This window comes from Hungatella sp. SB206 (genome assembly GCF_051132295.1).
In the GTDB taxonomy this organism is placed as follows: domain Bacteria; phylum Bacillota; class Clostridia; order Lachnospirales; family Lachnospiraceae; genus Hungatella; species Hungatella effluvii.
Genome location: NZ_CP096603.1, coordinates 1869556 through 1927005, shown reverse-complemented (window position 1 = coordinate 1927005; position 57450 = coordinate 1869556). Strand labels below are relative to the sequence as shown.

General features: G+C 46.9%; 55 protein-coding genes, 1 tRNA gene and 2 pseudogenes (2 of these 58 cut by a window edge). 19 read left to right on the top strand and 39 right to left on the bottom strand.

The annotated features are described in order from the left end of the window. The 6 genes from M1L66_RS08405 to M1L66_RS08380 form a co-directional block, all read left to right on the top strand. Positions 1–146 carry the 3' portion of a TMEM164 family acyltransferase gene (locus M1L66_RS08405; protein WP_434692185.1) on the top strand. It extends 625 nt beyond the left edge of the window, so the window shows 146 of its 771 coding nt (coding positions 626–771); its start codon lies beyond the left edge, outside the window; the stop codon is at positions 144–146. A 101-nt stretch (positions 147–247) separates the two neighbouring features. Beyond that, positions 248–679 (top strand): C-GCAxxG-C-C family protein, encoded by a 432-nt coding sequence (locus M1L66_RS08400; protein ID WP_187022843.1) that lies wholly within the window; start codon positions 248–250, stop codon positions 677–679. Positions 680–951: 272 nt separating this feature from the next. Beyond that, positions 952–2283 (top strand): MATE family efflux transporter, encoded by a 1332-nt coding sequence (locus M1L66_RS08395; RefSeq protein ID WP_187022844.1) that lies wholly within the window; start codon positions 952–954, stop codon positions 2281–2283. Positions 2284–2513: 230 nt separating this feature from the next. Continuing rightward, on the top strand, positions 2514–3566 hold the full coding sequence (locus M1L66_RS08390) for a cobalamin B12-binding domain-containing protein (protein ID WP_187022845.1): 1053 nt from the start codon (positions 2514–2516) through the stop codon (positions 3564–3566). Further along, positions 3545–5281 carry a putative bifunctional diguanylate cyclase/phosphodiesterase gene (locus M1L66_RS08385; RefSeq protein WP_434692181.1) on the top strand — a complete coding sequence of 579 codons (1737 nt, stop codon included), beginning with the start codon at positions 3545–3547 and terminating at the stop codon, positions 5279–5281. The genes M1L66_RS08390 and M1L66_RS08385 overlap by 22 nt, the downstream gene beginning before the upstream one ends. After that, the gene (locus M1L66_RS08380; protein WP_434692179.1) at positions 5223–6011 is read left to right on the top strand and encodes a sensor histidine kinase; all 789 of its coding nucleotides are present in this window, start codon (positions 5223–5225) and stop codon (positions 6009–6011) included. Before M1L66_RS08385 ends, M1L66_RS08380 begins: the two co-directional genes overlap by 59 nt. Before the next feature lie 54 nt (positions 6012–6065). Here M1L66_RS08380 and M1L66_RS08375 read toward each other — a convergent pair whose 3' ends face one another. Further along, entirely contained in the window at positions 6066–6713 is a 648-nt protein-coding gene (locus M1L66_RS08375) for a DUF6783 domain-containing protein (RefSeq protein WP_434694226.1), read from the bottom strand. On the opposite strand from M1L66_RS08375, the gene M1L66_RS08370 reads away from it, so the two are divergent. Beyond that, the gene (locus M1L66_RS08370) at positions 6612–6917 is read left to right on the top strand and encodes a DUF6783 domain-containing protein (RefSeq protein ID WP_434694224.1); all 306 of its coding nucleotides are present in this window, start codon (positions 6612–6614) and stop codon (positions 6915–6917) included. The two genes, M1L66_RS08375 and M1L66_RS08370, sit on opposite strands and share 102 nt — an antisense overlap. A 62-nt stretch (positions 6918–6979) precedes the next feature. On the opposite strand, the pseudogene M1L66_RS08365 reads toward M1L66_RS08370, so the two are convergent. The 7 genes and pseudogenes from M1L66_RS08365 to M1L66_RS08335 form a co-directional block, all read right to left on the bottom strand. Next, positions 6980–7297 (bottom strand): annotated as a pseudogene (locus M1L66_RS08365) (N-acetylmuramoyl-L-alanine amidase); the annotation flags it as partial. 653 nt (positions 7298–7950) lie between these two features. After that, positions 7951–9633, bottom strand: a complete 1683-nt coding sequence (locus M1L66_RS08360; RefSeq protein WP_434692177.1) for a recombinase family protein — start codon at positions 9631–9633, stop codon at positions 7951–7953. Between the two features lie 120 nt (positions 9634–9753). After that, the gene (locus M1L66_RS08355) at positions 9754–10017 is read right to left on the bottom strand and encodes a DUF6870 family protein (protein ID WP_434692174.1); all 264 of its coding nucleotides are present in this window, start codon (positions 10015–10017) and stop codon (positions 9754–9756) included. A gap of 84 nt (positions 10018–10101) precedes the next feature. Then, a pseudogene (locus M1L66_RS08350) lies at positions 10102–10320 on the bottom strand (sigma-70 family RNA polymerase sigma factor); the annotation flags it as partial. A gap of 484 nt (positions 10321–10804) precedes the next feature. Then, the gene (locus M1L66_RS08345) at positions 10805–12568 is read right to left on the bottom strand and encodes a M56 family metallopeptidase (RefSeq protein WP_434692172.1); all 1764 of its coding nucleotides are present in this window, start codon (positions 12566–12568) and stop codon (positions 10805–10807) included. Continuing rightward, the gene (locus M1L66_RS08340) at positions 12565–12945 is read right to left on the bottom strand and encodes a BlaI/MecI/CopY family transcriptional regulator (RefSeq protein WP_434692170.1); all 381 of its coding nucleotides are present in this window, start codon (positions 12943–12945) and stop codon (positions 12565–12567) included. The genes M1L66_RS08345 and M1L66_RS08340 overlap by 4 nt, the downstream gene beginning before the upstream one ends. Before the next feature lie 411 nt (positions 12946–13356). Further along, complete coding sequence (locus M1L66_RS08335; RefSeq protein ID WP_434692167.1) at positions 13357–13947, bottom strand: PBECR4 domain-containing protein; 591 nt, start codon at positions 13945–13947, stop codon at positions 13357–13359. 401 nt (positions 13948–14348) lie between these two features. On the opposite strand from M1L66_RS08335, the gene M1L66_RS08330 reads away from it, so the two are divergent. Beyond that, positions 14349–15881: a collagen-like protein gene (locus M1L66_RS08330; protein WP_434692165.1), complete on the top strand. Its 1533-nt coding sequence runs from the start codon at positions 14349–14351 to the stop codon at positions 15879–15881. A 205-nt stretch (positions 15882–16086) separates the two neighbouring features. On the opposite strand, the gene M1L66_RS08325 is transcribed toward M1L66_RS08330, so the two are convergent. The 6 genes from M1L66_RS08325 to M1L66_RS08300 all read right to left on the bottom strand — a co-directional run bounded on the left by M1L66_RS08325 (position 16087) and on the right by M1L66_RS08300 (position 23344). Continuing rightward, entirely contained in the window at positions 16087–17310 is a 1224-nt protein-coding gene (locus tag M1L66_RS08325; RefSeq protein ID WP_434692163.1) for an MFS transporter, read from the bottom strand. Positions 17311–17415: 105 nt separating this feature from the next. Continuing rightward, on the bottom strand, positions 17416–19452 hold the full coding sequence (locus tag M1L66_RS08320) for a BglG family transcription antiterminator (protein WP_187022851.1): 2037 nt from the start codon (positions 19450–19452) through the stop codon (positions 17416–17418). Positions 19453–19655: 203 nt separating this feature from the next. Beyond that, complete coding sequence (locus M1L66_RS08315; protein ID WP_002600942.1) at positions 19656–19964, bottom strand: PTS fructose-like transporter subunit IIB; 309 nt, start codon at positions 19962–19964, stop codon at positions 19656–19658. Between the two features lie 27 nt (positions 19965–19991). Next, positions 19992–21059 (bottom strand): PTS fructose transporter subunit EIIC, encoded by a 1068-nt coding sequence (locus M1L66_RS08310; protein WP_055656364.1) that lies wholly within the window; start codon positions 21057–21059, stop codon positions 19992–19994. A 4-nt stretch (positions 21060–21063) separates the two neighbouring features. Further along, complete coding sequence (locus tag M1L66_RS08305; RefSeq protein WP_187022852.1) at positions 21064–21516, bottom strand: PTS sugar transporter subunit IIA; 453 nt, start codon at positions 21514–21516, stop codon at positions 21064–21066. A gap of 256 nt (positions 21517–21772) precedes the next feature. After that, positions 21773–23344: a ClC family H(+)/Cl(-) exchange transporter gene (locus M1L66_RS08300; protein ID WP_434692159.1), complete on the bottom strand. Its 1572-nt coding sequence runs from the start codon at positions 23342–23344 to the stop codon at positions 21773–21775. A gap of 192 nt (positions 23345–23536) precedes the next feature. On the opposite strand from M1L66_RS08300, the gene M1L66_RS08295 reads away from it, so the two are divergent. Next, complete coding sequence (locus tag M1L66_RS08295; RefSeq protein WP_434692156.1) at positions 23537–24556, top strand: lysozyme; 1020 nt, start codon at positions 23537–23539, stop codon at positions 24554–24556. Between the two features lie 128 nt (positions 24557–24684). On the opposite strand, the gene M1L66_RS08290 is transcribed toward M1L66_RS08295, so the two are convergent. Further along, the gene (locus tag M1L66_RS08290) at positions 24685–24906 is read right to left on the bottom strand and encodes an HPr family phosphocarrier protein (protein WP_187022855.1); all 222 of its coding nucleotides are present in this window, start codon (positions 24904–24906) and stop codon (positions 24685–24687) included. A 258-nt stretch (positions 24907–25164) separates the two neighbouring features. Between M1L66_RS08290 and M1L66_RS08285 the strand changes: the two genes are divergently transcribed. Then, positions 25165–25252 (top strand) — tRNA-Ser (locus tag M1L66_RS08285). 147 nt (positions 25253–25399) lie between these two features. Here the strand turns inward: M1L66_RS08285 and M1L66_RS08280 are convergent. The 8 genes from M1L66_RS08280 to M1L66_RS08245 form a co-directional block, all read right to left on the bottom strand. Further along, complete coding sequence (locus tag M1L66_RS08280; protein ID WP_187022856.1) at positions 25400–26134, bottom strand: LytR/AlgR family response regulator transcription factor; 735 nt, start codon at positions 26132–26134, stop codon at positions 25400–25402. A gap of 17 nt (positions 26135–26151) precedes the next feature. Further along, positions 26152–27810 carry a histidine kinase gene (locus tag M1L66_RS08275; RefSeq protein WP_187022857.1) on the bottom strand — a complete coding sequence of 553 codons (1659 nt, stop codon included), beginning with the start codon at positions 27808–27810 and terminating at the stop codon, positions 26152–26154. A 958-nt stretch (positions 27811–28768) separates the two neighbouring features. Next, the gene (locus M1L66_RS08270) at positions 28769–30100 is read right to left on the bottom strand and encodes an ABC transporter substrate-binding protein (protein ID WP_187022858.1); all 1332 of its coding nucleotides are present in this window, start codon (positions 30098–30100) and stop codon (positions 28769–28771) included. A 50-nt stretch (positions 30101–30150) separates the two neighbouring features. After that, complete coding sequence (locus M1L66_RS08265; protein WP_434692151.1) at positions 30151–30942, bottom strand: carbohydrate ABC transporter permease; 792 nt, start codon at positions 30940–30942, stop codon at positions 30151–30153. A gap of 59 nt (positions 30943–31001) precedes the next feature. Beyond that, complete coding sequence (locus tag M1L66_RS08260; RefSeq protein WP_434692148.1) at positions 31002–31850, bottom strand: carbohydrate ABC transporter permease; 849 nt, start codon at positions 31848–31850, stop codon at positions 31002–31004. Between the two features lie 8 nt (positions 31851–31858). Next, entirely contained in the window at positions 31859–33451 is a 1593-nt protein-coding gene (locus M1L66_RS08255; RefSeq protein WP_434694223.1) for a DUF5597 domain-containing protein, read from the bottom strand. A 632-nt stretch (positions 33452–34083) separates the two neighbouring features. After that, positions 34084–35001, bottom strand: a complete 918-nt coding sequence (gene trxB, locus M1L66_RS08250; protein ID WP_434692145.1) for a thioredoxin-disulfide reductase — start codon at positions 34999–35001, stop codon at positions 34084–34086. 37 nt (positions 35002–35038) lie between these two features. Then, positions 35039–35365 (bottom strand): thioredoxin family protein, encoded by a 327-nt coding sequence (locus M1L66_RS08245; protein WP_025530155.1) that lies wholly within the window; start codon positions 35363–35365, stop codon positions 35039–35041. 305 nt (positions 35366–35670) lie between these two features. Between M1L66_RS08245 and M1L66_RS08240 the strand changes: the two genes are divergently transcribed. The 4 genes from M1L66_RS08240 to M1L66_RS08225 are packed head-to-tail and all read left to right on the top strand — an operon-like array spanning position 35671 to position 38445. Beyond that, a complete protein-coding gene (locus M1L66_RS08240; RefSeq protein WP_434692142.1) occupies positions 35671–36498 on the top strand; it encodes a hypothetical protein in 828 nt (275 codons plus the stop codon). Positions 36499–36532: 34 nt separating this feature from the next. Further along, on the top strand, positions 36533–37306 hold the full coding sequence (locus M1L66_RS08235; RefSeq protein WP_434692139.1) for a nitroreductase family protein: 774 nt from the start codon (positions 36533–36535) through the stop codon (positions 37304–37306). Positions 37307–37317: 11 nt separating this feature from the next. Then, complete coding sequence (locus M1L66_RS08230) at positions 37318–37668, top strand: ArsR/SmtB family transcription factor (protein ID WP_187022871.1); 351 nt, start codon at positions 37318–37320, stop codon at positions 37666–37668. A gap of 24 nt (positions 37669–37692) precedes the next feature. After that, positions 37693–38445: an EFR1 family ferrodoxin gene (locus M1L66_RS08225; RefSeq protein WP_434692136.1), complete on the top strand. Its 753-nt coding sequence runs from the start codon at positions 37693–37695 to the stop codon at positions 38443–38445. Positions 38446–38463: 18 nt separating this feature from the next. Here the strand turns inward: M1L66_RS08225 and M1L66_RS08220 are convergent, their stop codons facing one another. The 3 genes from M1L66_RS08220 to M1L66_RS08210 all read right to left on the bottom strand — a co-directional run bounded on the left by M1L66_RS08220 (position 38464) and on the right by M1L66_RS08210 (position 40709). Next, positions 38464–38793 (bottom strand): TIGR04076 family protein, encoded by a 330-nt coding sequence (locus M1L66_RS08220; protein ID WP_187022873.1) that lies wholly within the window; start codon positions 38791–38793, stop codon positions 38464–38466. Then, on the bottom strand, positions 38790–39290 hold the full coding sequence (locus M1L66_RS08215) for a hypothetical protein (protein WP_187022874.1): 501 nt from the start codon (positions 39288–39290) through the stop codon (positions 38790–38792). The genes M1L66_RS08220 and M1L66_RS08215 overlap by 4 nt, the downstream gene beginning before the upstream one ends. A gap of 174 nt (positions 39291–39464) precedes the next feature. After that, positions 39465–40709 (bottom strand): cation:proton antiporter, encoded by a 1245-nt coding sequence (locus M1L66_RS08210; RefSeq protein ID WP_434692133.1) that lies wholly within the window; start codon positions 40707–40709, stop codon positions 39465–39467. A gap of 143 nt (positions 40710–40852) precedes the next feature. On the opposite strand from M1L66_RS08210, the gene M1L66_RS08205 reads away from it, so the two are divergent. Next, complete coding sequence (locus tag M1L66_RS08205; RefSeq protein ID WP_025530148.1) at positions 40853–41755, top strand: LysR family transcriptional regulator; 903 nt, start codon at positions 40853–40855, stop codon at positions 41753–41755. Positions 41756–41856: 101 nt separating this feature from the next. On the opposite strand, the gene M1L66_RS08200 is transcribed toward M1L66_RS08205, so the two are convergent. From M1L66_RS08200 to M1L66_RS08190, 3 genes are read right to left on the bottom strand one after another with little or no spacing between them, the layout of a single operon-like run. Further along, positions 41857–42783 (bottom strand): DMT family transporter, encoded by a 927-nt coding sequence (locus M1L66_RS08200; RefSeq protein WP_434692130.1) that lies wholly within the window; start codon positions 42781–42783, stop codon positions 41857–41859. A 1-nt stretch (position 42784) separates the two neighbouring features. Continuing rightward, the gene (locus M1L66_RS08195) at positions 42785–43432 is read right to left on the bottom strand and encodes an AAA family ATPase (protein ID WP_187022877.1); all 648 of its coding nucleotides are present in this window, start codon (positions 43430–43432) and stop codon (positions 42785–42787) included. Between the two features lie 13 nt (positions 43433–43445). Continuing rightward, a complete protein-coding gene (locus tag M1L66_RS08190) occupies positions 43446–44744 on the bottom strand; it encodes a galactokinase (protein WP_187022878.1) in 1299 nt (432 codons plus the stop codon). 210 nt (positions 44745–44954) lie between these two features. Between M1L66_RS08190 and M1L66_RS08185 the strand changes: the two genes are divergently transcribed. Then, positions 44955–45938 (top strand): TIGR01212 family radical SAM protein, encoded by a 984-nt coding sequence (locus M1L66_RS08185; RefSeq protein ID WP_434692127.1) that lies wholly within the window; start codon positions 44955–44957, stop codon positions 45936–45938. Between the two features lie 45 nt (positions 45939–45983). Here the strand turns inward: M1L66_RS08185 and M1L66_RS08180 are convergent, their stop codons facing one another. From M1L66_RS08180 to M1L66_RS08170, 3 genes are read right to left on the bottom strand one after another with little or no spacing between them, the layout of a single operon-like run. Then, entirely contained in the window at positions 45984–46499 is a 516-nt protein-coding gene (locus M1L66_RS08180) for a GNAT family N-acetyltransferase (RefSeq protein WP_187022880.1), read from the bottom strand. Position 46500: 1 nt separating this feature from the next. After that, a complete protein-coding gene (locus M1L66_RS08175; RefSeq protein ID WP_187022881.1) occupies positions 46501–47718 on the bottom strand; it encodes a CapA family protein in 1218 nt (405 codons plus the stop codon). Positions 47719–47728: 10 nt separating this feature from the next. After that, positions 47729–48154, bottom strand: coding sequence for a flavodoxin family protein (locus M1L66_RS08170; RefSeq protein ID WP_187022882.1), 426 nt, complete (start codon positions 48152–48154; stop codon positions 47729–47731). Positions 48155–48601: 447 nt separating this feature from the next. Between M1L66_RS08170 and M1L66_RS08165 the strand changes: the two genes are divergently transcribed. After that, on the top strand, positions 48602–49621 hold the full coding sequence (locus M1L66_RS08165; RefSeq protein ID WP_434692123.1) for a hypothetical protein: 1020 nt from the start codon (positions 48602–48604) through the stop codon (positions 49619–49621). A 189-nt stretch (positions 49622–49810) separates the two neighbouring features. Here the strand turns inward: M1L66_RS08165 and M1L66_RS08160 are convergent, their stop codons facing one another. The 7 genes from M1L66_RS08160 to M1L66_RS08130 form a co-directional block, all read right to left on the bottom strand. Continuing rightward, the gene (locus M1L66_RS08160) at positions 49811–50653 is read right to left on the bottom strand and encodes a DegV family protein (RefSeq protein ID WP_187022884.1); all 843 of its coding nucleotides are present in this window, start codon (positions 50651–50653) and stop codon (positions 49811–49813) included. An 87-nt stretch (positions 50654–50740) separates the two neighbouring features. Then, positions 50741–51334, bottom strand: a complete 594-nt coding sequence (locus M1L66_RS08155; protein ID WP_434692121.1) for a flavodoxin domain-containing protein — start codon at positions 51332–51334, stop codon at positions 50741–50743. Between the two features lie 36 nt (positions 51335–51370). Next, positions 51371–51868 carry a MarR family winged helix-turn-helix transcriptional regulator gene (locus tag M1L66_RS08150; RefSeq protein WP_434692120.1) on the bottom strand — a complete coding sequence of 166 codons (498 nt, stop codon included), beginning with the start codon at positions 51866–51868 and terminating at the stop codon, positions 51371–51373. A gap of 130 nt (positions 51869–51998) precedes the next feature. Continuing rightward, on the bottom strand, positions 51999–52295 hold the full coding sequence (locus tag M1L66_RS08145; protein WP_117620958.1) for a sulfate transporter: 297 nt from the start codon (positions 52293–52295) through the stop codon (positions 51999–52001). A 251-nt stretch (positions 52296–52546) separates the two neighbouring features. Continuing rightward, entirely contained in the window at positions 52547–54565 is a 2019-nt protein-coding gene (gene htpG, locus M1L66_RS08140) for a molecular chaperone HtpG (protein WP_055656408.1), read from the bottom strand. A 147-nt stretch (positions 54566–54712) separates the two neighbouring features. Continuing rightward, positions 54713–55210, bottom strand: coding sequence for a DUF5721 family protein (locus tag M1L66_RS08135; protein WP_002600978.1), 498 nt, complete (start codon positions 55208–55210; stop codon positions 54713–54715). A 1-nt stretch (position 55211) separates the two neighbouring features. Beyond that, the gene (locus tag M1L66_RS08130) at positions 55212–55997 is read right to left on the bottom strand and encodes a DUF6882 domain-containing protein (protein ID WP_434692115.1); all 786 of its coding nucleotides are present in this window, start codon (positions 55995–55997) and stop codon (positions 55212–55214) included. Positions 55998–56217: 220 nt separating this feature from the next. On the opposite strand from M1L66_RS08130, the gene M1L66_RS08125 reads away from it, so the two are divergent. Continuing rightward, positions 56218–56475, top strand: a complete 258-nt coding sequence (locus tag M1L66_RS08125; RefSeq protein WP_434692112.1) for a hypothetical protein — start codon at positions 56218–56220, stop codon at positions 56473–56475. A 78-nt stretch (positions 56476–56553) separates the two neighbouring features. Further along, positions 56554–57450: the 5' portion of a M18 family aminopeptidase gene (locus M1L66_RS08120; protein ID WP_187022889.1), read on the top strand. It continues 390 nt past the right edge of the window; 897 of the gene's 1287 nt are visible here — the first part of the coding sequence; its start codon is at positions 56554–56556; its stop codon lies beyond the right edge, outside the window.

The following is a 57450-nucleotide window of genomic DNA, read 5'->3' as shown; positions in this document are numbered from 1 at the left end:
CCAACAATCAGGCTGTATTTTACAACATTTCACAAAAGCTGGGGGTGCTGCCGGGAAACATCATTTATCTCCTTTCCATCTGCGCAGGCGGCCTCTTATTTCATATGATATTTGCCCGGCTTTTCAGGCATGCAGCCAGGAGTTGAATCACGATATTTGACATTTTCATTTGCAATTGACATTTTCTTTCGTAAGTGTTATCATATTGGTTACAGTTTAATTATTGCTGATTACAGGAGGAACTATTATGTCAGATAAAATAGAAAAAAAAGTACAGGAAGCGCTGGGCAGACATGACCGCGGTTATAACTGCTCTCAGTCTGTTGCATGTACATTCTGTGACGAGCTGGGATTTGATGAGGAAACCATGTTCCGCATAACAGAAGGTATGGGGCTGGGTATGGGCAGCATGGATGGAACCTGCGGGGCAATCGGTGCCGCAGCCGTTCTGGCCGGTATGAAAAACAGTACGGTCCATCTCGATCATCCGGATTCCAAGGCGGTCTCCTACAAAGCCGCCAGACAGTGTTTAAATGAGTTTAAGGATCAGAACGGAAGTGTTATCTGCCGTGAATTAAAGGGCGTGGATACCGGCCGCGTACTCCGCTCCTGCAATGACTGTATTGCCGATGCAGTTCGAATCATTGAGACGGAGCTCTACGGAGAAGATGCCGAATAAATCTGTGAAAAAATGGCGAATAAATCTTTAAATAAATGATTGACACCTGATTTTTCATGTGTTATTATGCCTTCAGAAGATAAAATTAAATAAGATGTCAAGGCTATGCTGGGTTTGGATTATGGACTTATGGACTCAGAGCATAGATTGTCATCCCCATTTTAATGAACCATATGGTTTACTGTTTCTGGAACTAAACAGCCCACCATATGGTTTTTTTGTTGCCATTTTTCAGCAGTATTCAATCATTGATGATTCAGGGAGGTTATTTTATGCAGAACAAACAGGATTTTATGAAGACAAAGCCGGTATTTCCGCTTTTACTTTCCATGGCGGCGCCTATGGTGCTGTCCATGTTAATCCAGTCACTTTACAATATCGTAGACAGTATTTTCGTGGCCCGTCTGGGAACGGAGGCCCTGACCGCGGTCTCTCTCGTATACCCGCTCCAGAATATTGTCCTGTCTCTTTCCGTAGGCGTCGGCGTGGGAATTAACTCCGTCATCGCCAGAAAACTGGGGGAACAGAAGCCGGAGGAAGCCAATAAAGCCGCCTCCATTGGAATGGGGCTTACCTTTATTCACTGTATCCTGATTATTATCTTCGGTTTACTGGTGACGAAGCCATTCCTTTCCATATTCACCTCCGATCCGCAGACGCTTGCATGGGCATGCCGCTACTCTTATATCGTCCTATGTTTCTCTGCGGGAAGCCTGATTCATATTTGCTTTGAGAAGATCTTCCAGTCTGTGGGAGCCATGTTCCTGACCATGATTTCACTGCTGGTGGGATGCATCACCAATATTATTCTCGATCCGATCCTGATTTTCGGGCTGTTCGGTCTCCCTGCAATGGGAGTCACGGGCGCCGCGGTGGCAACCGTGACCGGGCAGTTCTGTTCTCTGTTTGTTTATCTGATCATCTACGGCAGAAAGGATATCGGGATTAAGATCAGCCCAAAATACTTTTCTTTTGACAAGAGTACGATTTTACAGATATACAGCGTTGGAGTACCATCTTCCTTAATGCTGGCCGCGCCTTCCCTCATGTCGGGAATCTTAAATTTCATGTTGGCGGGATTTTCTGATATTTATGTGGCCATCCTCGGTATTTACTTAAAGCTGCAGACATTCTTATACACGCCTGCTTCCGGCATCGTGCAGGCGCTCAGGCCTATCGCGGGCTATAATTACGGAGCCGGGGAAAAGGAAAGGCTTCATAAAATTATCCGATGCAGTATGCTGCTGGTTGTCGCCATTATGACAGCCGGAACTCTGGCAGCCCTTGTCTTCCCCCAGCAGATCTTCGCTGTCTTTATAGATGATCCGGCACTCATTGGCCCGGGAAGCATGGCTCTGCGTATCATCAGCCTCGGCTTCATTGTATCGACGGTCAGCGTCGTCTACGCCGGGCTGTTTGAAGCGTTGGGATGCGGGAAGAAATCCCTGCTCATCTCATTGATACGGCAAATTGTCATCATTATACCTTTGGGATTTATCTTGTCACGTATCTGGGGGCCGGTCGGTATCTGGGTATGTTTCCCGATCGCCGAATTCCTGGCAGCAGGGCTGGCCCGATATATGGTCAAAAAGCAGAATCTGTAGATCGAGCTGTCAACATATGTGTCATTATAAATGACACATATACTCTCATAATGTTTTAATAAAAATCTTGAAATATATCAAAATTTAATGTATTCTTAAATCAGTCAATGTTTTTCATATTATTGCTTTATATTTTGGCAACAAAAATGACATTAATTTGTCATTAGTAATGACTTGTATCTGCAAACTATCGGACCAGATATAATGGCCGGCTTAAAGGGTGGTGAAATATGAGCTTATTAATGATGGATCAATCTCCTGAATTTCAGCGGCTGACAAACGAAGTTTATACACGGCAATTGGAGCGTGATCCCCGCTTGAGTGAAGTTCTCGACAACAGAGCCAGACAAAGAATGTATCAGGATGTTCAGTATAATATAGATTTTCTTTATACTGCCATGCAGTTAGAGGATGACGGGATTTTTGAGAAATACGCAAAATGGGTATACCAGCTTCTCTGCCCGTTGATGGCGTACTGCACCCGTGAACGTGTAAAGGACATAATGGTGGATCATTATGAAATGATCCGCTCCTGTATGGCAACTGCCATCCCTGTGGAAAAACTCCCGAAGCTGCACAGGCTTTTGGACAGCGCTGTACAGGCTACGAAGGAAGAATATGAGCAAAACAGTCCTGCTGAATCCTTCTCTCTAAAATATGAAAAAGAAATCTCAAAGTACCTGGACTGTCTGCTGAGATCCGATACCAAAGGCGCTATCAATCTGGTGGGAGAATTCATTAAGACCGGAATTCCTGTGGGCGATATCTGCGTAGATATTATTACAGAAACAATGCGCAGGGTAGGTGATCTTTGGCACAGTCATCAAATTTCTGTGGATATGGAGCATTATTGTACCTCGATCACCCAGATGGCGCTCTCCCAGCTCTACCCTGTTATCTTTGATCAGGAACGGAACGGAAAGACAGTGGTAGTCGCCTGCGTCGGCAGCGAACTTCATGAAATGGGAGCGCGTATGGTGGCTGATCTTTTTGAGTATGCAGGTTGGGACAGTATCTATCTCGGAGCTGCAGTTCCTGCTGAGGCAATTGAATCATCAGTCATGGAACATCAACCCAGAGTGGTTGCACTGTCAGTCACCATGCCCCAACACCTGCCGCTTTGCAAAGAGGTAGTGGACCGGCTTCGCTGCGTATCTCCGGAGACCAGAATAGCCGTAGGTGGTAATGCATTTTTAAATACGGAGATTTGGAAAAACTGGGGGGTCGATCAACATACAAAAGATGCCAGGGCACTGGTAGAGTGGGCAGATGGTATATTATGATCGGTTATATTGCTTTATGCAAAAAAAATGGAACTGTTAACCGGGTGATCCGCAGTGTTCCTGTCGGGTTGATTAATGAAGGCAAAAATATACGCGAGCTATTCACAGATCCGTTTGAGTTGGACCATATCCTGACGCAAGATCTGGCCTGCCCCTCTTCTCTACGCCTCCGGATGAAGCTTGAAGGTGATCCGCTGGTTTATGTTACACTTAAAGCATACGGGGATCAGCTTCTACTCCTGGTATTCGGCCTCGATGAGCCTTACCAGTTTTCACAGCTGATTGAAATGACACTTTCAGCCCTGGAGGTTCCTGAAGTTATGGGACAGGACCCCTACGGCGCCGGTTATTATGAAATTCAAAAGCTGAACAGCCAGCTTATTAATTATCAGCGGACAATGGCCAAGACAAATGTACGCCTGCAGACGCTGCTGAAGGAAATGCAGACAGCCAGATCAGCTATTGAAATTCTGGAACGTGATCCTCTTACTGGACTATTCACAGAAAAAGTCTTTTACGACAGGGCTGCAAATGTTCTGGAAAAAAGCGCTGATGAAGCATTCGATATTGCTGCAGTGGATATCGAACAATTTAAAATTGTAAATGATACGTTTGGGGCAGTGGCCGGTGACCGGCTTCTGATGGATCTGGCTATGTGTCTTATGAATCTGCCGGTTGACCCCCCGCCCCTGTACACACGGGCGCGTGCAGATACCTTTTTTATCCTTCTTCACCGACAGAAAACTTTATATGACATTCTCGATGAGCATGTCAGCCTGTTTCTGGAACGGTATCCGCTTCCCATGCGTCTGCAAATCAGAATTGGTATATACCACATAGAAGACAGGGCTTTAGAAGTAGCCAGAATGTGTGACCGCGCTCTTCTGGCCGCTGACAGTATTAAAGGCAGTTACGGCCGACGGATTGCCCAATACAACCATACTATGCATGAGAAACTGATGCTGGAGCAAAAAATCGTCAACACTATGGTGGAATCCCTGCAGCGCGAGGATTTTCAGGTTTATTTGCAGCCCAAAGCTGAGATCAATACCGGCAGACTGATCGGTGCTGAAGCACTGGTACGCTGGAAGCATCCGGAATTCGGTATGATATCCCCCGGGGACTTTATACCAGTTTTTGAAAAGAATGGATTTATCTATTCTCTTGACCTGTTTGTATGGCGGACGGCGTGCAGAATGCTGCGGGACTGGAAAAAAGCCAACCGGAGTATCCCCATTTCCGTAAATGTATCCCGCACGGATCTTTATCATAAAGATCTTCCTGAAACTCTGTCCGGTATGTGCCGCGACTATGATCTGGCTCCCGATGAACTGCATCTGGAAATTACAGAATCTTCCTATGTCAGAGATTCCGTGCAGCTTCTTACTGTTATCAGGCGTCTGAGACAGGCCGGATTTATTATTGAAATGGATGACTTTGGAAGCGGATACTCCTCTTTGAATACTTTATCCGATCTTCCTATCGACATAATAAAGCTGGATATGATATTTTTAAGACAATCAGAAAATAATTTACGCCGCCAGAAAGTAATGCAGCTCATTATAGATTTGGCCAGAGAACTGGATCTGCCGGTCATCGCAGAAGGTGTAGAAACAGAAGAACAGGCGATACTCCTGAAAGCAATGGGATGCCCTTATGCACAGGGATATCTGTATGGACGTCCTATGCCGGAAACGGAGTTTTTCAAATTTTGAGATCGAACCGCTCTGCAACGGTACGGATGAAATCGGTGTTCTGACTGACAGCTTCAATGACATGGTCCGGCAGATCTCCGGTCTCCTGAAGGAACAGTATAAGCTGGGTTACGAAATCAAGGATCTGGAATTTCAGGTTCTCCAGTCACAGATTAATCCCCATTTTCTCTACAACACGCTGGACATGATCTACTGGCTGGGAATCGATAATGAGGCGCCCGATGTGGCGGAGGCAGCAAAAGAACTGGGACGTTTCTACATGCTGAGCCTTGGACATGGTGAGACTATCGTCTCCCTGAAAAATGAGCTGGACCACGTGGCCGCCTACGTCAACGTCCAGAATATGCGGTTTGAAGATCATTTTAAGCTGACCATCGATGTGCCGGAAGAGCTATACGACTATAAGATTATCAAAATTATTCTCCAGCCGCTGGTTGAAAATGCAATCCTTCATGGAATCCGCGAAAAAAGTTCGGAATCTGGAGAAATTACCATCAAAGCATGGCTGGAAGACGGCGTGATTACCATTTCTATTGAAGACGACGGGATCGGAATGCCAGAGGAAAAGCTGGGAACACTCCTTACCCGCAGGGAAAAGAATTCCGGCTATGGTGTATGGAATATTCATGAAAGAATCCAGCTTTCTTACGGAACGCAGTACGGCCTTCGCTACACGAGCCGGCTGTATATCGGCACTACGGTATCTATTACATTTCCGGCGCTGCTGTAAATGAGAGACACTGTTATTTAAAGAAGGAAAAAGGAGTGCGGTAAAAATAATCAGCTATAATATCCGGTAGCAGGCAAAGAATCCCAACAGCACCAAAACCACCAGCCCGCTCCAAATCATGGGGATTGCCGTCTGGGGGATATGAGAGGAGGGAACTGCAAGGTTTTTCACGACAGCCCATACCAGCCCTCTTACATTTCCAATCAGATACAGCAGTTCCAGAACCAGTGAAACAGTTCCCAGGATTTTGCCGGAGTTTGCTGCCTTGTTCAGCCGGCATGCCTTCAGCCCCAAAAGACCGGTTACCAATTTAGGCAGAGCCAGAATTGCCATGACCAGCATCGTAATCATGGAAATCCCCCTGTCCACAAACATTACCCTCATCCAGCACTTGCTTCCCATCAGTGTGGCGGCTATAAACCATGTGCTTGCGATGATATCTATCGCTCCAAGTATGATTAAAACACTGCTTGCGATTTTCAATAATATCAGATTATTTTTCATATGCACACCCTTTGTTTTATATAATGCCAAGCGCCCGTCCCCAATCAGCTTCTCTCTTCCCACACCAGGGCGTTTTTGAAAATTGCTTTCTGTCAGATGCACGTCACATTTTGTGGGAAATTTGTTCCGAATGAGCGCGGCGTAGTGGGCTACGTTAAGCGAATTCGGGGCAAATCTCCCGCAAAATGGGGCGTGCAGATGACAGGAATGAATTTTCAAACAGGCTCTAATATACCCAAAGTTCAGAAAGAACCTTTATTCTTACTGTTATCCGAATTATCACGTTTGGAATTTTCAGTTCCGGTCTTTTGGCTGTCGGGCCTGCCATTCTTATTCAGTTCCTTTAACGCCGCCTTTACATCTTTTAAAAATGCGTTCCACTCGTCTTCGTGGGCCACATAATAGCGCGGGCAGTCTTTTCCGGTGGCATCGTAATGGCGGATCACATCTTTTTCTGTCAGATCCAGTTCCCAGCAAAGCCAGGAAGTCAGCTTCACCAGAGAAACATATGTATCATCGGTAAACTTTCCATCCTCGCCGGGATGGCAGTTCTCAATCGAAACTGATTCCAGATTCTTTTCCTTCGATGTGGAATAAGCGATTTCATCCAGTGGAATTCCCTGAAGAATCTCCCCGTCAAGCCCTATGATAAAATGGCTGCTGGCCGAGGTCCCCTTATCTCCCTTCTGATCTTTTAAATTATCGAAATAATTCCAGTTCTGCTTAGCAGTCGTTCCCGGATTCGCCACGTAATGAATAATGATCTCATTAACCCGGTTCATCTTTGTTCCCGGCCTGGAATACGGATTTACTTCGAAGAAATCCTGCGTAATCCAGTCAGGAGCGACAAGGGCGCTCAGATCGATAGTTCTGCGTTCTATCCGGCCTTCCATATACAGACTAAGTGCTCCCAGAACGGCTCCGGTCAAAAGAGCCAAAAATGCGGAAAAGAGGCCAAATAAAATTCTCGCTCTCCGGCACTGCCGTTTCATTCTTTTCTGTCTTCGTATCCTGGAACGTCTCCGCATCTCAAGATCTTCGTATCTTTCATTATCCTGATTCATTTGTACCGGCTCACCTCGCCCCCGTTTTCTTTTACATAAGTGTAAGGCGTGAAGGCCCAAAATGTCAACAATCATACTATTAAACTTTTATTACAAATTTCTCCGGAATTTCTTATTGCTTTGTAACATATAAAAACAACATTCCCTTCCTGTGTATATAATGATAGTGTAACTGTATTTAATTTGAAAGGATAATGATCATGAATTCATATAATAAACAATATCAATGCCGATGCCCAGGCTGTTGTCCCCCCTGCCCTGGCTGCTGCCCCGGCCCCGCTCCGGAGCCATGCCCATGCAGGGTCGGACCGACAGGGGCTACCGGGCCACTTTTATTAGGAAAGTGTACCACCTATTAAAATGCGGTTCTTCTAAACCGCTTCACTCGGATTGTTGACCTCGATAAATTCTTGTATTCTGCGAAGCTCGTCAGCGAACCGAAACACGATACTGATATTCCCGCCCTCGTACACCTTTATATGGTCAACCAATTCAATCAGAACATCTCTTGTCAGCTTCTCAATGTTGCCGTATTGCCTGAACGCCTTCAAAAATGGGTTTTCGGTATCAATACCATTTTCAAGCTCTGCCTGTTCTGCCCAGAGCTTTTCAATGACTTCATTTAGTGCCTCGGCCTGTTCCTCGTAGTCCTCTTTCATGTGGCGGTAGTCGAAATGGGTAATCTCCCCATCTTTCCAATCCTGATAGATTGCTTGTTTATACCGGGCAATTTTGGCAAGCTCCCGCCCCTTTTGCTCAATAGCATCCGCCAGCTTCTTTGACTGGCTCTTGACGAGCGGAGCCCGGTTTATCCGTTCTATGGTCTTTGTGTAGTCAACCGCTAAATAAACCTGTTGCTGTATTGCATAGAAAACGGCCACCTCTAAGCGGCTATGTTTGATTGTGTGTTTCGTGCAGGCTCTTTTTGATTGGTCTTTGTAGGTACGGCAATAATAGTAAACCGTTCCGCCTACCTTGCTTCGGGTCATAGCCTTACCGCAATCAGCGCACCTAAGAAAACCGCTGAACAGGTAAATCTGCTTTTTTTGTGGGGCTGTGCGGGTATCTAGGAGCAATAACCGCTGAACCTTATCGAAGGTATCACGGTCAATAATGGCTTCGTGGGTATTCTCCACGATATACCATTCGTCCTCGGGTACGACCTCCTGAACGTGTATCTTGTAGCTTTTCACACGGTAACGGCCCTGTACCATATCCCCGCAATACATACGGTTTTTCAAAATTCCTGTGATTGTCACAGCGCACCACAAAGGCCGCTTTGCCGGGTCAATGCTCGGATTTTGGTATTTAAGCCCTAACCGCTCCCGCTTATAGGCGGCGGGGGAAAGTACGCCGTGTTCATTGAGATAATGAACAATCGCGTTTTTACTCATTCCGTCCAGAAACTTTGTGAAAATCTCCCGGACTACTTCGGCGGCTTCTTCATCAACCACTAAGGCGTTTTTATCGTTGGGGTCTTTTATGTAGCCGTAAGCGGCAAAAGAACCAATATGTTCCCCGTTGCGCCGCTTCATATCAAATACTTCCCGGATTTTATCGGAAGTCTCGGCACAATGGTTTTCATTCAAAACACCCTGAATGGGAACCGCGATACTCCGCATATTTTGCGGCTCTTTGTAGCTGTCTAATGGCTGATGATAGAGGGAGATAAAACGGACGTTAAATCTCGGGAACCAATCATCTAAATAATAGCCCTGATCGCTGTAATTTCGGAAAGAACGGGCAAGGTCTTTTACAATCACACAGTTAATACGGCCTTTTTTAATGTCACCCAACATTCTTTGGAAATCGTCCCGCTCGTCATCGGTTGTACCGGAAATTCCATCGTCTACATACTCGTCAACAATAATATATTCGTCTCCGTCATTAAAGCTGGCAATATGTTCTTCAATGATAGCCCGCTGATTTGAAACACTTTCGCTCTCGTCATTGTTTCGGGCATCCTCTTTAGAAAGCCGGATATAGATTGCGATTCTCCATACCCTGAATTTTGGTTTTATTGTATCTGTGATAGTACGGCTTCTGCGTGCCATGTGAACCTCCCTCCCCTATCACGTTACACCTATATTATACCCCTTATAGGTGCGGTGAACAATGTTGTCGAGCCCTTGCAAATCTCGTCCAGAGGACGACACAAGCGGCCTTAACGTTGGTTACAGGCCGCTTTTTTTACGTTGCAGGAAGTCAGTGAAACAATCTTGGAGGGGCGGGGCGCTATCCAGAAATTCCAGTTTTACGCCCATATCGCCCACCCGAAAGCAGTACGGATTTTTTACTTTGCGGAGCACCTGCGCCGCTCGCTGTTCTCTCGGAACCGTGTTATCGAAGGCCAGCTCAGACACGTCAACTAAGTCCTCTTTGTTGACTGCCGTTATATCAACGCCCGCGAGCTCCGCTAAATGAATTTGTTGTTGCATGGATATTCGCCCCCTTTCTTCCATGTGTATGTCATTCCCTGATTGTCCTATGAGGAAATGGCAAAAAGCGGCCCATTCTCACGCGTACAACTCACAGGGAGACAGGGCAACAAAAAGCGCCTCATGCTCAATACCGTCTCCGGCGTCCAATGAAAAGTATGCTTTGTTCCAGTACACGCGGCGGATATAGTTCCGTTCCAGCCGTTCAGCTTCGGCCAGTGCCTCCGCCACCTCGTCGGGAACTTCCGCAAACAGATTGTTATGATAGAACAGGTAAAACTCCCGTAAATTGATTTTTGACATAGTAAACCTCCATTTCGGTTGTGGGTGGACAGAGAAACCGAAATGGAGAAGGGCGTGGAACGGCACCGGGGCCGTCCTGCTTGTAACAGGACTTCGGGCCAAGTTGGCCCGAATCTGTTCCGCTGAAAAAGAAAAAGCGCCCGAATGGCACAAGGCCAGACGAGCGCAGAAATGGCAAGAATCGACTACGTAATACGCATAATTATCCCGTTGTTTGGTACGGCTTTTTTCGCAAGCCGATATTTATGGAATTATGTCGTAGATAAAGAAACACGGTGGCAACCGCCGTGTCCTTAAAGAAGCGCAACTTTACCACGCCCCCCGCTATCCTATTTTTCAAAAGACAGCGGCGGTCTTGAATGTTATTTCAAAACCGCCGCTTCATTCAAAGAGACAACACGAAACACTCCCGAAGCAATATTTTGTTATGAGACTTTATCAAGAATTACTTTGTTTTTATATAGAATTCATGCATTAAGGAATGTCAATCGTAGTAGTCTTCTAATATGCCGGTAGATACGGACTTTCCTTGATATTCATTTACCCACATACCGTATGCCGGGTTTACCCAGACATCGCCGTCATCATAGGTCACTTGTTTGATGAATGCCACAAGATACGTGACATCGTGTGTCCCCATTGATTGATTCCAGCCGTCAAACAGTGGCCATGAAATCTGTTGGGACTGCCCGGGCGCCACTGAGTTTTCACGTGTAAGTTCTTTTTCGCTTTTCTTCCATTCCTGGAGCCAGTTTTCCACCCAAGCCTTACCATTCGCTTTTTCCAAAGAGCGAATCAAATCTTCCGGAGGCAGCTGCCGCATTTTCCTGTAAATATGGGAATATGCCTTTGGGGAAACGGGGGATATACCTGTTACGATTCCGTAATCCACACCGTCCGTACCAAAGCCTACACTCCCGATTTCTCCATCTGTGGCGACATTCTGAGCGTCCCAATACAGTTCAAGCGGATTTCCATCTTTATCATATGCCAGGCAAACAATTTCATAGTCAATAATTGCCTTGTCGCTTGTATTGGTTAAACGGATTACATTGTATGGCCAATGATATTGATTATCCTCAAATGCGATTTTGCTATTGTCTATATGAAGAGGAGCGGCCTCCTGCTTGGTGTTGGCCGTTTTTGTGGGAACCATGACATTTGGGGGGTCTGGAGTTACTTCTTCTCCCTTCAGGGAAGCGGATGGATCTGCAGCATAAGCTCCGATTGCAGTTGCTCCACATGCCAAGGTGATTGTCAGTACAAGTGAAATTGCGAATATCAGTTTTGTTTTTTTACGATAAACCATAATTGCCCCCAACCTTTCTTTTAATAACTGTTTGTTTTCATTCAGCGTTATAGACGCAAGGGTATCTTTGTAATTTCCCCCGGCCCCTATTGCATTCAGTAGGGTATCACCATATGCCCGCCGCCCTTGTGGGTCAAGCGCCATAATAACAGCTTCATCGCAGGCAAGTTCACAGGCCCGGCCCACTTCTCGGCCCATCAGATATACAAACGGATTGAACCAGTGCAGGCAGATAACAAGCTGAACCAACCATTTATAAAACATATCCCGGTGCTTGTAGTGCGTCAGTTCGTGCAGAAGGGTATTTTCCAAGTCAATAGGCGTTAGATCGGTGGAGGGTAGCACAATACAGGGCCGGAAAAAGCCAAGCAACAGCGGCGAGGAAATGAGGCTGTTTGTATATAGTTCCACTGGTCTTTTAATTCCTGCTTGCTCTCCACTCAGAGCCAATCGGTCTAAAATTGCTGTGTCTGAAACCTCCGCGCGTCCGGCTCTGATATATTTCACAAAACCTTGATAGATTGTGATTTTCCGTATTATCAAAATTAACGCCACCATCAGCCAAGCAAGCCAGAGATTTTGTATTACGCCTGAAAAAAATCTTTGTGGTATCGGTGCGGCATCCGTTTCCCCACTTTTTGGAGCAGTCTCATTCTTAATCACTGTATTATCTCCCAAGATGAGCGCCATATTTTGTCTGGGAATAGGCGTGGTGTCTGCCTGCACAATTACACGGTCTATCTGCTGAAACAGAGTGCTAACGGGGCTTGTTTCCGGCGTAAACGGCAATAGCAGACGGGCAATTACCACCAGCCAGATATAATACTGCCAACGCTTGCTAATCCGGTTTCTGAATAGGGGCTTGCAGAGAAGAAGGACAAGGATTAACAGCGACCCGGAAAGGGAGAGCGACAAGACAATTTTAAGTATCTCATTCATCTGTCCCCACTTCCACCTTCCCAAAACTTTTTCAAATCCTCGTAGTCCGTGGAGGTGAGCATTTCCCTTTGTATCAGCGTAGATACAAGCCCCTTTGCGTCGCCTTCATAGAGCTTATCGAGTAAGGTTTTTGTTTGTGTCGCCTGATAGTCCGCTTCTGTAACGATAGCCGTATATTCGTTACGTCGGCCTATCTTATTGGTTTTCAGCAGTCCTTTTTCTACCAGACGTGATAGCAAAGTAATCACCGTGTTTTTCTGCCAGTGGTTGCCCGTTTCCTCCAGCGCGTCCATTATCCGGGCATACAGGGCCTTGCCGCCCTCGGCCCAGATAATTTTCATCAATTCCAATTCGGAATCCGATACCTGTCCTATCATTTTCTCTCTTATCCTCCTTTAATAACATCTTGTAGTCCATTTTTATAATAACACTTTGTAGTCCAGCTGTCAACGCCCTTGTGGCAGATGTTGTTTTTGGGGATACGCTAAACGGCAAGTGTCTATACACTTGCGAATTTTCCACGTTCCGGCTCCGCCGAAACCTGAAAAATCCCGCTTGTTGGGGCCAGCCCCAAACTCTGCCAAACCTCGGGCCAACTTGGCCCGAAGCTCCGGCGCTCCGCTTGACTGGTTTACGGCGAAAATCGCGGTAAAAAAACACAAAAATCGAACATAGGTAAGCAGAACTCCCACGCTGTTCAAGCTGGCGTGGGAGTTCGTTTTTACCTCTTTGGCGTAAGGCGGTCGTATTGAATTTGTTTTTCTACTGTGGAGAGGCATATTTTTTCTTTATAAAGCATGGTATAAATGGCCTGGCCTTTTGTGTAATCTGTCCGCTCCTTTGGAAAAAAAAGAACGGCAATAATAGGTTCCACTGTCCTCGTTCTTTGCGATGAAAATATAAATATCTTTCCCTTCATGCGGGGTAGAAAGTAAATAATCAGCCTCTATCAGCGAAAATTGATTTAGTTTCGTATTATAACGAAACACTAATCTATTATCATCAAGGAGCTGCTCCATGCTCATAAGCGGTTCAAATCTGTTCTGGATCAATCCCAGGTAGCGGCTTTCGGTGATTCCTTCATAAGTAATGATATCCCTGAGGATTTCATTAAAAACCGTTTCACGGTTCTGTTTAGCAATCCGCAAATCCTTCAGTTTTCCCAATCCCATCAGATGGTGGAAATCCAGTCTTGAAAATCCTATGATTATCTCAACCGTTTTCCCCTTCCTCCCAATAATAATCCGGTATTGTGTATCTAATAGTTTTTCAAATGCCCTTGTACATTCCAACAACTTATCCATATAAGAATTCTTCCCGTGATAAAAGGAAAGCCGCCCTGTATAAACAAGGCGGCTTTGAGCATTTTCCTTCGGCATCTGCCTACTCCGGTTTGAGGTTACTGCACACCCCCTACTGAAAGCTCCGCATAACAAGGCTTTCCGGTACGCTATTATGCTTCAACGCTTGACAGACACACGCCGTTGCCTGTCTTGTACTATTATTATATCCAAAGTCAAAAATATGTCAATGTATTTCAGATAATCCAATTCTAAATTCTTATCCGCTAAATTTTAATCCATCGTCCTCCCACAATCTCTACTTGGGCGGCGCTTGTCCGGTAACGTGATAAGCTCGTATTTTATTTTTTTCTCTTATTTACGGGGTATATATCCACTTTCCTTTTAACAACGGCCCAACCGGGCCTACCGGAGCAACTGGCCCTACTGGGGCGACCGGAGTTACTGGGTCTGCTGGTCCGACAGGACCGACAGGAGGAATGGGGAATACTGGACCTGCTGGACCAATGGGGCCCACTGGGGTGACAGGCCCTCAGGGAATTACTGGGGCGACCGGAGCCACTGGACCGACCGGAGTTACTGGACCGACCGGAGTTACCGGACCGACCGGAGTTACCGGAGCTACGGGGCTGACTGGAGCTACCGGGCCGACCGGAGCCACTGGACCGACCGGAGTTACCGGACCGACCGGAGTTACCGGACCGACCGGAGTTACCGGACCGACCGGAGTTACCGGACCGACCGGAGTTACCGGACCGACCGGAGTTACCGGACCGACCGGAGTTACCGGACCGACCGGAGTTACCGGACCGACCGGAGTTACCGGACCGACCGGAGTTACCGGAGCTATGGGGCTGACTGGAGCTACCGGGCCTACCGGAGTTACCGGACCGACCGGAGTTACCGGACCGACCGGAGTTACCGGAGCTATGGGGCTGACTGGAGCTACCGGGCCTACCGGAGCCACCGGACCGACCGGAGTTACTGGGGTTACGGGGCCTACCGGGCCTATTGGTGTTACTGGCCCGACCGGCGCTGCCGGACTTACTGGCGCTACCGGTCCTACTGGCCCTACTGGACTTACTGGTGATCCCGGGCCTACTGGCCCTACCGGACTTACTGGTGACCCCGGGCCTACTGGCCCTACCGGACTTACTGGTAATCCCGGACCTACCGGGCCTATTGGTGCTACTGGCCCGACCGGCGCTGCCGGACTTACTGGCGCTACTGGACCGACTGGCCCTACTGGACCGACTGGACCGACTGGTCCTACTGGACTTACTGGTGATCCCGGGCCTACCGGCGCTACTGGTCTTACTGGCGCTACTGGGCCGACTGGTAATCCCGGTCCTACTGGGCCTATTGGTGTTACTGGCCCTACTGGCGCTACTGGCCTTGCTGGTCCTACTGGGCCGACTGGAGTTACTGGGCCTACCGGTCTTACCGGCCCTACTGGTGCTACAGGCCTTATTGGTCCTACCGGTCCTACCGGTCCTACCGGTCCTACTGGCCTTATGGGTCCTACTGGTGCTACTGGCCTTATTGGTCCTACCGGTCCTACTGGCCCGACTGGAAACACTGGCCCGACTGGCGCTACTGGTCCCGTCCCCGATGATATATTTGCATCTTTTATCAATTTTGCCGCAGTATTCACTAATGCCTCACTGATTCCCATGGGTATCGGCGTTGCCGATACAACAGGCAATATAGTACTGTCAGATCCAACTCATGTAACTCTGGCACCCGGAATATATACCATTTTTTATGAGGTATCCGCGCTGCTTTCAGATTCAGGCTATATGCAAATTACACCATTCTACAACGGCGCTCCTCACATTGAATACGGAATCTACTTTATGACGAACTCCGGGCGCTCTAGTGCCTTCGGTTCCGTATCGTTTATCATTGAGGTTCCTGCCGAGACTGCATTCAGCTTAACATTTAACAGTCCGGTAACCGCCTCCGAAGGGACGCTCACCATGGTAATATATAAAATGCGAAGAGCTTCATAACACAAGCCAGATGAACTCACGGTCCGCTAAAATTAATAATTTGTTTCTGATATACCGATGAATCTCTGTAAAACAACCATTTCGTAAAACAGAATCAGAGCCGGTCAGCGCATTGGCATTAATACCTCCATACGCAGTCCGGCTCTGTTATAGTTTACACTCTCTATCAGAGTTCTTATACTCATTCCTTTTTCAATCTGACCCCTCAGCCAATCTCTGAAACCGCATTTTCCTTATTCGTCCCTTCTCTCGTCTTTCCAGACGCAATAACTCCCAGGATCAGCAGTACAGGGAAGACCAGCGCCGCGAGAATGCCGGTACGCAGATCGTCTCCGAACATGCCGGAGATACGGCCTACCAGCAGTGGTCCGCCTGCGCAGCCAATATCGCCGGCCAGCGCAAACAGCGCGAACATGGCGGTTCCGCCGCCCGGAATCTTCTTCATTGCAAGGCTGAAGGTTGAGGGCCAGAGCGCTCCTACCGCGAATCCGCACAGGGCGCAGCCGGCCAGGCTTAAAACAGGCCACGGCGACAGGGAAATCATCAGATAACTCACTGCACAGAGTCCCGCGCTTCCCAGCATGATCTTCTCCAGCGAAAGCTTCTCGCTGAATTTAGCAGAAACCACACGGGAGGTTCCCATGAAAAAAGCGAACGCACACGGTCCCGCCAGGTCACCGATACTCTTCGACACGTGCAGAGCCGACTCGGCAAACGCGGACGCCCACTGGCTCACCGCCTGCTCACTGGCCCCCGCACAGATCATCAACACCATGAGAATCCAGAATACCGTTCTCCCGGAGAGCGTCCGGATCGATAGGCCTTCCTCCTCTTCCGCCAGCGTACGAATCGGCACAACCATAAAATACAGCGCATTTGCCAGCGGCACGGCAGCCCAGATCACAGCCAGCATCTGCCATTTGTCGATGCCAAATACGAAAAAGAACGCAGTCGAGAGAATCACTACCCCCATATGTCCCCAACAATAGAAGGAGTGCAGCAGACTCATGGCCGCTTCCTTCTTCTCCGTCGGGCACGCCTCCACGATCGGGCTCACCAAAACCTCAAGCAGACCGCCTCCGATGGCATAGAGGATAATCGACGCCATCAGCCCGGGATAACTGTCCGACATGAGCCTGGGCAGGAATGCCATTCCGATCAGCCCCGCCGCGGCCAGCAAATGGGCTCCCACCATACAGACCCGGTACCCGATGCGGTCCACAAAATGGGCAGCCAGAAAATCCACAAGCAGCTGAACGCCAAAATTTACAGTAACCAGGAACGATATCTTTGCCAGAGATATCCCAAAGCTTCTCTGAAATGTCAAAAACAGCAGCGGTGCGAAATTGTTTACAATGGCCTGGGTAATATAACCGATATAGCAGGCGTTTAAGGTATGTTTGTAGTTTTGTCTGATCCTGGTCGTCATGATTCCTGCCTTTCTCTGTTACTGTTCACGGTCCGCTGACCACTTCCGCCGTCCGGTCTGCCCGGTTGGCGGAAGTGGTCGCGAACCGTGAACAGTAACCTTTCTCTACAGTACTTCGAATTCACAATTCAATATTGTCTGATAAATCTCTTCCTCATTGGAGCACTGCTCCAGATCATGGATAAGCGGCGTGGTCTTCACCATACGCATCAGCGTCACGACCGCCGGAATATGCTCTTTCGAGTCCCGGCTTGCCAGGCACAGGATGACCTTCGCCTTCTTGTCCCCAAAGTGAACCGGCTGCTGGCTGACCAGCAGGCTTAAGCCGGTCTGATGGATCCCCTCCACCCCTTTTCCATGCAAAAGTGCGAAGGAATCGTCCGATACCGCGTAAAATCCCTGTTCTTCTATGAATTCTATCATATTATCTGTATAAGTGCTATCTATAAATCCTCTTTTTTCCAACAATGCCGCACTCGCCCGCACCGCGGCCCTCCATTCGTATTCCTCCGTCACCAGCCGGATACAGTCAAACTTTAAGAAACTGCTGAAGCTCTTGGGATTGTGCACCGCTTTTACTGTCTGGTATCCAAGCTCCCGCTCGATGACCTCCATCACTCTCGCCCTGGTGGCCGCGTCGAGGAAGCCCAGCTTTTCCTCAATGGAATAGTATCCGGAAAGTATGGTTTTCCTGGGAATATCCAGCTGCTCGATGGCCGTTTTATCCTCCGGACGCAGGATAGGATTTACCACAATGCACGGTCTCGGGAGGCTGTTGTTCAGCCTGATGGTCGAAAGTACATAGTCGATGCCGGCCCAGTCTGGGTAGGAAGACAGTTTATAGATGGGAATCGTATCCATAATATGAATCTGGTACTCGCTGAGCAGAGACTCCTTAAGCATGGTAGTGGTGCCGTAGCCATGGCCGCAGACCAGGAGCACTCTCTTATAGGGCGCGCTCTTCATCCGTTTAATGCTGGCCATGAAACAGACCGTCAAATAGACAATCTCGTCCTCATTTGTAATATCTTCCAGCGTATCGATCTCCCTGCAGACGGAAGTCATCACCGCGTACAGCTTCCGCTCCTCCGGCCCCAACAGGGAAATCATATTGTCACCCATTTCCACGTGGTTTCTGACGCGCTGAATCAAAGGAATCATATGGTTTAAAAGCCCTTCCGCCAGCGTCTTATCCTTATCAAACGGCATATCGAGACGCTTTGACATGGCGGAGATCAGGGAAAATGTCACCGACTGCGCGTGAACCGGGTCTACATCCGCACTGCCTCCCGCCATTTTATTGGTAAAGTCATACATCTTCGCCATCATGCACACGTGATTCTCCGACACGGGCCTCCCGATGATTTCCTCCAGCTTTTTCGCAAACTGGCCGTAGACTTCCGGGTCAAACTCCGGCATCACCGTGATGTCGAGAGGATATTCCTTGTCGTGGAGAATGAACCATACCAGGACCACGATATTGGACATATACCAGAGATAGGAACTGCTGGTCAGCGTACAGCCCAGTTCCTCCAAAAGCCCGTCGACCACCATCACCACATTGGCGATCGACACGCCCTCAAACGCCTTGTGTATGATATGGATACAGTAAAACTCATAGGAATTATAGTTAGTAAATGGATTGATCAGATAATCGATATACTTCCTGAACTCCTGGTTCATCAGAGTGGTTCTCTTAAGCTTTGGTCCGGCCAGATAGAAATGACCAGAATAGCCAATTCCCATCTCGTCTTTCTTCAGCTCCTCATCCAGTGCAGCCATATCATTTTTCACAGTAGATCTGGAGACGCCAAACTGTTCGCTCAGCTGGTTGATCTTTAAATCCTCATTTCGTATCATCAGAATCAGCAGCAGGATGGACATGCGCTCCCTGCTCGTGTAGACGACCTCGTTGCCATCCTCTAATCCCTTTAAATCCAGATTTGCCGGATATTTCAGCACTCCCTTAGAATGTTTTTCGATTTCAGGCAGGTGCTCCAGCGATAAAATGTCGTTGATCCGGTCCACATCGTAGCGCACGCTCCGCTCCGACACCCCCAGCTCCTTCGCCATCTCCTTATAGGTGGATTCGCCCTGCGTTTTCAAATGACGGATGATATTCAGCATTCTTCCGTTAAACATAGTCTTTTCCCCTGCGCGGCCCCGCCGCTCTTCTTCTCTCTAAACACAGATAACAGAACCAGGGCGTGTTTAAAAATTCATTTCTGCCAGATATGCGTCACATCTGACAGAAATGAATTTTCGAACACGCCCTGAGGAGATACTCCCCATCTCCTCTTTGTCCTGTCTCTCACGTTATATATAATCATGCTCCCCTGTATGCATTACTGAAATGTATCCTGAATCTTTTTCATAACGGCGTCTGATTTCTTAATTAAATCGGACACTCCCATCTTCAGAACTTTTTTTCCTTTAAAACGGTCCAGCCCTTCCAGAGCCACGTCATTGACCAGAATCACGCAGGCCGCCTCGTCGATATCCTTCTGCTTTAACTGATTCTCCACACCGGCTCCGCCCTGTGTCTCGATGATTACGTCAATTCCCAGTTTCTGTCCGGAAAGCTTTAACGCTTCCGCTGCCATATATGTATGTGCCACGCCTGATGGGCAAGATGTAATTCCTACTACCTTCATTGTAATATCCTCCTTGAAATTTTCCTATTATAATTCATCAAATGTGATCTCATCGAGTCCGTCGTCTTCTGCCGCTGCTTTGACCGCGGAATCGTCAGTATTGTTTTTCTTTAATAAGTTTACCATAATTGCAGTTACAAATCCACCGGCTAATACGGAAATGATATACCAGATTCGTCCCTCAACAACCGGAAGTACGATGAGTCCGCCCCATGGCGCATGGTTTAACACACCGGTTAAGAAAGGAATGATGTTGCCGACGACTGCACCCACAATCAGGGACGGAATAACACGTAACGGGTCATTGGCTGCAAATGGAATCGCACCTTCTGTGATTCCCACGCATCCCATCAGTATAGCTGCCTTGCCTGCTTCTTTTTCTTCTGCATTGTACTTCTTCGGAGCCAGCAGGGTTGCGATACCCATGCCGATCGGAGGCGTACAGATCGCCACACCGACACCGCCCATCAGATATGGAAGCGTATCAACCTGTGTCTGTGCAAATAAGGTTGCCACTTTATTGATCGGGCCGCCCATGTCAAATGCGGTCATGGCGCCGAGAATCGTTGCTAACGGAACTCTGCCCACATCGCCGAGACCGGAAAGCCAGGAGGTTAAGGACTGCATGATAAATGCGATCGGTGTACCGATCCCCCATACGATGATACCGCCTGTGATAAAGGTTCCAAGCAGCGGGTAAATGAAAATGGAGCCCAGTGTCTTTAAAGAAATCGGAAGCTTAATCTTCTTCAACTGTTTTACCACAACACCGGCAATCAGACCGGCCGCCATACCGCCGAGGAAGCCGGCGCCCATGGAATTGGCAAGATAGGCTCCGATCATACCAGGGGCCAGACCGGGTTTATCCGCGATCGAGTACGCGATATAGCCGCCCAGAACCGGAACGAACAGTGTCAGGCCGCCGAGGCCGATCTGCGCAAGACCTGCCAGCCAGCCCTCGGTAGGAGTTGCCGCTCCCGCCGGATTTAACATAACTGAGATGGAAAACAGAATACCGCCGGCTACGATAAACGGAATCATGTGAGACGTACCAGTCAGAATGTGCTTCTTTAAAATCTTGATTTGCTCTTTCATGTTCTTACCCCTCCAATACTTCCGTTAAGATGTCAAATACCTGATCCTTCGTGCTGCTTCTCAAGGATTCTCTGAATTCCTCATGCATCAGCTGTCTTGATAAATTCGCCAGGATCTTCATATGTGTATCTCCCGCCTCAGAAAGCGGCACTGCGATGAGAATGATCAGATCCGCCGTCTCCCCGGTCTCTTCGTTCCAGACCACCGGCCTTGCTGTTCTCGCAAATGCCACGCTCGCTTCCAGAACGTGATCCGTCTTACCGTGCGGAAGCCCCATGTCGAAGCCCACGTAGGTCGGTGCGATGGCTTCCCTCGCCAGCACGTCCTCGAAAAACTCTTCCTGATTCGTGATCTTTCCGGCTTCGTCCAGTTCCTTCACCAGAACGCTTATTACGTCCTTTTTTTCCGCCGCGTCAATGTCAAATACGATGCAGTTCTTATTAATTAATTTACTCATTGCAAACCTCCTGCCGGCTTCTGCCGGTTATTAAAAATTCCTTTGTTCCAGGCCTGGAAGAATTTGTTTGTTCCTTACATGCCTTATAATAATCCAGTTTACGGGAAATGAAAAGATAGAACATTTGCAAAAAAAATTTACAAAAATTTGCGCTGCTGTATGCCCGTTCGTCCGATGGCATACAAAAAGCGGCGGATTCCGGAATCTTAAATACTCCGGAATCCACCGCATGTTTTGCAAATGGATTTCATTTCACTTACTGCATTTTCACCGTCTCGCAGAACTCCTGCAGCGTCCGGTGCAGCTGGCCCTCCGCAGTCTCGTCACAGAGCACGACAATTTTATCGCCGGCAAGCAGCTTCGTATCGCCTCTAGGCACAAATTCCGCCTCGCCCCTCATCAGGGAGACGACGAGACACGTCTTCGGCCACGCAATCTCCGATACCTTCATGCTCTCCGCCGCGCTTCCATGGAAGATCATGCCTTCCACCAGCACCTTTTCTCCGGTCAGAACCGTCTTCTTATCCGGATTCTGCTTCGCCAGCAGACGGTGAAGCAGCTGGTCGTAAACCGGCGCACACCGCATGATATCCGGCACCAGATACGCAGCCAGGGACACCATGGACAGCGTAAGCAGATGGGAGAAGGACCCCGTCATCTCACTGATTAAGATAATTCCCGTAATCGGCGCGCGGACAATGGCGGAGAAGTAACCGGCCATACCCAGGATGATGAAGTTGCCTAAAAGCCCGTCTAAAGAACCGCTCACCATTCCCACCGCGTTGAAGTAGATGCCTCCGATCACGGCTCCCATGACGAGAAGGGGCAGGAAGATACCTCCCGGCGCTCCGGAACCGAAGCTCACCATGGAAAATACGAATTTCAGCACAAACAGCAGACACAGGGAGCCCATCACCATTTCTCCGGAGGAGAGCACCTCCACCAGGGAATGACCGCCGCCCAGAACGGACGGATAAAGGAATCCGAACACCCCGGCCAGCATAAATGGGATCAGCAGCCGCATCGTCTGTCCCGGAACCTTCTGATACATGTCCTGGGATTTGGACAGGCAGGTGTTATAGACCACGCCCATCAGCCCGATGATGGCTCCCAGAATAAGCACATGGCCGTATGTACCTAACGGCATCATATGAGTAATATGAAAAGTAAAGACCGGTTTCAAGCCGAATACATTTCTGGAAACAAAGTCTGACGTAATCGATGCCGCCATGGATGACAGAAGGATCTCCGGTGAAAAATGTTTATGTATCTCCTCTAAGGAGAACAGCACGCCCGCAATCGGCGCGTTAAACGCGGCAGATAAACCGGCGCTCGCACCACATGTCATAAGAAGCTTTTCCTCCGTCTTCACCCGCTTCGTAATCCTGGAAAATCCCTTGGCCGCCATAGCGCCCAGCTGGATGCTGGGGCCCTCGCGTCCGAGAGACAGGCCGCATCCCAGACCGATTAAGCCGCCTGCCAGCTTAGCCAGCAGGACCCGCCACCAGCATTCATCGATCTCGCCCATGATCTCGCCTTCCACCTGAGGAATACCGCTGCCCGATATGAGCGAATCCCATTTCAGAAGCATCGCCACGATAATGGCCGCCACAGCAAGCACCACAAACCACACCGGCACAAACCAGGTATGAGTTCTTCCATAATTCAAAACGGAATTCAGGAGTATTTCCGCGTATCCCAGCAGGTAACGGAATGCCACCACCACAACTCCTGAAATGGCGCCCACGGCAACCCCTTCCAGTATCAGTGCATAACGAAAACTCCGGTAACGGTTAATCGTATTGGTAACCGTATTCTCCGACCGCATCTTACGTTCCCCCTCTTTACTCTCTTTTAACATTCCAATCCTTTCGTTAAAAACGTGTTAATTTATCTATTGACAGTATTTGATTATAACGCGGTGATCTTCAGATAGCAAGGAAATTGTTCACAATTTGGCCACATATTCCCTCAAAAAAAGTATTATGATATGGATATGAAAAAGAAAGTGGTGAGATTTATGAAGCAATACACACATCGATGGACCGGGCTGCTCCTTGCCGCATGCCTCCTCTCCATCCTTCTCTCTCTTCCGGCCTTTGCCAAAGAGAAAGAAAAGATCGATAAGATTCCCCTCAGTTTTTCCTCCTCCATAACAGCGGGGAAAACGGGCGGAGAAGTATACGTCACGGTCAATGATCCCTACTACGCATCACACTGCCGGATCGTCAACACGAAGATTGTCAATCAGCCGGATTCGGCGTGGACAGCTGGAGTATCGCCGGAAATCATGATTTCCCTCCGCGCGGAAAGCGGGTATTATTTTTCTTCCGCACAGGGAGAGGCGTTCCGTTTAACCGGAGCCGGCGCCGTATTCGACCGGGCGAAATTTCTCGAATCCCAGTCTGTTCTGCATGTGACGGTCCGTTTAAATGCGCTCTCCGACCCGGAAGCGGCGGTCGTTCTAACCGGACTTTCCTGGGATAAAGGGGCCTTCACCGCACTCTGGAACGACGACAGCAACGCCCGCTATTATCAGGTTCAGCTGTTAAATGACGGTCAGCCTGTGGGCGCCATGGTGACCACCTACACCAATTACTGCCGTTTATCCGATAAGATAGCGGGAAAAGGCAGCTACAGCTTCAGCGTCCGTTTCGTTGACGACTCATTAAACCGAAGTGAATGGATGACTTCCGAGACCTGGGAGATCAGCGCTTCCGAGGCAGCCGTGCTGGAGAACGGGACGAAAAGCACGTACGGTCCCGGTACCGTCTCCTCCCCCGGCCGAGCCGTGGGAGAATGGAATTCCGACGACACGGGATGGTGGTTTGAGCACCCGGACGGAACGTGGACCACGGACGGCTGGGAATCCATCGGCGGGGAGTGGTACTATTTCGATCACTCCGGATACCGGAAGAACGGATGGATTCCATGGCAGGGTACCTGGTATTACTGCGGCGAAGACGGGATCATGCTGAAGAACGCGGAGACCCCCGACGGATATGAAGTCGGCAGCACCGGCGCGTTAAAAGACAAATAAAAACCCCGGTTTTATCTTCTTTTCCCAGGAGACTCTTCTCAGGAATTCAGGAGATAAAACCGGGGCTTGTCATTTGCACACCAGTCATGTTTTTACTGCAATATCCGGGTTCTTTCCCGCAATTGGGCTTACGCCACTTTTCCGATTAACGATTCCGGGGAAAATGCCGTGCTGTGGCATACGATTTCCACCGATTTTCCAAGGCCCACGTTCATAACGCCCATCAGTGATTTTCCATCGATTACAAGATGATTGTAACAGATGTCAACATCGAAATCACAGGCTTCCGCTTTGTTTACGAACGCAACCATTTCTTCTACGGTTGAAAATGTATAAAACATGTTTTTCATTTGGAGCACCTCCCTCTCTGTTTGATGATCTTATTTTACTCCTTATTTCGACAGAATAAAATAAAATATTTTTACGAAATGTTGTAATATTTTATGTTCTTTTCTAATCTTTCCCGGTTTTGGACTTTCCATACATAAAAAAATGAGAAATTCTTTCATTTTTTTACGAGAAAGGACTACACAAAAAATGATTTATCGTGTATAATGTAGAAGTTCGGGTTTCGGCGGGCACATATGGCCGGACGATCTGAATGCTCTGGAGACGTATCGAAGTGGTTGTAACGAGCCGCACTCGAAATGCGGTTGTCGGGTAACCGGCACGTGGGTTCGAATCCCACCGTCTCCGTTCTCTAAAAGAACACCAGTTTTTTCAAGGACTTGTAACACTTATACCTTCTTGTATTTATCAAAGCTGATATCTTAGCATAGAATATGCAAAATTATAAATCGTTTGTTATTTAAAAGACAGCATCCGTAGTTTCTTCTCCCTCCACTATAATGAAAACAATCTTTTAAATTCCGGAATATAGGACCGGCTGACGATTACCTCTTCTTTCGATCCCTGCATCTGCACCCCATATGTTTGATTAAACAATGGGTATGTGGAAACAACCTTATCCAGATTAATTAAATAACCTCTATGGCATCTGAACCAGTGATGTCTCTTCAAAAGTTCCTCCCAGTACGTCATTGGATTCTTAAGTAAATATTCTCCTTTTGCAGAAACCAGTACAATTCGTCTCGGCTCTGCCTTAATAAAAATTCCTTCCCGGCTGCTGATAATATAGCACTTATCTTCCACATATCCCTGAATTTTAGGAGTAAGCTTTTGGCTTTCTGATTTTCTGATAATATCGCTTCCATAATCGCCCATATAGTTTTCCAATTTTTTTATAGTCTTGGTCAGTTTTGGCAGCGTAATTGGTTTCAGCAAGTAATCTACAGTATTTGCCCGAAATGCTTCCAGCGCATAATTATCATATGCTGTTATAAAAACAATCTTCAACTTAGGGCGGATACCAGATGCATACTCTGCCAAATCAATTCCGTTAATGTCAGGCATGGATATATCAATAAACAGCACATCCGCCTCATTCTCTTTGATCCAGCTGACTACTTCTGCAGCACTTGTAGACTCATATATAATCTCTATCTGCGGAAAATTTTTCAGTAAAAACTTCAAATTATTCAAAACTAGAATTTCATCATCCAACAACAACGCCTTCATGTGTTCCTCCCCCCCCATTATCTGACACTATCACTGGGTATGGTAAAACTGATTTTCGTGCCTTCTCCCTCACTGCTTTCAATTCTAAGAACTGACTGGTAATAAATCTGAAGTCTTTTTCTCAAATTCATCAGACCAATTGAATATGAGCCATTCGATATTTCCTCACTGTTATCCTGTAAAACCGCTTGAACCTTTTCCTCACTCATGCCTTTTCCATTATCTTCAATTATAAAACGGATTCCATTTCCTTCCCTTCGTATTTCCATACGAATCAGCAGCTCTTTACCTGTAATTCTTCCGTGCTTCACACTATTCTCCACAATAGGTTCCACAATTAATGGTAAAATCTTTACTGTCTCATCCACCTCATTTACCAGTATATAGCGAATCATATGGCTAAACCGGACTTCCTGTATATTTAAATAGGCATGAATCAGCTCCAGTTCCTGCTCCAACAATATAGTTGTATTGAGTCCTTTATGATACAGGCTGCCTCTTAAATATTCGCTGAAATAGCCGAGCAGACGGTATGCTTCCTCCGGTTCCTCCATACAAAGCGGCATAATCGTACTGATCGTGTTAAATATGAAATGTGGATCCATCTGCGCTTGAAGGAAATCAAGCCTGGATAGCATGGATTCTTTCGCAGATTCCTGAAGTATAATCAGTGAATGCAGTTTCTGCATAAGAGTTATATATTCAAACGGTTCATAAATGATATCGTTTACATATAAAAATGGTTCCATTTTCAGAACACGCTGCTTTTCATGTGAAATCATTAATATCGGAAGCTGCTCTAAAGCATACTCTTTCCGAATCTCCATGCAAACAGATAAAGCATCCATTTCGCCAAACATATCACCCGCAATGACTATATTAATATCTCTGGTTCCCTCAATATATCTCAAAGCCTCAGATGCAGATGAAAAGGTTTTTACATCATAATTTTCATATATCAGGTATTCTTCGATCAACTCTATCTGCTGAGGCAGTGCACTAATCAAAACAACGTGATATGCCGCATCAGAAAATGCTTTTTCAATTTCCGGCTCTGCCTCCGGTTTCTTTTTTTCTTCTGCCAGCATAAGCCTGTAGGATATGGATAACTGATCACCTGACTGTTCGAAACAAATTTTTCCGTGATTCTGCTCAATCGACTGTTTTGCTATAGATATTGGAACCAGTTCCTGCTCCACCAGAGAAGATACAAAAGTTTTTTTCGAAAATATCCTGGAAATTCTGTGCAGTTCACGACGTTTGATCTGATCAATTGTAATTCCAAACAGAATCTCAACAGAATCGTCACCGATTACCGTTTCGATATCCAGACGATTATTTTTACGATAATGACAGAGGAATTCCAGTATCTTTCGGTTTGCGTCGATCAATTGAAATGGATCTCCTGTTATCAGCTTTCCCTCCAAGTTTTTTTCCAGATTCCGTTCTCTGTAGTCCCACCTGATGTTTTCCGCCTCCAGGCTGTTAAGCGCATTTTTAATCAATACATAAATACTGACAGACACATTATATTGTTCAATTGTACTCATATAGATACCTGAGTATTCCCCAACATTTTTTACATATCGGTTGATCTCATTTAAGTAACCGTCCATCTGACTCAGCAGATATTCCTGTTCAGGTTCATAATTGTTATAATTTTTCTCTAGCTTCATGGAAATGGATTTTAGAAGATTAATCGGACGCTGGCAATAATCAATAATCAGTTCCGTGATCCTCTCCTTGTGTCTGGTAAGATCATGTAGTTTTCGATTATTCTCTCTGCCAAATAAAATTCCTGTCCTATGACGTTGGTAAAAATCCAGGAAGAAAAACATGATGACCACCAAAATCAGAAAAGGCAGCACATTTCTATAAAAGCTGTGGGCAGCAGATAATGTCTTCATTTTTGCAAATGATGATAATCCCCCTGTCACACAGGCAGATATTATCATTAAAAAATCGTTGCTTCTTATTTTCTGCTTTCTATAGTAAAAATATCCACAAATATATACAGTCATTATGCAATAGCCTATACTAACCATCTGCATAATCTTATTAGCCTCTATCGGTCTGATTACCGGAATGGCTGCAGATGCCAACATCGTAATCCCCCAGATCATATGAACGAGATTTAATGGTCTGGTTACTTTATACCTGTTTATCCCCAGACAGTAAAACAATGCCAAAAAAAGCAGAAGGCATATATCTCCTGCCCGGTTCCAAACCCGAGAGACCTCCCTGCCTGCAAGGAACATCACCGTTGTATCCCATATCGTTATACAGACCCCCGCACTAATAAAGAAAGTAACAGCATATATTAAAAATTTATGTGATTCATAAGACAGCAGATAAAGCCAAATACATGCCAGACCCATTACCACCAAAACTGTACTGATAATCGTCTTTTTCAGCAGAGTAATCAGTATCTCATGAGAAATAATAAACTGCTGCATTCCAAATAAAGATCGGTCAAAAATCCGGATATAATTGTTTGTAATATAAATAATTAGAAGTAATATCAGTATAAGAGTGATCCCATTTATCAAATACAGTGTCTTTTTTTTCATATTCTTATTATAGAGATACCAGAGGAAACAGTCAAGAAGGCTGTTTCCTCTGGTTATCACCAGTTTATTTTATCAGAACAGAGAATTGTTTGTCGAGTTCATCACAAAGCGAGTCTGCATTCAAGGTATCATTCATGGATGCTGCCGATATTGTTTCATAGAATATGTCTTCATACTCATTAGTAAATTTCTGAACTCCTGATTCCACAAAGGATTGATCTTCTGGATAATCCATAATCAGTTTCAGCGGTTCCAACATATTATATTCCCCTGCCACTGCAGGAATTTGTTTTGCTTCTTCTGCATACTTTTTTTGAGACTCCATAGAGAAAATAGTATTAAAGAGTTCTGCGCTGGCTTTTAAAACATTGGGATCATCACTTTTATAACATACCAGCATCGTCCCTGGTTCTTTAATCATTTTTGCATCTGCAGTGTTATCACTTACCGGCATTGGAAAAACGCCAATATTACAGTCTGGATTCTTAGATAATATACCGTCAACGGCCCATGAACCGTGGATCAGCATTGCCGATTTTCCTGTTGCTATCATATCCTGTGCATTATCCCACGAGGTTCCAAAAGGATCATCTCCCCAGTAAGGCTTAAAACTGAAATAAATCTCCATTGCCTTTTTAAAATCATCATCTCCCTTAAAACTGCTATCCAACCTGGCCTTTTTCACATACCACTCCTTGTCCTTCTGAACGGAGATCAGATCATTTACCGTTCTTGCATACAGTGCTAAAGCCCACTGTTCTCCCATGGGAGCCGCAAATGGCTGGATGCCCTCTGCCTGTAAGTTTTCGCATATCTGATATAATTCTGACAGTGTTCCGGGTTCACTCATACCATATTTTTCAAAGATATCTTTATTATAAAATACACCGTAACCACTTGTTTCCATAGGAATCCCAAATTGTCCCCCGTCTACCTGTCCAGAGGTCAAAAGCTGCTCATCTACATTCTTTACATTTTCAATTTCGACCAGGTCATATAAATACCCTGATTCCTGATACATAACAACATCTTCATTCGTATATAGATCAAACACCGCCGGCGCATCATCTGACGCAATTTTCGTCTGCAGCACAGTCACATAACTGTCAGCCCCAACAGTTTCAACGTTAACCTTAATATTAGGATTTTCTTCTTCAAACTTCTGAACCACAAATTCGACCCATGCCTTCTTCCCTTCCTCTTGCATATGATTCAGCCATGTAATGGTTATTTTCTTTCCGTCTGTCGTCTCCACAGATTCCGGTTCCGTCAATGCTTCTGTCTGCGGCTGTGCCGTACTATTCTGTTCTTCTTTTACCTCAGGTGCTTTCTGGCATCCCCCCAGTGTCCAAACCATGACTGCGCCCAAAGCTGCATACATTATTTTCTTTCTCATAACGTCCTCCATTCTGCCATCTGACTGGCTATTTTCTGATTTTTAAAGTATCAGTTCTTAACCGCCCCTGCCGCAATACCTTTAACAATATACTTCTGCATAAACAGGAAAAATATGACTACCGGTATCATTGACAATAGAGTTACTGCAAACGCAACTCCATAATCTGCGGTATACTGTCCAAAAAAATAAAATTGTTTTACTGTCAGAGTCCGCACTCCATCCTTTTGCAGTAAGATAAGTGCAATATTAAAATCATTCCACAGCCACATAACATGAAGCGCCGCAACCGTCGCCGATATCGGCTTCAGCAATGGAAATGTGATTTTAAAAAACGTCTGATACCTGTTGCAGCCATCAATCAAAGCTGCTTCTTCGATATCCAACGGAATAGACTTTACAAATCCCACATATAAAAATGAGGAGTATGCAATACTCGTTCCGGTCAGCATAAGGATCATTCCAATCAGATTATTCTGTAAATTTAAGGTTTTGAATATCTTATATACTGGAATCATAATGATCTGAAAGGGAATCATTAAGGAAGCCAGAAACAGCTTGTCGATACTTCTAATCAGACACGTTCTCTTTCCATTGCGTGCTATCGTATAACCGCACATTGAGGAACAAATTACGATCAGCAGTACCGACGGAAAAGTAACGATACATGTATTGTATATAGCACGAAAAAAATCACTTTTTTTAATTCCCTCTGCAAAATTACCAAGATAAAGCGCTTTCGGCATTGCCAGCACAGAACCTGCAATTTCCGGTTTTGTTTTAAACGCAGTAAGCACTGCCATATAGATAGGAAACAAAAAGAACAGAACGAGCAACGACATTAGAATTCTCCCCAATACATTCCCTGTCGACATCCTTTTTCCCCTTCTAAAACTTTCCGTCACAGTTCCACCTCTCTTTTTCTAAAAAAAGCAGAAATTCCCAAACCGATCGCAACCAACAGAATCAGAAAAGCCAGCGATACCGCCTGTCCATATCCTGCTTTATGGTAACTGTAGAGATTCTGATAAATGTAAATGGAAATAGTCCTGGAGGCGCCTGCCGGTCCTCCATCCGTTGCCGCCAGGGTGGTAGCAAATTCTTTTAGCCATGTCGTCACTGTCAGTGTAATACAGACTGTAAAGGAGGGCATAAGGAGAGGTAATGTGATTCCCCGAAACTTTTGGACCGCATTTGCTCCGTCCATCATAGCTGCTTCATAATAATCCTGAGGAATATTCTTAAGTCCAGATAAATAGATCAGCATATTGACTCCTGCTCCATTCCATAATCCCATCACGACAATAGCAGGAATCGCCATATACTTATTTCCCAAAAGATTTTTAATTCCAAACAGCGTTAAGAAAACCTCGCCAAACATAAATTTCCATAAAAAGGCTGTCAATATAGCCGAAAAACATACCGGAACAAAGTAAATAAGTCTGGCAAGCTTTCCGAATTTTCCTGTTTCTGTATGAATAAGAAGTGCAAGTGACAGTGACAGTACATTATTTCCAATGGTACCCAATAATGCAAAAATCAATGTATTACGTATCGGCCCATACAAACGCTGGTCTAAAAGCATGGTTTTAAAATTTTGACATCCTACGAAATGGTAGTCTTTCGCGATCCCATTCCAGTCGGTAAAAGCCACATGAATCCCCATCAGAAAGGGGATCAGCAAGGCAAACGTAAAGAAAGCCATACCAGGTAATAAAAATATATATTTACTGATATCTCTTTTTTTCATACTTTTCCTCACAGTTCTGCATGCAAAACTCCAATATCCGGTTCCACCCACAACCCCATATCAGACTCATCTCCGTTCCTTTTTTTCGTAACTTTAAATCTGTTTTCTTCATCAAAATAGCCTTCTTCCACCTTGATATAGCTGATATTTCTGGCTGCAATCTGCTTATAGGAAACAAGAATGTCCGACATTTCTTCCAAAGAAGTCTTTTTTATCAGTACCAGTTTATATCCGCCTCCCGCAAGATAGAAACTTCCATTTCCCTCATAAATGATGAGACCTTTGGCAATCTGTGAAATATATTCCTCTTCATTGTGGCTGGGATCCAGATGAATATAAGCCTCATCGCTAATACAATTTAAATAGTAGACTCTGCCATAATAGTCACCAAAATCAATAAATTGAGAATCCATTCCCTCATACTGAGCGACTGCATAGATTCGCCCTGTTCCATGATACTTTTCAATTAATGGTTTCATGGCTAGCAGAACAGATATCGTATCCTTATAATCCAGACATTCCTCTTTTATAATCCCCTTTCCGTCAAAAATACTGTCTATAGCAAAACAATGAACCGATGACAACTCATGCTTTTCGATCATCCGCAAAAGATGTCTGCCATTATTCCCATTCGCCTTCGATTCCGGAATATACAACAAATTATCGGCCCGCTTATAAATCGAACAAATTTCATTGTAGATTTCATAAGACTCAAAATAAATATCTGGAGCAATACAGTCAATATGGGGTGCAAATGCCTTCCACAAATCGAGCACAAGGGAAGTTCCACCTCCCGACGGATAATCAATACCGGCAATCCGGTTTGAAGTCTCTCTCACCCATACATTCACATACATCGGAATATCATAGATACTTTTTCCTCTTTCCGCGATTCTCTCAATGTATTTGCATACGTAATAGGCCGAAAATATCTCCGGAGCGTGAAATCCAAACGTCATCTGCCAGTTTTTCCATTCTTCACAGTTATGTTCTGACACGCAGTCATATACTGAACCCTCTCTCAAAGTCCTGATCCACTGAAACAACTCTTCAGGAATCAGAGATTCAAAGACTTGATTTGCAGTCTCGGAATAATCCCTGGGGGTCCCCAAATGTCCTGGTTCATTTTCAACTTGAAGAGCAAGGACAGTTCCATTTGCATTTTTCTCTCTCACGTGCCGTACAAATCTCTCAAATGCCTCCGCATCTTTTTCCATATTTTTCTTACACAGCGGAGACAGAATCGCTGTATCCATTCCACTCTTATTTTTGCAGACCCTGTATGTTTCTTTCTCTCTTTTCATCCATTGCGGTATATAGTGAGATGCCCCATTTTTCCACGACCCAAACCATAAAAGTATTACTTTCAGCTTTCTGGCTTCTGCCTCCTCCAGAATCATGTCTATCTGTTCAAAACAGTATTCATTCTTTCTGGGCTCCAGGAGTTCCCAGTACACTGGTGCGGCGATTGTATTCATTCCCATTGCCTCAATTCCCTTAAACGCCTGCCGCATTGCCTCTGCATGATAGGTACTTGAATTATTTGTCTGCCCTCCTATAGAGAAAAAAGGAGCTCCATTTACTTGAAACAGGCTCTTCATCACATGTTCACTTCCTCTCTGATTTGAATAAGCTTATTTTACAATGCTGTCTGCATATTGCCTAGTATTCCGCTCTATCATGCGGTATTTTCATGCTAAAATGCTATATTTTACGCTGAAATACTATGTTTACCCGCTTTCACTCTCAGTTTTGTGCAAAGCCTTCTTTGCTTTAGCGCACAAAAACACAGTCCCCTGTTTCACTGATATGCAGCAAAAAACAGGATATTAATCTGCTTGGCAATCTTCCCTGTTTTAGGCTATAATGTTTCTCAGTAATGTTATTCATAGCAGCTTAATTTTACCACAAAAAGAACGCCTCTAGGTTACATACCTGTAAGCGTTCTTTTTTATGTGACTTTGGTCACAGTCCCTTCATTCTGTCTTCTGACCAAAATCCACTACATATTAAGCTTTCTCTACACCAGAAACAGTTTACTATGCAGAAATATATTACGATTTTCCGCTTAGTCCCTCCGCCTCTGCCTTGCCCAGCAAATAAAGGAATGCAAGAGCCGACACTCTCAAAATGGGAACCACTGTTTCATGTCTTGTAATTCCCACAACATCCAACTCAGCAATAAAGATATTAGTTTTGCCTTTTAAGGAGGCTTTACTGCCCACATTTTTTATTATTTCTGAATAAATTCTTCAATAAACTTAGAGGCCACAGCTCCATCTGAAGCGGCTGTAACGATCTGGCGCAGCGGTTTTGTTCTCACATCGCCGACCGCAAATACCCCCGGTACGTTCGTCCTGGTCGTCTCGTCCGCGATGATATATCCCTGTTCATTTCTCTCCACCTGTCCTTCAAAAACTGCTGTGTCAGGCACTCGTCCAATCGCTACGAAGAGGCCGTCGCAGGCGATCTCCCTCTCTTCCCCCGTCTTCACATCGGCCAGGCGGACTCCCGTCACCTTCTTCTCGTGGAAAATCTCTTCAATACGACTATTCCACAAAAACTCGACCGGGCTGTCCTTCAGCGCATTCTGGTATACCATGGAGGCACGCAGTGCGTCTCTCCGGTGAACGAGATATACTTTCTTACAGATCTTTGCCAGGAATAACGCATCCTCCGCCGCGCTGTTGCCGCCGCCGGATACCACGACAGTCTTGTCCTTATACCGCATTCCGTCGCATACCGCGCAGTATGCCACTCCTCGGCCGCGCAGCTTCTTCTCTTCCGGCAGTCCCAGTTCTCTCGGTGAAGCGCCGGTGGCGATCACCACCGTCTTTGTGAGAAGCTCACCGCCTGTAGTCGTGATCTTCTTCGGCTCGGCCTGAAGATCCACACGGATCACCTCGTCAAAAGAAGTCTCCGCACCGAAACGGTCGGCGCCCTTTTTCATCTTATCTCCCAGCTCGAAGCCGTCGATTCCGTCTTCAAATCCGGGATAATTATCTACCTGACCGGTAGTCGCCATCTGACCGCCCGGCGACAGCTTTTCCAGCACCAGGACCGACATGCCGCTTCTTGCGCAGTAAAGTGCCGCACTATAGCCGCCAGGACCTCCGCCAATGATGACAACGTCATATATTTTATCGTTCATATCGTATTCTCCTCTTGCGAACAGTTATTGTTTCGTTTTAAACCGCGCCGTTCTCTTTCAGCCAGTCCTCAATCTCTGTCATGGAACCCGGGTTGATGAGAGGCTCGCTCGCCTTACCGCCCTGATATACGATCAGTGTCGGGATCGTCTCGATCTCGTGCTTCTCCTCCAGTTCCGGACTCTCATCGATATCAACCTTGCCCACCAGAAGCTTTCCTTCATACTGTGCCGCCAGACGGTCCACCACCGGTCCCAGTCTGCGGCAGTAACCGCACCACGGCGCCCAGAAATCCAGAACCACCGGTTTTTCTGCCTGAAGTACCTCTTTGTCAAAATTATCTTTATTAATTGTCATGATATCCATCGTTGCTGCTCCTTTCCCTCTGCTGTAACTACTGTTATTTTCTCAGATACAGTTCATACTGTAATTATATTAGTTACAGTATGAACTGTCAAGGGGTTTTCGTAATTATTTTCAATTTTCTATTTATAATTTTCCATCGTAACAGCCGCGTTCTCTTGCCCCCTCACTCTCCGCTTGCTATAATTATGATATCCAATTTCTGAATAACATCATCGAATCAACACACACTGATAAATTGAAAGGAGCCTTCATCCATCATCGGCAAAGCTGTCTCACGGATGGAACAGGGCAGAAAGGCGGTATCCATGTCAGTCATTAAAATAACCGGTGCGTATGAGGGCAGCCTCAAACACATTTCCCTGGAAATACCGAAAAACAAGCTTGTCGTATTCACCGGTGTCTCCGGCTCCGGCAAGTCCACACTGCTCATCGACGTCCTGTTTCAGGAATGTCAGAGACAGTACCTGGAAGCCATGTCATTACAGGGCATTCAGAAGCCGAAGGTGGAACGCATACAGGGCGTGTCGCCTGCGATTGTAATTTCCCAGACAGACAGTAATAAAAATCCGCGCTCCACCGCCGGAACTGTGACGGATGTCTACACCGATCTGCGCATGATCTACGAAAAGCTGGGAATCCGGACGTGTCCCTTCTGCGGGGAGACCATCTCAGCCGTCGACGAATCGCTGTCTCTGGAGCAGGGGGCGGTACGCTGCTGGGAAAAGCAGTATGGAGTCTACCAGACCTCCATCCTCTACCGCGCGTTTCAATATTATGGACTTCCCGATGGCTCCAATATTCCGGTCAATCAGATGCATGAGCTCCAAAAGGCGCTTTTATATGAAGGAGTTGAAAGTCCCCTGATCAAACAGGCCTATCCTGATCTCAAACCGCCCAGGACGACAGCGGCCGGAAAGTTTGAAGGAGTCTTCCCTATTCTTCTCCGGCGTCTGTCCGAAAAGAATGGAGATGCCGGAATTCTGGACCCATACTTCGACGTAATCGAATGCCCGGACTGCGAAGGAGAGCGGCTGTACGAACTGAGCCGCAATGTAACGGTTGCCCCCTCCGTAACGATCATCGGTAATGAATTTCTTTACCGATGTTGTATTGCATGCTCCTGTTCGTTATAATGGTTCATGAACTTTAACGAAAGGAGTCTGAAATATGGAAGGACATCAGGTATCGATTGATTCAACAAAATGTATTGGCTGCGGTGTTTGCGCGAAAGTATGCGCTGCACATAATATTATCATCAATTATAAAAAAGCAAAAACATTATCCGATCACTGCCTCATGTGCGGACAATGCAGCGCAGTCTGTCCAAAGGAAGCCATTTCCATCACCAATTATTCTGTGGAACAGATCGTAAAAAAGGAAGAGAACCGTCTGAATCCGGACGATGTGTTAAATGTAATCCGTTTCCGCCGGACCATCCGGCAATTTAAGCAGAAAGAAATTCCCAGTGAAGTAATCAGCCAGATTTTGGAAGCGGGCAGACTTACGCATACAGCGAAGAATATGCAGGATGTATCCTTTATCGTGCTAGATCGTGAAAAAAATCGTATCGAGCAAATGGCGGTCAGCCTCTTTCGGAAGTTAAAGCCATTAGCAGATTTGTTCAGTTCCATGGCAAGAAATAATAAGATTGATGATAACTTCTTCTTTTTCAACGCGCCTGTTGTCATTGTTATTTTGGCAAAAGAAAAAACAAACGGTATTCTCGCAGCACAGAATATGGAATTTGTCGCGGAGGCTAATGGTCTCGGCGTACTATTCAGCGGATTTTTCACAACGGCGGTTAATGCTTCGCACAAAATAAAAAAGGCGCTGAACATACCAAAAGGAAAACGAGCCGCCATGACCCTGGTAATGGGTTACCCGGCCGTTAAATTTCTCCGTTCTGCACCGCGTGAAAAATTAGACGTCAGCTATCGATAAGGAGGCCGGTAATGGCAAAAGAATGTGATGAGAACCTGTTAGAAATCGTTCATGGCTTTCAGAAATGCAGAAACGCATTTACCGCCATTGGCGATGAAACAAGACAGCTGATCCTGCTGGTGCTGTTGGAAAGCGATCTGTCCGGAATCCGAGTCGGTGAAATTGCAGAGAAAGCACATCTTACAAGACCCTCCGTATCCCACCATCTGCAAATATTAAAGGAATCCGGGATTGTTGCAATGCGGAAAGAGGGGACGAAGAACTACTACTATTTAAGTGTAGACGGAACGCAATGGAAAGAGATTGCTGATTTGATCAACCTCATTTATGCGAGCATACGTCATATCAGTTCGCAGCTATAAAAAACAAGGCGAAAGGTGATTACTATGATCTTATATTTTTCAGGGACAGGAAACAGCGAATACACTGCAAAGAGAATTGGCAGAGAGCTCCGGGACGAGGTCCTCAATTTGTTTGAAAGAATCCGAAACCACGATTATTCAGAAATACACTCAGACAGCCCGTGGGGCGTCGTCGTCCCTACTTATGCATGGCGGATTCCGCGCATCGTACAGGAATGGCTGGAAAACGCGGCGCTGACCGGGAACAGGGACATTTATTTTGTGATGACCTGCGGCGGCAGTATCGGGAATGCAGGCAGATACTTAGAAAAGCTTTGTGCTGCGCGGAAGTTTCACTATCTGGGATGTGCCCAGATCAAGATGCCGGAAAACTACATTGCGATGTTTTCCACACCGACACAGAAGGAAGCACTGGACATCATCCAGCGGTCTGAAGCTGTGATTGACAAAACCGCTCTTACGATAAAGAGAGGCGAGCCCATTCCACAGCCTGCCTTGACCGCTCAGGATAAGATAAACAGCGGTATTATAAATGATATTTTTTATCCTGCGTTTGTTCATGCAAAGAAGTTTTCCGCTGCCGACACATGTATATCCTGCGGAAAATGCATAAAAGTCTGCCCGCTGAACAACATCCGGCTCGAAGCAGGAAAACCGGTATGGGGTAAGAACTGTACACACTGTATGGCCTGTATCTGCCGCTGTCCTGCCGAGGCCATAGAATATGGGAAACACAGTAAAGGAATGCCGCGGTACGTTTGTCCAAAGACGATGTAGACGGCACTCCCCTTCCTCTTACTCTATTGTCTCATCATTCTCGCCAAAGGTTTCCACGCGAAACACTACGGGACGTATTCCATCCGTACAGCAGACGATGGTCTGTCCGTCTTTCCGGTTCCACGGTTTATACGTCCCGCCTGCTGCTAAGCTTGTGACACTGTGGTAAATGTCAATCCACGCCCAGGGACAGAATCCCTCGGGCATCTGCGCGCCTCCCTCAAAGACAAAGCTGTCTCCCACGTTCAGCAGGGCACAGGGCCCTGCCTCCCTGCCTTCCGTTAAGTATTCATCGGCAAAATCCGGATAAAATTCTTTTCGAAGAACTGTTATTTTTACTCTTTTCATCTTACACCTCTGTCTGCTGTAATCGTAAATTCTCCGGGTACATCAGGATTGTCCCAGGCCGGATGTTCATCAAATCTCTTCAGGATAAACTTGTTGTTTATGACGGCGTTGATAATCTCGCTGACAGTGTATTTCCTGTAGCTGCATCGCGGCATCTTCTGTCTGACACTGTCTTCGTAAAAACGTGCGTGAGCCATCTCTCCCTCAAAAACAGCAGTCGAGAAGTAGCTCATGGATGGCTGTTCCAGATTCAGGATATCCGCAATCTTGGTAAATGGGTGGAAATCGCTGCAAATCATCGTTCCGCAGGAACCGCAGATATTGGCAATCTTTCTGCCTTCATACGTATCAAAATACGCAGAATACTTTTTCAGCATCGCGGCCGGATTCTCTCTGATTTTATCTGCCTTCTTACAAGGATGCCCCTCTTCCTTAAGCCAAAACTCGTAAGCGTTATATTCCCACGCACGTTTGTTTCCGGAGCTGTAATCCATCATAAATCCGCCTCCCTGTTCTGATTTTCTTTCACCTGCAATCCCATTTCTTCTATAATGATTTATATCATAGCAGATAACAGCCCATTTTACTACATCCCGATCATATCAAACGCGTGAACTTACTCATGTGTTATACACGAGCTTCCTTTTTCAGCCATCAACACTTTCTATTCTTTATTTCACTGCGTGGGCCGGCTGATAATCTTCCACAGACTGGATCACTTCCCGCTTGATCGTTCCCGAAAGGAAGAACGACATCTTCGCACACGCCGGGCCAATTAGCTCATAGAGCACGGAGGATGACAGGATGATGGTCAGGAGCAGACTTCCGATCTCTGCCGGAAGCATTCTCTGTCCAAGGAACGCAAGACCGATGGCAACGCCGGCCTGTGGAATCAGCGCCAGGCCGATATAGCGTTTCATGGTTACAGGCATTCCTGTCATGGAGCATCCGATGTAAGCACCCGCGTATTTTCCAACGATACGGATAAAGAAATAGCTGACTCCTATGATTCCTGCCGTCCGGAGCGCCGTCACATTTAAATTCATACCGGAAATGATAAAGAACATGGACATGACCGGCGGCGTAAAATGGTTCACCTGCTTAAACAGCTTCTTATCATTGGTCACGTTCATATATGTCGCACCGAATACCATGCAGGACAGAAGGGGAGAAAGCTGGAAAAATGCGCAGATGCCCGAGATCCCCAGCAGCATCGCCACCGCCAGAATCAGGCGGTTATCCTTGCTCCTGGCCGGTGTCAGCAGCTTCGACAGCACAACTCCGCATAAAAATCCGAGAACCAGTGCCATGAGATTCCAGAAGATGGGAACCATCACATCCGTAAATGAGATATGGCCGCTGGTTCTCGCATTGACCACCGCCACTACGGCACTGAATGTCAGAAGGCATACCACATCATCCAGAGCCACCACCTGCAGAAGGACATTGACAAAATCGCCTCTCGCATGGTACTGATGAATGGTCATCATCGTACTGGCCGGAGCGGTAGCCGTGGCAATGGCCCCCAGAATCAGCGCGAAGTTCCATGACATTCCGAATATCATTCTCATGCTGATCGTCACGAGAACACCGGCCGCCAGCGCCTCGAAGATCGTGATGATAATCACCTTGATCCCTGCTTCCTTAATAACTTCCTTCTTAAAAAATTTCCCAACGCCGAAGGCGATAAACGCCAGCGCGATATCACTCATAAATCCCATATGTCCCAGAATATCCGACGGCACCATCTTTAAGCAGCACGGACCGATCAAAACTCCGGCTATGATATAGCCGCTGACGTTCGGCAGCTTCAGCCGTTTCGTAATTCTGGTGACAATAAACCCCGCGAACAGTATGATAGACAGCGAACAGAGTACCGCTGTAGATTCATCCATCTGACTGTATAAAAGTTCCATAAAAACATCCCCTTTTTCCCCATTATTGTTGATACTATATGATTTTTCTCCTTTCTATGGTACAATTATAGCAGTCATATGTATAATAGCAAATTATGGTATCTATTGTATCTATAAATTTTTATGATAGGGGTGTGATGTTCATGATGGATTCCAAACTGGAAACCCTGATAAAGGTCAATGAGACACGCAGTTTTACAAAGGCGGCCGAACTGCTTTCCCTGACGCAGCCGGCGGTCAGCCAGCATATCCGGCAGTTGGAACAGGATCTGGGTGCAACGCTCTTCATTCGGGGGGAGGGCCCCCTGAAACTGACGCAGGAAGGGGAAATTGCGATAAAGTACGCCAAAAGAATCCAGACGCTCTACCAGAATCTGGAGCAGAGTCTGGGTGATCAGAAGCGTCACATCACCAGGCTGTCCGTCGGAATCACCCACACCTCAGAGAGCAATATCATGGTGGAGGTTCTGGCACGTTACAGCAGCCTGAACGCAGGCTGCCGCATAACTATTATTTCTGACACCATAAATAATCTTTATAATAAGTTGAAAACTTACGAGCTGGACCTGGCAATTGTCGAGGGAAAGATCGTGGATAATAACTTTAATTCCGTCATGCTGGACACGGATTCCCTGATCCTGGCAGTATCCAACCACAATCCCCTCTCAAAGAAAAGCATTGTGACACTGGAAGAGCTGAAAAAACAGCGCCTGATTCTCCGCCTGCCGGATTCTGCCACCAGAAACTTATTTATCTCCCACCTGGAGAGCAATAACGTCTCTATCGATGAGTTAAATGTGACTCTGGAGGTGGATAACGTGGCCACGATCAAGGATTTGGTGCGAAGAGACTTCGGAGTGTCGATTCTGGCAAAGAGCGCATTTGCCTCGGAACTGCGGAAAGGAAAGATGACCGGACTGCCCATCGAGAACCTGAGCATGACGCGGGAGATCAATATGGTTTACCATAAGGATTTTGAGCATACAGATCTATTGCAGGAGATTACTAAGATCTACTATGAGTACTCCAGAAGTAAGTATACTTGAGATTGTGTTTTTTCCGGTGGGATCATTGAAAGTTACGCCGCCGCAGAGTTGAGCCGGGAAAGGGCGGGCCGGAAGCATGGGCGCTTTTTAGAGGTTGGCTGCTACTGCTGTTTGTTTACAATATAGATCCCGATACAGACCAGGACCAGTGCCCCTATAGCGGTCAGCCCGAAGGCCTGTTGTCCTTCGCCCAGGAACAGGGCTGAGAGGACCACTCCGAAGACCGGGTTCATGAAGCCGAAGACGGCGACTTTGGAGACAGGATTCAGTTTCAGCAGGATTCCCCAAAGGGAATACGCTACTGCCGAGACGGCAGCCAGGTAAAAAAGCATGGAAATGGAAGGCGCTGTCCACACACTCACGCTTCCGCCGGTGAGATATCCACAGAGAATCATGATAATTCCACCGAGCAGGAACTGCCAGCCGCTCAGCATAACCGGATTATCCTCCCGGGAATAGATTTTTATCAGGACTGAGGAGACCGCATAGGCGATGGTCGAAAGCAGGATGAAGCCTTCTCCGGTCAGGGACAGGCTCATGTCCAGTCCGCCTTGGTTGATGTTGATTAAAACGACACCGGCAAAGCCGGCGATGCAGCCGATGATCTTGTGTTTGTCCAGCTTTTCCTGGCGGAAAATAAGGCTGGCTATGAGAATGGCTACAAATACGTTGGAGGCCTCAATAATAGAGGCCTTCACCCCTGTCGTGTGGGCGAGGCCGACATAGAAAAAGAGATACTGGATGACGGTCTGGAACAGGGAAAGCTTAGCGATCCGGATCCAGGAGGTCTTCCGGGGGATTAGAGGACGGCGGTTCATCAGGCTGCCTAGGAAAATCGTCAGCACACCTGCAAGGGTAAAACGGCAGCCGGCAAACAAAAGCTGGCTGGAGATGTCATTGCCGTCAATCTGAAATAATTGATATCCTATCTTTATACATGGAAAAGCGCTGCCCCACAGCGCGCAGCAAATCATCGCTGTGAGGCAGACGCCCATCGTAGTCGTTAGAAACGCACTTTTCCGGTTCATCTTACAGTTCAATTCCTTTTAACTTGATGTAATCCTTAATAAGCTTCGCGGTCTGCTCCAAATCGAATTTGCTGGTATTGATGATCAGATCGTAATTGGTCCAGTCCTCCCAGCGGCCGCCTGTATAGTAACGGTAATACTCCTTGCGCTCTCTGTTAATCTTCTTCACACGTCTTGCAGCCTCTTTTTCATCCACCTTATCCACTTCCATGGTACGCCTCACCAGGGCCGGGACATCGGCATAAACGAAGATTTTTACGAGGCCCGGCACGTCCACGTCCTCGCGGCTTAAGATGTAATCAGCACAGCGTCCGGCAATGATGCAGGACTCCTGGTCTGCCAGTTCCCGGATAACCTCGGACTGGAAACGGAACAGATTCTCTGGTTTTACGATATCGCCGTCTGTAGACGGCTTCCCCAGCTGCGGCTTCATCCCGCTTACAATCTTGTAAAGCAGATTATTGCCCGCCTTTTCATCGGCCAGACGGAAAAATACCTCTCCGACTGCACTCTGCTCCGATGTCATGGTCAGAATTTCCTCATCGTAAAAATGTATTCCCAGCTCTTCCGCCAGCGCTTTGCCTACGATCCGGCCGCCGCTGCCGTACTGCCGCCCAATGGTAATGACCAGATTCTGTTTTTCCTTCATGGTACCTTCCCCCTTATTGTTCTTCCATTACCGCATCAAAACAGATGGCTCCGTAAGGACGAATGCTCATGCGGTAAGCATTGCCCTCTCCGAGGGCCTTCTCGATATATGCCACGTACTCTTCCACCAGATCGTTTGGCAGCATAGCCATGATAACACCTGCGAAACCGCCCCCGTGAACACGGCACGCGCCGCGCTGTTTCCCGGCGATGAATAATTCCGTAAGTGCTAATGCGACAGTGATCCCCTGCTCCTGATAGGCACTGTTGGTAAAGCAGTTCTGAAGCCATTTCCAGGAGGAATTGCCGGAAGCCGTGATATTGCTTAAGAAATCGGAAAAACGGCCTTCCTTTAATGCCTTTACTTCCGCCTCCACGCGCTTGTTTTCCTCAAAGAAATGAAGGGCGCGCAGCACAGAACGGTCTCCCGCATACTCTCTCACTTCCGCAAGGTGTCCAATTACCTCTTCTTCCGTAATCTCGGCGCAGACCTCTTTTCCAAAAAATTCGGCCACTTTCTTCATCTCGATCGGCACAGAGGAATAATCCGCGCTTAAATCCGCATGGCCCTTTCCGGTATTGACGATAATCAGGCTGTGATTCTGGGAGCTGAAATCAAAATCGATCTTCTCCACAACCGGAGAAGCCGGCTCCAGAAAATCGATGGTGATGAGACCACCGACCGCACAGGCCATCTGATCCAGCAGTCCGGAGGCCTTGTCCCAGTATACGTTTTCGGAATATTTTCCAATGTGGGCGTAGGCTACGGTATCCATACGGCCTTCATTAAAGAATGTATTTAAAATAGAACATAAAAGCATCTCGAAGGACGCGGAGGAGCTGACGCCGGCCGCGCTGATGACATTACTCGTAATATAGGCATTAAAACCGCCAACCTCATAGCCGGATTCCTTAAAGCCTTGAAGGAGTCCCTTCACCAGGTCAATCGTTCCCGCTTTCTTATCGCTGGGGGATAAATCATTCAGATCAATGATAAAGCTCTGATTAAATGTTTCGCTGATAATATGTACCTTGCTGCTGTTGTTTTTCGCAGCCACACCGACACAGTCTAAGTTAATGCTTCCTGCAAGGACTTTTCCATGGTTATGATCCGTATGATTGCCGCTGATTTCCGTACGTCCCGGGGAACTGAACAGGGTCACGTCTTCTTCCGCAAATTTTTTCTGAAAACTTTTCACAAGATTCTGATACCGTTCTATATTGGCATCCACCGCCGCTTCGCCGTACAGTGCGGTCATAAGCTTTCTGGATTTTTCAGATTCGAGCATTTGAATTGTATCGCATACTTTCATGTCACATGATCTCCTTTTTTCCATACATTTTCAAAATATCAGAATACCTCCGACACCTGCGCCGCGGGAATCTGCTCTTTGACAAAAGTATATCATAACTTACGAGTCTTCTACAATATAATATTTATCGAAATCCTATAATTTCATTTGACACCCGCCCTGCCGCTTCCTTATAATGAGGAAGAACTCAAAAGGTAAGGAGGACTTTTCATGTACTGGAACGAAAAACCGTACCATTCCCTGGATTATGAGATGAAACATATCTATGGTCATAAAATATATAAACTGGCATTAGACGGCGGCATGACCTGCCCGAACCGCGACGGCACCCTGGGTACGGACGGCTGTATCTTCTGCAGCGGCGGCGGCTCCGGAGAATTTGCCGAATCCCTGTCCGCACACGTATCCGTCACGGAACAGATCGAAGCGGCTAAGGCCCGGGTAGAAAAAAAGATGGAAAAAAACCGGCCCGGAGCTTCACCGGAATATCCCAAAGGTCGTTACATTGCCTATTTCCAGTCCTATACAAACACGTACGCGCCGACTTCGCGCTTAAAGGCGCTGTTTACTGAGGCCATCACCCATCCGGACATCGCTGTCCTGTCCATTGCCACACGCCCCGACTGCCTTCCGCCTGAAGTAATTGCGCTTCTGTCTGAGTTAAACCGCATAAAACCGGTCTGGGTGGAATTGGGCCTGCAGACGATTCACGAAGAAACAGCGCGCTTCATTCGCCGCGGCTACCCGCTGTCCGTCTTCGAAGATGCTTTTCAAAGACTCCATGCCGCCGGTCTGACCGTGATCGCCCACGTAATTCTCGGCCTTCCCGGGGAGACGCCCGCCATGATGCAGGATACGGTCAGCTATCTCGGCCGCTTAGGGGAACACGGCATTAACGGTATAAAACTGCAGCTTCTGCATGTGCTGGAAGGAACCGACCTTGCCGTCTTATACCGCGCAGGTGGTTTTCAGACCTTTTCATTGGAGGAGTACCTCGATCTCGTAATCGACTGTATCGCTCTTCTCCCGCCGGAGACGGTAATCCATCGGATCAGCGGCGACGGTCCCAAAAAGCTTCTCGTAGCCCCCGTATGGAGCGGAAACAAACGGCTTGTGCTGAACTCCATGGCAAAGCGCTTCAAAGAACGCGGCGCGTGTCAGGGGGACCGGTATTTGAAGGAGCAGACGGATTGAGCAATTTCCTTCCTCCATTCATGAACGGAAAAACTGGCGGTCTCTTTATACCAGAGCCGCCACTCTCTCAAACCCATACTCATGCAGGACAAGATCATCATCAATCACCTCGTCATACACTCCCTCTGCCCTTTTGAAACCATTCTTCACATAGAGATTAATCGCCGGTTCATTGATATCCACAACAAACAGCCTTAAGTATTCAGCCCCCAGTTCTCCCGCCCGGGCAATCGCCATGTTAAGCGCAATACTGCCAATTCCCCTTCTCAGGTAATCGACGTTCACTCCAAACCGGTCAATGTAAAGGGCATTCCCCTGCTCATCGTTCCATCTCACACAGTCAGCTCCTGAGGCTGAACTGCACAGGGCAAATGCGGAAACAATTCTCTCTTCTTCCATGAGAACGTAAAGACGATTCCTTTCAATATCTTCGGCGAAAAACTCACAAGGATATATTTCGTCCCAGATCGGGACTCCACTTTCAACCATATTTTGGATGATATCTTTATATACAGCTTTAAGCTGCGGTAAATCAGTCATTTCAGCCAACCGTAAATTCATGTCAATTCCCCCGCACGGCGCCATTTTCATCAATGGACACACCGAATGAAATCCCCTGTATGTACTGATAAAACTCTGCCTTCTTTCCCGGATCGGTCAGTTCCTTTGTAAATCCGGCCCCGGAAGTGCCTGGAACCAGGGATAAATTCACCTGATTCTGTTCCAGATCCACATCAGCGCGCAAAAGCGCGGTCTTCGGAATGCTGCTTCCAAAGATAAAATTGCCGAGACTGTATACAATCGGCTTTCCCTGATAGTATTCAATCCCCTGCAGTACATGAGGATGGCTTCCAATGACGAGATCGGCTCCCGCATCGATCAGCTGTCTGCCAAGGGTCCGCTGGTATTCCTGCGGCTTTTCGTCCCGCTCGATTCCCCAGTGCATGTACACCACCAGATAATCACAGTATTCCCCGGCCGCTTCGATCTCTTTTAAGAGTATGGATGGATCGTATCCACTTACCATTCCCGGCTTTTTGCTGTTTGCCACCCAGGAAGTATCGGGATACACCCTTGAGGCTGCCAGGAAACCGATGGTTCTGCCGCGCACCTCGATGATCTCCAGCTGCTTTGCACGGTCCATGTTGGCACCGGCGCCTACATAGGGGATTCCCGCATTCTCCAGAGTCGTACACGTATCCACCAGTGCATCTGTTCCATAATCCAGTGTGTGATTATTCGCAATCGTCACGATATCGATCCCCAGCTCATGCATCATGGAGACCCGTTCCGGTGGTACCCGAAATGTAAACTGTTTATCCGGAGCCGGCGTTCCTCTTTCGCTGAACGGGAACTCCTGATTCGCCATATAGATATCCGCCCTGCTGATTTCGTCCCGATATGCCTCATCCAGCACTCCATGTATGCCCCCTGCATTATCATAAGCGTTCAATACATGACTGGAAAAATATACATCCCCGCTAAAAAGCAGATGAACGACAGGATCCTCCGGTTCTGTCTCCGCCACTGCGGCCGTACTTGCTGCTTCCGTTTCCGATACTTCCAGCTTTAACACTTCCTCCGTGGCCGCCTCCGGAGCCGAAGCCGCCGTCTGCTCCCCTTCCTGCGCCGCGGGAGCCGCCGCTGTCTCCTGACCGGAGGCAAGAGTCTCCCTTATGCCGCCTCTCTGTCCATCCACCGCAATCCATACGAGGAGTGCCGCAAGGAGAAATACCGGAAGGATAATCAGAAGCTTCATTAATAAATTCGTCCGTTTCATCCCTTCCTCCTTAATTCATGATCGAATGATTCATGATAGATGCCTGACTCATAACTTTTTCTGCAAATATTTCCGTTTCTTCCTTAATTTTCGCATCGTAAACCCGTTTTCCACTACAAAAGTACGTTTCTTTCATAACCTTTAAGTCATGATACTTCAGAAATACTTTATAAATTTCTGATGCACCTTCCTGAATTCCTGCTGTGGTAAAGATGGCTACACACTTTACCTGCTGTGGGGACAGGCTCTTTATATATTCTTTCAGTTTCCCGGGAATCTGTCCCCAATAAACCGCACCTCCCAAAAATAAGATATCCGTTACTTCTTCCAGCGGAACTTCGATGGATTCCGCCTGGCAGCCCGCCATCGGTGCAATGGCTTCCGCGATTACTTTCGTATTCCCTGTTCTGGAATAATAACGCACTGCTGTCTTCATGCTTCCTGCTCCAATCTCTTGATAGTCTTTACTAATCTTACACTGAGACTGTGTATTTGTCAATTTATGCCAGATTGATCAGAGGACTGCCAGAAGGGGAGGGAGAAGATAATCAACAAATATATAGTTATTCTAGTCAACATTATAGAGTTGCATTTTAGAATAAATTGCAATATAATATATAATATAACTATATTTTTGTGTTTTATTCTTTCATTACATTCTTATAATCTTAATTATCAGACTTTATCTCCTTTTTTTATTTTATTTATACATGCCAAATACCATATGCTTTATTATTTTTTATGAATAAAACGACATACGATCCTCCTTTTTCATTTAATTTCTTTTAACCTCCCATCTTTTTAATACTTATAATTAAGATTATAAGTACTATTAAAAATTCATATCTATTTCATTAAGAAAACGAGAGGAGAACTTGTAAAAATGAAAAAAATATCTACCTTAATATGTGCATTTTTCATGGTAATCATAATGGCGGGAAATGCATTCGCAGGTACATGGAGGACAGGACAGGCTCCAAATCAGGATAAATGGTGGTATGACAACGGTAATGGAACTTATCCGGCAAATGGCTGGAAATGGATTGATGGAAATGACGATGGTGTCGCCGAATGCTATTATTTTAATCCGGATGGATGGTTATATGTAAATACTACAACACCAGATGGATATATAGTCAACGAAAACGGTGCATGGACAGAAAGCGGTATTGTTCAAATCTCAATTGTACCCCGGCAAAGCAGCGGCTATAATCAGTTTATTGCCGACAGTAATCAGGAAGACGGCAACGATTATGATGAAGAAATATTAATGCCCTGGTATGTGCAAGAGACTATTTTTAATCCAGACAGATCCGTACTTAAATATATTACTCTGGGCTGTGATACCGGCTGCCGCATTTATTATACGGTTGGTGTAAAGCCTGATGACCCAACTAATCAAGATGATATCTATACAACAAAAACACGCTCCGGTTTTCAATACGGTTCTCCTGCTTTAAAACCCGGCCAAACTTTAAAGGCTATTGCCGTAAACAAATCTACCGGTAAAAAGAGCGGTGTTACAGTCCTAAGATATGAGGATGCGGTTAATGCAAATAAAGGACGCTCAGGCAACATTGCCGGTTCATCTAATTATAATAGCAATAACGGTAGTAGCAATCGCAGTTCCTCAGTTATCTCTGATTCAAATTCGGCTTCCAGCAAGACTACAGCGCCGCGTCAATGTCCGGTCTGTCTGGGTAAAGGCTATACCACCTGTACCTACTGTCATGGGAGCGGCATAGGACAAAACGCTTCGTTTGGGCTCGGAGGCGGGATTTATGGGGGAGAAACAGGAATCTATGACGACGGTGGAATCAGCCAGGGAATCTGTCCTTCTTGCGGCGGATCCGGAACAAAAACATGTGCCGGATGTGGTGGTATCGGAACGGTAGGTTACTAGTGCCTCCCGGCGTAAATTCGCCGGGCGGTACTAGTACAGCGTTGCATAAGCTCCGGTGAATTCTGCACTAGAGTCCTTCAATTAATAGAACATAATCCCTATAAAAATTGCCGCTATGCACTTAATCGCACATAGCGGCAATTTTATCTCTATTAACCAACAAGCCTGCTAACCGGTATTTCGCACAAACTACAATGCAACGATAATCCCGCCGTCACTGGCATATACCGTCGCCACTCCGGCCGTCTCCGTAATGATGACATCCCTAAATGACGCCTGGCGGCACATCTCGTTCTTCACCACCTCTGCACGCTCGGGATTGTTGCAGTGGGCGATAATAAGTACCTTGTCCTTCGTCTCTCCCGCTTCCCGGATCGCGATATCGGCCATGCGCGTAAGGGCTTTATTAATTCCCCTCGCCTGATCCAGCTTGATGATCACACCGGAATCAGCTCCCATAACCGGCTTAATGTTCAGTGCGGTAGCAAAAAATGCCTGAAGGCCGGTCAGACGGCCGTTCTTGCGCAGCGTGTCCAGACTCTCCAGTACGAAATATGTTCTCATATTCTTAATAAAGCTGCGTGTCTTCTCCTCAATCTCCTCAAACGGAAGAGATGCCTGACAGAGCGACTGGATATAAAGGGCGATGTTTAACTCCCCGGAAGAAGCGGAATCGGAACTGAAAACAGCGATGTTCTTCCCCTCCTGGCCATGTTCCTCCTCATAGAGCTTCTTCGCCAATACGGCGCTGTTGTACGTTCCGCTTAAATGCTCGGACAGAGTAATAACAAATATCTGCTCTGCGTCGCATTCAAATGCCTCTTTAAACCTCTCAGGCGACGGACATGCGGTCTGCGGGCACTCACTGCTGCTTCTTACCAGCTCCAGAAACTTCTTCTGGTCAAAGGTCTCATCATCTATTACCTGGGTATGCTCTACCTGCAAAGTAAGGGGAATGATCTGAAAATGCGGATCTTTCTTTAAGTCAGCCGTTAAATCCAGACAGCTGTCCCCGATAATCTTATAGCTCATATTCTATTTCCTCCTGACATATAACTTGTCATGTAGTATTCATTACTATATATTATAGAGAAGCCACGGTGGAATGTCAATAGAATATTACTCCTGAACTTCCGCATTTTGCATCTGTTCCCGAAGATCCGGGCCACTCGTCCCGTTTTCGGCCATAAGAAAGCCGGTAATCTCATTCAGGCTTTCAAAATCTGTAAAATCCACCTTCCTGCCAAATGTCTCAATCAGCCCCTGTGTCTCGGAATTCCGCTCTTCCGGCGGGATCTTCTTAACCCTGCTGTACAGAAGCCCCATCATCGCCCTGTGTGCGACAGACAGCCTGGAGTAATCCATGCCTCCTCTCAGATGAAAGAGCTTCGTTTCGGCCCAAAGCGGGTCCGCCAGCTGCTTCTTTATAAAATTCTGAATATTTCTGACATTCGTTTCATCAGCCGGGTCAGACAGTCCTACTGTGACCACCAGAAGCTTCGCGGCCGGTTCCCGGCGAAGCAGCTTTGCCGTCTGGCTCAGACCGAGAATCTGTCCGGCATAGATCCCTCCCAGGTGTATGACCACTTTACAGGAAGAGAGAGACTTTACCTCCTTGCAGTTCCTGCACGGTATTCCCGTCCTTCGTGATAATTCTTCCGCATAACGCTTCGTCGTTCCGTACTTGCTGCCATAAATAATGATTCGCTCCATATCCTTCCTCCTGTATCCTTCTTTTTCCTGTGACCGTCACGGTGCCGCCGTCATCGCCTCTTCCGCAGCCTCCAGACCGCCGATTCCATCGTACAGCTTCATAAGCAGCGTAAACAGCTGCTCCATCTCCTGATCCGTGTACCCTTGAAACAGACAGGCAAGTTTTTGTCCGTGAAGCGCTGCAGCCTGTTCAAAGTACTCGGACAGCCGTTCCGTTGGAAGCAGAAATGACGCCCGCTTGTCATTTTCGTTCTGTATAATTGTAACGAAACCCTTCTGTTCGAGAACTGCGGCCAGCTTCTTGATATTCTGCCTGGAGCATCCCAGCAGATCTCCCAGCTGGGTGAACGTCAGCCGCTCCTCCGACTGCCTCACCATGGTCAGAAGCATAAACTGCTTAAGCGTGATGCCAGAGCTGCTCTTATCAAATATGGTCTGAAGCCTGTTTTCAGCAATGCACAGCGTGCTGAACACGGCTTTCTCCTGCCTTTCTCTTGTACCTTTAAATCGTCTGATGAGATCTGAAATCTGCATGCGTTCCTCCATATAGTAACTTGTTACCTATTTGTCGTAAAGAGGAGGACAGGAAAGTCCGCAGGCTTCCCTGTCCTATTTTCCGGCTGGTCTCCATGAGATCAGCCGGTTCGTCTTATCTGTCTGTAGATCAGTCGTCTTCCTGCGCGCCTACAACCCCCGCCGTACTGGCGGCAGTCGCAACGACAATCACGACAACAAAGAGGATCAGCAGAATAATCCCTCCAAAAAATGCCAGCATAAAGGTCGTACCGTCATCTTCCGAAGCCGTCTCTGCGGCAGCCGGTTCCGCGGCAGCCGCCACGTTTTCCGTCTCCGCATGAGAGATGAGCACCGCACCCGGGGCTGCTCCTGCTAATACTCCGATGGCCAGCGCCAGCATAAGCCGCAGCACTGCCTTCTTTATCTCCCTTATCTTGTCCGTCATAAGAATCTCCTCCTGGTTACTATACAATCATAGTACCTAGTACTGCATTGGACAAATACCAGTAAATTCAGCACCCGCTATCTACGCCAGGTGTACGCCTGCAAAGCTAGTCGTAGCGCCCACTACGCCGTCGCTTTGCAGACGCACACCTGACGCAGATATCAGGCACTGAATTCACCGGTATTCATCCAATGCAGTACTAGTATATCATAAGGGAGCGGAAAATGGTATCCCCAATCATTCTTAGTTTCTTATTCCTCTTCTTTACCCATATCTGCCATAAGGATCATGATATCGTTGCTTCTCGCAATGAATTTCGTCATGCGCTCCGGAGTCAGGGATCCGTGGCTTAATGCGGCCAGGTCATACAGCTGCTCGCAGATTTCCTGGATGTGGCCGCCCTCTCTGTGATTCAGTACGTACTGAACCAACTTATTGTTGTAGTTGAGCACCAGAGTCTCACCGCCGGCTCCAAACATGGACGGATCCATACCAGGCATGGTGTACATCTTCATCATCTCCTGCATACGACGGCTGTCTTCGGAGACCGTGATCATGGAAGAGACTGCTTCATTTTTCAGTTTTTCCACTTTTACTTCCAGTTTATCGTTGCCAAGCGCCTTCTTGAACACCTCTGTCAGCGCATCCGCATCGCCCTTCATGGCTTCCCTGGCCTCTTCCGTCATCTCTTCCTTAAAACTGTCTGATAAGTCTGAGTTGATAGCCAGGAACTTCACATTCTCATTCTTCTGCTCCAGGAAATTGATGAACGGGCTGTCGATATTCTGAGTCATATAGACCGCATCCATGCCTTCCTGCTTAAACATATTGATGTACTGGCTCTGTTCCTTCTCGTCTGTGATATAGAATACGGTGTTCTCATGCTTTTCCTTATTCTCCTCCAGGCAGTCGGCCAGAGTGAAATACTTGCCTTCCAGATTCTTGAAAATGATATAATCATTCATCTTTTCAGCGAATTTCTCGTCCTTTAAGCAGCCGAATTTGATAAATGGATTGATATCATCCCAGTACTTCTCGTAATTCTCACGGTCGGTCTTGAACATACCGCTTAACTTGTCCGCTACCTTCTTTGTGATGTAATCGGAAATCTTCTTGACAAAGCCGTCGTTCTGCAGCGCGCTTCTCGATACGTTAAGCGGCAGATCCGGACAGTCGATCACACCCTTCAGCAGCATTAAGAACTCCGGAATTACTTCCTTGATGTTGTCTGCGATAAATACCTGGTTGTTGTAAAGCTTGATTACGCCTTCCAGGCTGTCATAATTTAAGTTCAGTTTCGGGAAGTATAAAATTCCCTTTAAGTTAAACGGGTAGTCCATGTTTAAATGAATCCAGAACAGCGGTTCCTTGTAGTCATGGAATACCTTACGGTAAAAGCCTTTATACTCTTCCTCTGTGCACTCGTTCGGATGCTTGTTCCACAGCGGGTGAATGTCATTCTCCGGAACGGGACGCTTTAATATCTTATATTTTTCCCTGGCAGGAGAAATCTCTACGACTTCTTTTTCGCCGTTCTCATTCTCTTTCTCCTCAGTCTTGGCTTCCTCGACGATCGTCTCGATAATGGTGTCTTTCTCGGTCAGCTCGTCCTTCTCGATGGTATCATACTGCGGTTCAGCGGAGGAATTCTCCAGATAAATCTCCACCGGCATGAAGGAACAGTACTTCTCCAGCACTTCTCTGGCGCGGTACTCGTTGCAGAACTCCAGACTCTCTTCATTCAGGTACAGCTTAATCGTGGTTCCGAAGGATGTCTTATCCCCCTCTTCCATCTCATATTCCGTGCCGCCGTCGGATTCCCAGTGAACCGGCGCCGCACCTTCCCGATAGGATAATGTATCGATCGTCACCTTATCTGCTACCATAAATGCGGAATAGAAGCCCAGTCCGAAATGGCCGATAATCTGATCCTCATTGGCCTTGTCCTTATACTTTTCCAGGAAATCCTGTGCTCCCGAAAATGCGATCTGGTTGATGTACTCATCCACTTCTTCCATGGTCATACCGAGGCCGTTATCGGTGAAGGTGATCGTCTTATCATTGGAATCCACCGTCACGGTAATCTTAAATTCCACGTCCTCCGGCTTCTGCCACTCTCCCATGACCTCAAGCTTCTTTAATTTCGTGATCGCGTCGCAGCCGTTAGACACTAATTCACGGTAGAAAATGTCGTGATCCGAATAAAGCCACTTCTTGATAATCGGGAATATGTTTTCGCTGTTAATTGTCAAACTACCTGTCTTTGCCATATCCATACACTCCTTACTCTTTGCTGTATATTTTTCCATGGTTTGCCATGGTTTCTCACTCTTTGCCTGCAAAGAGTATTTTAATACTCCATTTTCCAAATGTCAATAGAAAATTAGCACTCATTTAAAATGAGTGCTAGTAATCGCCTATTCCTCCTGGAAAATGATCTCGTTTTTCTTCAAAAAGCTTCTCACCGCCTGGTCCCATTCCATATCCAGGGTCTTGTCCAATGTAAAAATCGAGACCGATGTGCCGGTCACGCAGAACAGTTTTCCTTCCTCATAACGGATATTTAAGTACAGGCCATTGACCTGATCCGCCTTCAAAGGCATCTGATGGCCAGTTACAAACTTATCCACTGCCTGAGGCGGCATCTGCAGCACAATCTGGAAGCTGCCGGGAAGCTTCTTCCCCTTAATCAGTGAAAAACAGTATGGCCGGATCATCTTCCAGGAAGACAGTTCTTCCATCTGATTCTCCTCCAGCTCCTCTTCGGAATAATACCCCTGGCGGATATGACCGTCGATGGTAAACACATTAAAGGTAACAATCTCCGCTTCCTTGATCAGGAAGTGATCAAAAGTCTCTCCCACAAAGAGTTTGGCTGTAAATTGTCTGATATCTTCAATTCTTAATGCTATCATTTCACATTCTCCCCGTATTCTTCATGCATTTAATTCGCCAAAAACTGTCCACGATCTCAAATTCGATGATCAGGTCATTTTTAAAAATCGGATCGTCTTTAAAATGCGCCCTCACCGTAAGATCCTGCCACTCATACGGCGTTTCATTCCAGAGTAAGAAGCTCTCGACAAACAGTTTATGGTCGACAGAAAATTGTTGGATACACTGCATGGTAAGCGATACAAATTTCTGCCCGGTAACCGGTGCGAAGACCTCCTCCGGGACACCGGAAAAGGCCACCAGAACCGCGCCGCCGGAATGCGGCCCCCGGTAATAGCAGCAATGCTCCGCTAACCCACAGGCCACTATGGACAGTGAATGGCCGTTAAAACTGTCCGTCAGTTCAAATTCCGCAGTCGTAAGCGGCTCAAGTCCCCACTCTTCTCCCGCGGCTCTCACCTGGTTCACCGTCTGAAGAATCTCCTCTGGAAAACCATTCACATTTTCCCAGCCCCACAGCCACGTATTGGAAGAAGACGCCTCGCTTCCAAGAAACTGCAGGGGATACTCGTCCGTTCCAAAAGCGATCACGCCCCGTGAAAAATCTACATTCCACTCCTGGTCCTTTACAACCAGCTCCCTGCACGCATCCTGAACCGCCATCACCTTGCCGAGGCAGGCGGAAAATACGAAAAACCAGCTGCTCCTGTCAAATTCACAACAGGTAAAAGCCGACTTTCTATTATGATCCCCGTTCCCATCAGTTCCCGGCGTCTCCTCTTTTTTTCGATTTTTAAAGAAGTTCATTCTGCTCCTCCTCGTCTGTATTCCAATTCATTTTCAATGGAACTATTTTACCATAGAAGGCGCGGGGACGCCATTCGTATTTTCTCTGGTAACAAATATTTATAACGAAACCTGGTATTGGTCTTGAACATGGAGTTAAAATCAGAGAATACGATACCATCGAAGACTTCTTAAACAGCGAATTGTAGACGCAGCCTGAAAAGACAGAAAGGGGGCGCATATGAGGTATTTAAATGCTTCCGATATCCTGCCCGATGAACTTCTCCGCGAGATCCAGAAATACACGCAGGGGGAGGCCATTTACATTCCCAGAGAACAGGAGCGCAGAAAATGGGGGGGAGAGCTCCGGCTCCAGAAATTACTATGCGGAGAGAAACCACGAGATCGCAAGGCGGTATCGGGAAGAGAAAGCCTCCATGCAGAATCTTGCCGACGAATTCCATTTGTCTGTAGAAAGTATTCGGAAAATCATTTTTAAATCAGAAGAACCAATTCCCACCTCTTCCACTTTGTGATATACTAAAAGCTGTAATTACACAGAAAAGAGGTCAAACCTATGAATGATATGAAACAGCTGGAGCGGCTTATCTCCGCTTCTGTATCCCCGTATCACTGCATCATGACAGCCGCCGCTTCCTTAGACGGCGCCGGATTTACAGAACTCTCCCTTTCCGGTTCCTGGAAACTGGAGCAGGGACACTCCTACTATATAAAAGCGTACGATTCGACACTCATCGCATTTACCATCGGCGAGCTGGCGGATCAGACGCCGAAGCTTAAACTGGCCGCCTCCCATACGGACTGGCCCTGTCTGAAATTAAAGCCTTCTCCCGAGGTAACTTCCGGACGGTACGGAAAACTCAACACAGAGGTCTACGGCGGACCGCTTCTTCACACCTGGTTTGACAGACCGCTGTCCATGGCAGGCAAAGTCTGCGTGACCAGTGATGCGCTGTCCGGCACGAAAACCATATTCGTGGACTTTAAGCGCCCGGTGCTCACGATTCCAAACCTGGCGATCCACATGAACCGGGAGGCCAATCAGGGCGTCGCTGTCAATCCGCAGGTTGACATGCTCCCGCTCTTAACCTTAATTAAGAGTGACCTGGAAAAGGAAGATTTCTTCTTAAAGGCTCTGGCCGCCGAAGCCGGTGTGGAAAAGCAGGATATACTGGACTACGAAATCTACGTCTACAATACGGAGAGCGGCACTTTATGCGGGCTTGACGGTGAATTCTATTCCGCTCCGCGTCTCGATAACCTGACCTCCGTGCAGGCCTGCTTAAGCGGTATCATGAACAGCACTGCCGGAAATGAGATACATGTGATCGCACTCTACGACAATGAGGAGATCGGAAGCAGCACGAAACAGGGAGCCGCCTCGCTGCTCATGGACCGTGTGCTGGAAAAGCTCTTCCTGTCCCTCGGCTGCTCCAGAGAAGCCTACTTGAAC

Excerpts from the sequence above, each read along its gene's own strand:
- M1L66_RS08270 (WP_187022858.1), bottom strand. The coding sequence starts at position 30,100 with ATGAGAAAGAAAATAATGTATGCAGCTTTGGGCGCAGTCATGGTTTGG.
- M1L66_RS08170 (WP_187022882.1), bottom strand. The coding sequence starts at position 48,154 with ATGAAGACAGCAGTGCGTTATTATTCCAGAACAGGGAATACGAAAGTA.
- M1L66_RS08150 (WP_434692120.1), bottom strand. The coding sequence starts at position 51,868 with ATGCAGATTTCAGATCTCATCAGACGATTTAAAGGTACAAGAGAAAGG.
- M1L66_RS08225 (WP_434692136.1), top strand. The coding sequence starts at position 37,693 with ATGATCTTATATTTTTCAGGGACAGGAAACAGCGAATACACTGCAAAG.
- M1L66_RS08145 (WP_117620958.1), bottom strand. The coding sequence starts at position 52,295 with ATGACGGACAAGATAAGGGAGATAAAGAAGGCAGTGCTGCGGCTTATG.
- M1L66_RS08215 (WP_187022874.1), bottom strand. The coding sequence starts at position 39,290 with ATGATGGATTACAGCTCCGGAAACAAACGTGCGTGGGAATATAACGCT.
- M1L66_RS08260 (WP_434692148.1), bottom strand. The coding sequence starts at position 31,850 with ATGAAAAAAAGAGATATCAGTAAATATATATTTTTATTACCTGGTATG.
- M1L66_RS08185 (WP_434692127.1), top strand. The coding sequence starts at position 44,955 with ATGTACTGGAACGAAAAACCGTACCATTCCCTGGATTATGAGATGAAA.
- M1L66_RS08335 (WP_434692167.1), bottom strand. The coding sequence starts at position 13,947 with ATGCCGAAGGAAAATGCTCAAAGCCGCCTTGTTTATACAGGGCGGCTT.
- M1L66_RS08360 (WP_434692177.1), bottom strand. The coding sequence starts at position 9,633 with ATGGCACGCAGAAGCCGTACTATCACAGATACAATAAAACCAAAATTC.
- M1L66_RS08190 (WP_187022878.1), bottom strand. The coding sequence starts at position 44,744 with ATGAAAGTATGCGATACAATTCAAATGCTCGAATCTGAAAAATCCAGA.
- M1L66_RS08155 (WP_434692121.1), bottom strand. The coding sequence starts at position 51,334 with ATGGAGCGAATCATTATTTATGGCAGCAAGTACGGAACGACGAAGCGT.
- M1L66_RS08265 (WP_434692151.1), bottom strand. The coding sequence starts at position 30,942 with ATGTCGTTGCTCGTTCTGTTCTTTTTGTTTCCTATCTATATGGCAGTG.
- M1L66_RS08390 (WP_187022845.1), top strand. The coding sequence starts at position 2,514 with ATGAGCTTATTAATGATGGATCAATCTCCTGAATTTCAGCGGCTGACA.
- M1L66_RS08255 (WP_434694223.1), bottom strand. The coding sequence starts at position 33,451 with ATGAAGAGCCTGTTTCAAGTAAATGGAGCTCCTTTTTTCTCTATAGGA.
- M1L66_RS08320 (WP_187022851.1), bottom strand. The coding sequence starts at position 19,452 with ATGTTTAACGGAAGAATGCTGAATATCATCCGTCATTTGAAAACGCAG.
- M1L66_RS08310 (WP_055656364.1), bottom strand. The coding sequence starts at position 21,059 with ATGAAAGAGCAAATCAAGATTTTAAAGAAGCACATTCTGACTGGTACG.
- M1L66_RS08370 (WP_434694224.1), top strand. The coding sequence starts at position 6,612 with ATGCACGTCACATTTTGTGGGAAATTTGTTCCGAATGAGCGCGGCGTA.
- M1L66_RS08355 (WP_434692174.1), bottom strand. The coding sequence starts at position 10,017 with ATGCAACAACAAATTCATTTAGCGGAGCTCGCGGGCGTTGATATAACG.
- M1L66_RS08315 (WP_002600942.1), bottom strand. The coding sequence starts at position 19,964 with ATGAAGGTAGTAGGAATTACATCTTGCCCATCAGGCGTGGCACATACA.
- M1L66_RS08245 (WP_025530155.1), bottom strand. The coding sequence starts at position 35,365 with ATGGATATCATGACAATTAATAAAGATAATTTTGACAAAGAGGTACTT.
- M1L66_RS08345 (WP_434692172.1), bottom strand. The coding sequence starts at position 12,568 with ATGAATGAGATACTTAAAATTGTCTTGTCGCTCTCCCTTTCCGGGTCG.
- M1L66_RS08300 (WP_434692159.1), bottom strand. The coding sequence starts at position 23,344 with ATGCGGTCGGAGAATACGGTTACCAATACGATTAACCGTTACCGGAGT.
- M1L66_RS08230 (WP_187022871.1), top strand. The coding sequence starts at position 37,318 with ATGGCAAAAGAATGTGATGAGAACCTGTTAGAAATCGTTCATGGCTTT.
- M1L66_RS08240 (WP_434692142.1), top strand. The coding sequence starts at position 35,671 with ATGTCAGTCATTAAAATAACCGGTGCGTATGAGGGCAGCCTCAAACAC.
- M1L66_RS08160 (WP_187022884.1), bottom strand. The coding sequence starts at position 50,653 with ATGAGCTATAAGATTATCGGGGACAGCTGTCTGGATTTAACGGCTGAC.
- M1L66_RS08305 (WP_187022852.1), bottom strand. The coding sequence starts at position 21,516 with ATGAGTAAATTAATTAATAAGAACTGCATCGTATTTGACATTGACGCG.
- M1L66_RS08280 (WP_187022856.1), bottom strand. The coding sequence starts at position 26,134 with ATGAAGGCGTTGTTGTTGGATGATGAAATTCTAGTTTTGAATAATTTG.
- M1L66_RS08325 (WP_434692163.1), bottom strand. The coding sequence starts at position 17,310 with ATGACGACCAGGATCAGACAAAACTACAAACATACCTTAAACGCCTGC.
- M1L66_RS08195 (WP_187022877.1), bottom strand. The coding sequence starts at position 43,432 with ATGAAGGAAAAACAGAATCTGGTCATTACCATTGGGCGGCAGTACGGC.
- M1L66_RS08235 (WP_434692139.1), top strand. The coding sequence starts at position 36,533 with ATGGAAGGACATCAGGTATCGATTGATTCAACAAAATGTATTGGCTGC.
- M1L66_RS08180 (WP_187022880.1), bottom strand. The coding sequence starts at position 46,499 with ATGAATTTACGGTTGGCTGAAATGACTGATTTACCGCAGCTTAAAGCT.
- M1L66_RS08200 (WP_434692130.1), bottom strand. The coding sequence starts at position 42,783 with ATGAACCGGAAAAGTGCGTTTCTAACGACTACGATGGGCGTCTGCCTC.
- M1L66_RS08330 (WP_434692165.1), top strand. The coding sequence starts at position 14,349 with ATGGGGAATACTGGACCTGCTGGACCAATGGGGCCCACTGGGGTGACA.
- M1L66_RS08165 (WP_434692123.1), top strand. The coding sequence starts at position 48,602 with ATGAAAAAAATATCTACCTTAATATGTGCATTTTTCATGGTAATCATA.
- M1L66_RS08130 (WP_434692115.1), bottom strand. The coding sequence starts at position 55,997 with ATGAACTTCTTTAAAAATCGAAAAAAAGAGGAGACGCCGGGAACTGAT.
- M1L66_RS08380 (WP_434692179.1), top strand. The coding sequence starts at position 5,223 with ATGCACAGGGATATCTGTATGGACGTCCTATGCCGGAAACGGAGTTTT.
- M1L66_RS08295 (WP_434692156.1), top strand. The coding sequence starts at position 23,537 with ATGAAGCAATACACACATCGATGGACCGGGCTGCTCCTTGCCGCATGC.
- M1L66_RS08210 (WP_434692133.1), bottom strand. The coding sequence starts at position 40,709 with ATGGAACTTTTATACAGTCAGATGGATGAATCTACAGCGGTACTCTGT.
- M1L66_RS08135 (WP_002600978.1), bottom strand. The coding sequence starts at position 55,210 with ATGATAGCATTAAGAATTGAAGATATCAGACAATTTACAGCCAAACTC.
- M1L66_RS08175 (WP_187022881.1), bottom strand. The coding sequence starts at position 47,718 with ATGAAACGGACGAATTTATTAATGAAGCTTCTGATTATCCTTCCGGTA.
- trxB (WP_434692145.1), bottom strand. The coding sequence starts at position 35,001 with ATGAACGATAAAATATATGACGTTGTCATCATTGGCGGAGGTCCTGGC.
- M1L66_RS08220 (WP_187022873.1), bottom strand. The coding sequence starts at position 38,793 with ATGAAAAGAGTAAAAATAACAGTTCTTCGAAAAGAATTTTATCCGGAT.
- M1L66_RS08395 (WP_187022844.1), top strand. The coding sequence starts at position 952 with ATGCAGAACAAACAGGATTTTATGAAGACAAAGCCGGTATTTCCGCTT.
- htpG (WP_055656408.1), bottom strand. The coding sequence starts at position 54,565 with ATGGCAAAGACAGGTAGTTTGACAATTAACAGCGAAAACATATTCCCG.
- M1L66_RS08125 (WP_434692112.1), top strand. The coding sequence starts at position 56,218 with ATGAGGTATTTAAATGCTTCCGATATCCTGCCCGATGAACTTCTCCGC.
- M1L66_RS08275 (WP_187022857.1), bottom strand. The coding sequence starts at position 27,810 with ATGAAGCTAGAGAAAAATTATAACAATTATGAACCTGAACAGGAATAT.
- M1L66_RS08400 (WP_187022843.1), top strand. The coding sequence starts at position 248 with ATGTCAGATAAAATAGAAAAAAAAGTACAGGAAGCGCTGGGCAGACAT.
- M1L66_RS08340 (WP_434692170.1), bottom strand. The coding sequence starts at position 12,945 with ATGATAGGACAGGTATCGGATTCCGAATTGGAATTGATGAAAATTATC.
- M1L66_RS08290 (WP_187022855.1), bottom strand. The coding sequence starts at position 24,906 with ATGAAAAACATGTTTTATACATTTTCAACCGTAGAAGAAATGGTTGCG.
- M1L66_RS08205 (WP_025530148.1), top strand. The coding sequence starts at position 40,853 with ATGATGGATTCCAAACTGGAAACCCTGATAAAGGTCAATGAGACACGC.